A 57671-nucleotide genomic window follows, 5' to 3' on the forward strand; every position below is an offset into this window, starting at 1 on the left:
GGCCTTGGCGCCACTGTCGGCCAGCAGGATCTCGTACGGCTGGCTGCGCAATAGCCGACGCAGGCTATTGAGAATCGACTCTTCGTCATCAACCAGCAGCACTGCCGGTTTCTTTACCGGAACGTCCGGCAATTGATCTTCCATTTGAAACCCCCTCCTAGTCACGACAACCGTTCTACCTTACCCCCGAAATACAGGCTAGTAGATTGCGAACATTTAGACACATTTGCCATCACTGGCCGAGCGCATCCCGATCAGACGACTATGCTCTACCCCATGAAGGGCCAAGTACAGGCCGAATACTCATGCCAGCGAAAGGGATATTCAGATGTTTCAAGGGTTCTATCGTCAGCATCAAAACGGTGCACGGCCATGAGCCTGCCCTTGGATAAAACCAACCGGCGGATCCTGATCGTCGACGACACGCCAACCATCCATGAGGATTTTCGCAAGATCCTCAGCCCCCAGGCGAGCGCCAATGACAGCCTGAGCAGCGCCGAAGAAGCCCTGTTCGGCTCCCCTGTGGCGGTCTCCGGTACGAGTTTCGTGCTCGATTCGGCGTTCCAGGGCATGGAAGCCTTGAACAAGGTCGAAACGGCACTGGCCCAGGGGCAACCCTTCGCCATGGCGTTCATCGACATGCGCATGCCTCCGGGCTGGGACGGTCTGGAAACCATCGAACGGCTGTGGCGCGCCGACCCCAAGCTGCAAGTGGCCCTGTGCACCGCTTATTCGGACTATTCCTGGGAAGACATCGCCGATCGTCTTGAACTGGGCGACCGCCTGCTCATCCTGAAAAAACCTTTCGATGCCATCGAAATCCGCCAGATGGCCAGCACTTTGACCGTCAAATGGCAGATGACCGAGGACGCGGCGCTGAAAATGGACATGCTCGAGCGCGCGGTCGAGGAACGCACCCGGGAACTGGCCGACGCCAACATCATCGTGCAGAACAGCCCGACCATCCTCTATCGCCTGCGGGGCGAGCCGCCGTTCGCATTGATGTACATCTCCCACAACATCACCAAGTTCGGCCATTCCGCGGCGCAACTGACCAGTTCGCCGGACTGGGCGCAAACCCTGATCCACCCCGACGACCAGCAGAAGGTCGACGAGGCCATGGTCCGCGTCCTCGACCGCGACTCCGCAGGGGCCTCCATCGAGTTCCGCATGCGTACCGGCGACGACACGTTCCGCTGGGTGGAGAACCGCTACATCCCGGTGCGCAATGAGCAGGGCCTGTTGCTGGAGATAGAAGGCATCATCCTCGACATCACGGAACGCAAGCTGGCCGAAGAAAAAATCGCCCTGCTGGCCCGCACCGACGGCCTGACCGGGCTGGCCAACCGCGCCACCATGATCGAGCGCCTGCACCAGGCCTTCGCCGCCGCTCGTCGGGGTGCGGCGCCGTTTGCGATGTTCTATCTGGACCTGGACCACTTCAAACGGATCAACGACACCTTGGGCCACCCCATCGGCGACCTGTTGTTGCAGGAAGTTGCCACGCGGATCAAGGCCTGTACCCGGGAAAACGACGTGGTGGCGCGCCTGGGCGGCGATGAGTTCGCCCTCCTGCAACTGGACGTCCATGAAGCGACCCATTGCGCCGCGCTGGCGGCCAAGATCCGCGATGCCCTCGTGGCGCCGTATGCCCTGGACGGCAACGACGTACGGATCTCGGTGAGCATCGGCATCGCCCTGTACACCCCGCAGAGCCTGAGTGCCGATAGCCTGATGGCGCAGTCCGACATGGCCCTGTACCGCTCCAAGGAAAAGGGCCGCAACCAGTACCATTTCCACAATGAAGAAATTAACCAGGAAGTCACCGACCGGGTCGCCCTCGCCAACGACCTGCGCCAGGCCATCGAGAACAACGAGCTGCACCTGCACTACCTGCCGGAAGTCGACCTTGGCACCGGCAAGATCCTCGGCATGGGCGTGCAAGTGCGCTGGAACCACCCTCAACGTGGCTGGCTGGAACCGGCGGCCTTCATGCCGGCTGCCGAGAAAACCGGGATCATCATTGGCCTGGGGCATTGGGTACTGGACCAGGCCTGCCAGCAAATGCGCCAATGGCGTGACCAGGGCATGGCGCCCCCGGTGATCGCCATCGACCTGTCCCTGACCCAGCTCAAGACCGGCCCGGAACTGATCTACGACGTGCTGCGCACCACCGCGCGCTGGGAACTGGCGCCCTGGGACCTGCGCTTCGACGTCACCGAAGCCACCTTGGCCCAGACCAAGTGGACCCACAACGACGTGCTGCCGCGCCTCTGCGAATTGGGCGTGCAGATCGCCATCGATGACTTCGGCACCGAGTACTCTTCGTTCGATTACCTCAAGACCTACCGGGTCAATCACCTCAAGCTCGCCCAGCGTTTCCTCGACAGCGCCAACGCCGACCCCGAAAACGCCACGACGTTGCGGGCGATCATCAACTTCGCCCGGGACGTGGGCATCGGGATCATTGCCGAGGGTGTCGAGACCCAGGAGCAACGCACCACGCTGATGTCCAGCGGCGGGGACATGCAGGCCCAGGGGCATTACTTCAGCACCGTGGTCGACAGCGGCCAGGCCGCCGAACTGCTCAAGGCCGGCACCATCGTCCCGGCGACAGACCACTGGACCCGACCAGCGAGCCAGCTATCGGAGAGCAATCCATGAATCCAATGGCGGTACCTGCCAACCGGCGAATCCTGGTGGTGGACGATACACCGGCGATCCACCAGGACTTTCGCAAGATCCTCAGCCCCAGCGCCGGCAGCGATGACTCGCTGGACGACACCGAGAGCCTGCTATTCGGCACCCCGCAGGTCAACCGGCTGCAATTTCAGATCGACTCGGCCTACCAGGGCGAGGAGGCGCTGGAACTGGTCAAGCGCGCCCAGGCCGAAGGCCAGCCCTATGCGCTGGTGTTCGCCGACATGCGCATGCCACCGGGCTGGGACGGCCTGCAAACCATCGAGGCGCTGTGGGAGGCCGACCCGCGCCTGCAAATCGCCCTGTGCACGGCGTTCTCGGACTACTCCTGGGAAACCATGTCCGAACGGATCGAGTTCGACGATCAGTTGCTGATCCTCAAGAAACCCTTCGACACCCTGGAAATCCGCCAGATGGCCAGCGCCATGACCTGGAAATGGCAACTGGCCCAGGATGCGGCGAGGAAAATGCGCAGCCTGGAACGCACGATCGAAGAGCGCGTCCAGGAATTGCTCAAGGTGTCCCACCTGCTGCAATACGACGTGCTCACCGAATTGCCCAACAGCATGTTGCTCGGCGATCGGCTGACCCAGGCCATGGCCCAGTGCCGCCGGCATGACCGGCAACTGGCGGTGATGTTCATCGGCCTGGACCGCTTCAAGCGCATCAATAACGCGCTGGGTCACCCCGTGGGCGATGAAATGCTCAAGCGCGTGGCCCGGGCCCTGGCCACCGTGGTGCGTGAATCCGATTCGGTGTTTCGCTACGGTTCCGATGAGTTCGTGGTGGTACTGGGGGACGTCGTCGATCCGCAGCAGACCAAAGGCGTGGCCGACAAACTGCTGGCGGCCATCAGCTCTCCGCAACCGATCGACGGTCATGACCTGAGCGTCACCGCGAGCCTGGGCATCAGCGTGTACCCCAACGACGGTTTCGACGCCGTGGCGCTGATCAAGAAAGCCGAGACGGCGATGCGCAACGTCAAGGAAATCGGCCCCAACGACTACCGCTTCTTCACCGAAGACATGAACCGCCGGGCCCGGCAGCAGCAGACCATCGAATCCGGCCTGCGCCTGGGCCTGCTACGCAAGGAGTTCGTGCTGCATTACCAACCCAAGCTCGACCTCAAGAGCGGCAAGGTGGTCGGTGTCGAGGCGCTGGTGCGCTGGGACAGGCCGGATCATGGCCTGGTCTATCCCTCGGATTTCATTCCGGTCGCCGAGGACAGCGGCCTGATCGTCCCGCTGAGCCAATGGGTGCTTCAGGAAGCCTGTCAGCAAGCCTGCCGCTGGCAAGCCCAGGGCATGCGCCCGCTGTACCTGTCGGTGAACGTCTCGGCCATCGACTTTCGCCAGCGCGGCTTCGTCGAAGGCATTGCCCGTACCCTCAAGGAAACCGGCCTGGACCCGACACAGTTAGAACTGGAGATCACCGAAAGCGTACTGATGCAGAACGTCGATACCACGGTCGCCATCCTCAAGGCCATCAAGCAACTGGGGATACGCCTGGCCATCGACGACTTCGGTACCGGCTATTCAAGCCTGAGCTACCTGCAGAAATTTCCGGTGGATGTGTTGAAGATCGACCAGTCGTTCGTCGGTGACCTGAGCATCGACAGCAACGACGCCAAGCTGGTGAGCACCATCATCAGCCTGGGCAAGAGCCTGAACCTGCACATCATTGCCGAAGGTGTGGAAACCCTCGAGCAGTTGGAATTTCTCAAGAAGCACCAATGCGAGGAGGTCCAGGGTTATTACTTCAGCAAGGCCGTCGAACCGCAGGCCTTCGCCGACTGGATGACCGAGTGGGAAAAACGCCAGAACCCGTTTTCGTGAACACCTGAGTGTCATCAACCAAAGTTTCAAGGAAAACATCCCATGGCGTCACATGGACTGATTCTGGCTCTCGGCCTGCTCGTGGGATCAAGCGTGACCGCTCACGCCGAACCACTGGATGAACCCCTCAACCCCCTGCCCCCGATTCCGACTCTGGACCCCAAGCGCGTCCAACTGGGGCTGCGGCTGTTCAATGACCCTCGCCTGTCGGTCAACAACACCCTGTCCTGCGCCAGTTGCCATCGCCTGGACAAGGGCGGCGCCGACGACAAGCCCTTTTCCTTAGGCTTCGATGGCAAGCCGGTGGAGGTCAACACCCCTACCGTGTTCAATGCCAGCCTGAACTTTCACCAGTTCTGGGATGGCCGTGTCGACACCTTGGAAGAACAGGTCCACGAGGTCGTGACCAGCCCAGTGGAAATGGGCAGCACCTGGGAATCGGTGGTCAAGCGCATTGCCGATGACCCGGGCTATGCCAAGGACTTCAAGGACGCTTACCCCGACGGCGTGACCAAGCCCAATATCCAGGGCGCACTGGCCGACTACGAACGCACCTTGCAGACGCCCAATTCGCGCTTCGACCAGTACCTGCTGGGCAATACCGACATCCTCACGCCCCGGGAGAAGTTCGGTTACCAGCGCTTCAAGGAATACGGCTGCATCGCCTGCCACCAAGGCGTGAACATCGGCGGCAACATGTTCCAGAAATTCGGTGTCTTGGGTGACTACTTCGACGACCGGGGCAACCCCACCCGCGCCGACGAAGGGCGCTTCAACATCACCGGCGATGAAGACGATCGCCAGGTTTTCAAGGTACCGAGCCTACGTAACGTAGCCGTTACCGCGCCCTATTTTCATGATGGCTCCACACCGACCCTGGAACGCGCGGTGGAGGTGATGTTCAAGTACCAGTTGGGTCGAGAGCCCCTGAAGAATGATACCGAGCTGATCGTCGAATTCCTCAAGACCCTGACCGGCGAGTGGGAGGGCAAGCCCCTATGACTCTCTTCCGTCGCCTCGGCCTGGCCTTCATCGGCATCTTGCTGGCGGGCATCCTGTTGTTCATGTACGTCAACTCAGGCGCCCAGCAGGCCGCCTCGTACATTGAATCCCGGGACCTGATCCGCCTGCTCAAGCAACAGGACGCCATCTGGGACAACGAAGTCCTCAAGTCGCGCATCTCCCTGACCCACAACTACGACCCGCTGGTCTCGCCCCTGCACGAGATGGCACGCCTGTGGCAACGTCTGGACGCCATTGAATCGGAACCGGGGCGCCACGGGCCATCGCTCTGGGAAGCTCAGCGTGACGAATACCTCAAGCTGGTCAAGGAAAAGACCCGCCTAGTAGAACAGTTCAAATCCCATAACGCCGTGTTGCGCAATTCCCTGGCCTTCCTGCCCACCGGCGAGGACGACATCCAGGGCCAATTCGCCCGGCTGCCCGACACGTATCGGCTGGAGTTGCAGAACGTTGCCATCGATACCTACGACCTGTTGCTCAGCAGCATGGAGTTCGCCCAGCTCAGCTCCCCTGAGCGGGCAGCCGAAATACTGCTGGGTTTGAACCAGTTGGAGGTCAACAAGGAGCGTCTGCCTGAGGGATTGCAAAACTCCGTCGAAGTCCTGCGCAGACACATCGGGGTGATCCTGCGCGAACAGCCACGGGTCAATGAATTGTTACTGGGAATCGAAGCGATCCCCGTGGCCGATCGCCTGGACACCATCACCCAACTGCTCGAGAAAGACCAGGCAAAAGCCGCCGCGAAGTACGAGCGCAACCACGTTTACCTGCTGGTGTTCGCCACGCTGCTGGTGCTGATCCTGATCTGGCTGGCGATCCGGCTGGTACGCAGCTTCGCCGAGATCAAGCGGGTCAACAATGCCCTGCAAACCGCCAACGACGAGCTGGAACAAAGGGTCGAAGAACGGACCCGCCAGCTCAAGGACACCCAGAGCGAGTTGATGGACACCGCCCGCCAGGCCGGCATGGCGGAAATCGCCACCAACGTGCTGCACAACGTCGGCAACGTCCTCAACAGCGTAAACATCTCCGCCGACCTGGTCAGCCGCAAACTGCGCAGCAGCAAGGCTCAGGGGCTGGGCAAGGCCATGCAACTGATCAACGAGCACGCCGATGACCTCGGGCACTTTCTCACCGAAGACGCGAAAGGCAAACTGTTGCCTGGCTACCTCAACCAACTGGTCGAAGCCATCGCCGTTGAGCAGCAGGGTCTTACCGACGAGTTGGCCCAGTTGAGCAAAAGCGTGGACCACATCAAGGATATTGTCTCCACCCAGCAATCCTATGCCGGGGCCAACAGCCTGCTGGAACCGTTGGTGGTCAGCGAACTGCTTGAAGATGCCCTGCGCATGAACTCAGGCGCACTGACCCGCCATCATGTTACGGTGATCAAGGAATACGGCGAGGTGCCGCGGATCATGGGCGACAAGCACCGCTTGCTGTTGATTCTGATCAACCTGATCAGCAATGCCAAATACGCCATGGCGGGTGTTTCCAATCATGCGCGGAACATGACCCTGAAGGCGGCCGTCATCAATGGCGAAACCTTGCAAATCAGCGTCAAGGACGAAGGCGAAGGGATTCCAGAGGAAAACATGACGCGTATCTTCGCCCACGGTTTTACCACGCGTAAGGAAGGCCACGGCTTTGGCCTGCACAGCTGCGCATTGGCGGCCATTGAAATGGACGGCCACCTCACCGCTCACAGTGAGGGGCCAGGCACGGGGGCAACGTTCGAACTGCAGCTGCCCCTGAAACTTGCAGAAGGTGAGCCATGAATAGCATGAGTAACCGCCGCATCCTGTTGATCGACGATACACCCGCCATTCATGAAGATTTCCGCAAGATCCTCACCCCGGAGGATGACAGCAACGCTGACTTGCTGGACATGGAAAGCGCGCTGTTCGGCGATGCGCCAAAACCTGCCGCCACGGTGTTCGAACTCGACTCGGCCTATGGCGGGCAGGAAGGCCTGAACAAGTTGCTGGAGGCATCGGCAAAAGGGCGTCCTTATGCCCTGGCCTTTGTCGACATGCGCATGCCCGAAGGCTGGGATGGCGCCAAGACCATCGAAGAACTCTGGAAGCGCGACCCGTTGCTGCAAGTGGTGGTCTGCACGGCGTATTCGGATTATTCCTGGGATGAACTGCTGGACCGCCTGAACGGCCACGATCGCTTGCTGATCCTGAAAAAGCCGTTCGACAACATCGAAGTCCAGCAGATGGCCAACACCCTGACCACAAAATGGGAAATGACCTCCCGTGCGCAACTGAAAATGAACAAGCTCGAAGACCTGGTGGAACAACGCACCCAGGCGTTCAAACAGGCCAGCGAGCTGCTGCAAATGGAGATCGACGAACGCAAGATGCTGGAAACCCAACTGGTGCAATCGGAAAAGCTCGCCTCGCTGGGCCAGTTGGCGGCCGGGGTGGCCCACGAAATCAACAACCCGATCGGCTTCATTTCTTCCAACCTGGGGGCGTTGGACGGTTACTTTGGCAAACTCCAGGAAATGCTCAGCGCCTACGGCAGCGCCGAGGGGGCCATCGCCTCGCCGGAACTGGTGGTGCACTTGCGTAAGCTGCGCGAACAGGTGGAACTGGACTTTCTTGTCGAGGACATCCCCTTGCTGATCAAGGAGTCCAAGGATGGCATCGGCCGGGTCGGGCAGATCGTCAAGGACCTGAAGGACTTCTCCCGTGTCGACTCCAGCCAGGAATGGCAGATGGCCAATTTGCAGCAGGGCATGGATTCGACGTTGAACATCGTCGCCAATGAAATCAAATACAAGGCCGACGTGGTCAAGGAGTACACGCCGTTGCCGGAAGTGGAATGCCTGCCGTCGCAGATCAACCAGGTGATCATGAACCTGATCGTCAACGCCGCCCAGGCCATCGGCCCCGAGCGCGGCACCATCACCCTGCGCAACGGCGTCGGTGACGAATCCGTATGGATCGAAGTCGCCGACAACGGCTCGGGCATCCCCCCCGAAACCCTGCAGAAAATCTTCGACCCGTTCTTCACCACCAAGCCCATCGGCCAAGGCACGGGGCTCGGGCTGTCGTTGTCCTACGGCATCGTGAAGAAACACAACGGCGAGATCACGGTACGCAGCGAAGTCGGCGTCGGCACCACCTTTCGCGTGGAATTGCCGGTGCGGCAGATGAAGCAGGCGAGCTGAGCCACACCTGGGGTGAGAACACTGTAGAAGCTGTGGGAGCTGTGGGAGCAAGGCTTGCCCGCGATGGGGACGACTCGGTACTTCAGAAACCGAGGCGTCTGTATCGCGAGCAAGCTTTGCTCCCACAGTTTTGCTCCCAGACAGTTTTGCTCCCACACACCCTTGTTCCCATGACAATCCCCTCGCTATAGGGTTGCCCGCCGTTTCGCCATCGGCGCAGAATGCCTGCGCTACCCTCCCCCCAAGGAAACCGTATGAGCCTGTCTCTGCTGAGTCGTTACGCCTTCTTTGCCGGCTGTGTCATCTTCACCCTCGCCAGCCTGCCGTTCCTGCAATACGACTGGCTCTGGCCGATCACACTGATGACCGGGTTGCTGAGCCTGCTGGGGCTGTTCGACCTGCTGCAAAGCCGCCACGCCGTACGGCGCAATTACCCGATCCTGGGCAATATCCGCTACCTGGTCGAAGGCATCCGCCCGGAGATCCGCCAGTACCTGCTCGAATCCGACAGCGATGCCCTGCCCTTCTCCCGGGCCCAGCGCTCGCTGGTGTATTCCCGGGCCAAGAACGAAAGCGCCGACAAACCGTTCGGCACCTTGATCGACGTGTACCAGACCGGCTTCGAATTCATCGGCCACTCCATGCGCCCCGCCCCGCTGAGCGATCCCAGTGGTTTTCGCGTGACCGTCGGCGGCCCGCAGTGCACCCAGCCGTACTCAGCGTCGGTGTTCAACATCTCGGCCATGAGTTTCGGCTCCCTGAGCGCCAACGCCATCCGGGCGTTGAACCAGGGAGCGAAGCTGGGCAACTTCGCCCATGACACCGGTGAAGGCAGCATCAGCCCCTATCACCGCGAACACGGTGGCGACCTGACCTGGGAACTGGGCAGCGGTTATTTTGGCTGTCGCACCCCCGACGGGCGCTTCGACCCCGAGCGCTTCGCCGCCCAAGCGCAGAACCCGCAGGTGCGGATGATTGAAATCAAGATGAGCCAGGGCGCCAAACCCGGCCATGGCGGGATCTTGCCCAAGCACAAGGTCACCCGGGAAATCGCCGAGACCCGAGGTATTCTCATGGGCGAGGATTGTATTTCGCCTTCTTGCCACAGCGCGTTTTCCACGCCGATCGAACTGATGCAGTTCGTCCAGCAACTGCGTGAGCTGTCCGGCGGCAAACCGGTGGGTTTCAAGTTCTGCCTGGGGCATCCGTGGGAGTTCATGGGCATCGCCAAGGCCATGCTGGAAACCGGGATCCTGCCCGACTTCATCGTGGTCGACGGCAAGGAAGGCGGTACGGGCGCGGCGCCAGTGGAATTCACCGACCACATCGGCGTGCCGTTGCGCGAAGGCCTGCTGTTCGTGCACAACACCCTGGTGGGCCTGAACCTGCGGGACAAGATCAAGCTCGGCGCCAGCGGCAAGATCGTCAGCGCCTTCGACATCGCCAGTGTCCTGGCCATCGGCGCCGACTGGGCCAACGCCGCGCGCGGCTTTATGTTCGCCATCGGCTGCATCCAGTCGCAAAGCTGCCACACCAACAAATGCCCCACCGGCGTCGCCACCCAGGACACCCTGCGCCAGCGCGCCCTGGTCGTCCCGGACAAGGCCCAGCGGGTCTACAACTTCCACCGCAACACCCTCAAGGCCCTGGCCGAAATGCTCGCCGCCGCCGGGCTCGAGCATCCGTCACAATTGCAGCCCAAGCATTTGGTGCGGCGGATGTCGGCCACTGAGGTGAAGTTGTTCTCTCAGTTGCATGTGTTTTTGAAACCGGGGGAATTGCTGACGGGTGAGGTCAATGGGGCGTTTTATTCGCGGATGTGGCAGATGGCGCGTGCGGACAGTTTTGAGCCGCTGGAGGTGGTGGCGGCTTGAGCGGTAAACCTTACTCAACGACAGAGCTCGGTATCGACTATAAGACACAGTTTCGGCACGACATTGGGATCGCCCTGCGGTTTTTTCATGAAGATATAGCCTCTGTCATGAATGACATAGAGGTCATAGAACGGGGTGGAAACTACTGGCGAATAATCCCCGCGCCGAAGCGAAGCAATCATCTCCTGATCCTTGGCGATATACACGTTGGTAATGCCCGCTCGCGGTAACATTTCAGGCAGCAATACGTAATCCACGCCAAGCACGTGCTTGAGTACAGGCATCGTTGCGAAGGCGCCACTGGCCGCAGGAAGCCAATTGGCTTTCAGCTCGGGAATCATGTAAATGCTGTGCTGGTCGCGCAATGAAGAATGGGTGATGTCGTAAAGCAGCGATGCCAGCACAGCGCTTTCCTGCTCTTTTTGCAATGCCAGTACCCGGCCGTGCCCGAAAGAAAATGACAATATTGCTACTAAGGGAATCAACAAAATAACGCCCAAACGAGCGTGAATCCTCGTCAGCACCTGAAAGCTCAAAAAAAACACCAACACCAGCATGGCGGGGAAAGCGAGCAAGGCTCTGGCGCCAACGTCGAAATAGGCGAAAAGCACGGTAATACCTGGGATGCAAACCAACAGCATCGGGAGGGCCAATACATAAAGGCTCGCCAGGGCTATTTTTCGCCAAAGGTATTCTGGACGGTAAAGCAGATTGAATCCCGCCCACGCATAGCCGATTAAAGCCAACAGTGCACCACCCCAGATAATCCACCGAACACCCTCCGTTCCCCATTCGCTGAACATCCACCTGACGTGAAGCAATCTATCTCTGATCTCCAACAGGCTGCTCGCCTCCAACGCCAGGAAAACCTGGCGAGTGCCGGTCATCCATCGATAAGCCGTTGCGTAATAAACCAGCACGCCTATCCCAATTGCCATCAATTTTCGCCCTATAAAGGGAAAAATAACTTCCGACGTTTGTCTTTCCCAAACCAACCGGATGACCTCAACGCAGCACAGTGCGATATAAAAGTCGATGAGCACTTGGTAAATCGAAAGGGCCAGCGCCACTAAGAGCGCGGGGACCCACACATTCATCCAAGCCTTGTCGCGTAGCCAGATAACGGCGTAAATGAGCATCACCATCCCCAACGCCATTACCGGTCCATCGTAGCGATATGACAGGTTCTGCAAAAAAAGGGGGTTGTACCAGATAGGCAAGACCACCAGGCAATGGGCAAAGGTCGGACGTTCGAAGTAAAAAAAAGTCAGGTCTCTCAACGCAATCGAAACACCTGCCGTCGCGATGAACAACGGGAGCGGAAATAAATCCGGCGCCTTCGTGCCAAACGAAACAGCGTTATAGAAAAGCTCGATGACCACTCGTCCTTCCTCACGCCAGCCCTCACCCGCCATCAATGCCCGCCAGTTGTCATCGTTGTAAAAATAGTCGGCCTGCACCAAAGGAAAGATGTACAAAAAGGTTGCTACCAGAAAGAAGAGTAGGACATCGTTTCGCGTCATTATTTTTGTAGAAAGGAACGGTGTCATGGTTCATCTCTTATCAAAAACTCAATCTAGGCATCCCTCGGTACACGGTCTACTGTAAGAACTAACAGGTGCTCGGTTGTTAGACCTTCTGTGTGTTGCATTCAGTTTCAAAAAAAAGCCCCGATCATCGGACCGGGGCTTTCTCATACATCGCATTAAACCTACGAAGCCGAGCGCACCGCCCCCGCTACATCACCCGTCGGCTGCAACTTGAACGTGTAAAACAACACCGTCAGCAACACCAGGAATGCCGGGCCCACGTACAACGCCACGCGGGTATCCGGGAAGTACGCCATCAGCCCCACCACCAGCACCAGGAATGCCAGCGCCAGGTAGGAGCTGACCGGGTACAGCCACATGCGGTATTTCAGGGCCGCACGCTCCGAAGCGCTGAGGCTTTTGCGGAACTTGAGCTGGGCCAGCAGGATCATCACCCAGGTCCAGATCGCGCCGAAGGTGGCAATGGACGTCACCCAGACGAAGACCTTCTCCGGCACCAGGTAGTTGAGCAGCACGCCCAGCAGCAATGCGGCGATGGACAGCAGCAACGCGCGGCGCGGCACGCCGTTGGCCGAGGTGGTGGCGAAACCGGCCGGGGCCTGGCCGTTCTGCGCCAGGCTGTAGAGCATCCGCCCGGTGCTGAAGATCCCGCCGTTGCAGGACGACAGCGCGGCGGTGATCACTACGAAATTGATGATGCCGGCGGCGGTCTTGATGCCCAGGCGCTCGAAGGTCATCACGAACGGGCTGCCCTGGGTGCCGATTTCGTTCCACGGGTAGATCGACAGGATCACGAACAGCGCGCCGACGTAGAACAGCAGGATCCGCCAGAACACCGAACCGATGGCGTTGGGGATGGTTTTCTGCGGGTTCTTCGCCTCACCGGCAGTCAGGCCGATCATCTCCACGCCCAAGTAGGCGAACATCACCATTTGCAGGGACATCAAGACGCCGGACACGCCGTTGGGCATGAAACCGCCGTGGGCCCAGAGGTTGGAAAGACCCAGGGCCACGCCGTCGTTACCAAAACCGAAGGCGATGATGCCGACACCGCCGATGACCATGGCGATGATGGTCACGATCTTGATCAGGGCGAACCAGAACTCGAACTCACCGAAGGCCTTGACCGCGATCAGGTTGATCGAGCCCATGCTGACCAGCGCCGCCAAGGCCCAGATCCAGCGGGGTACATCGGGGAACCAGATGCCCATGTACACCGCCACCGCGGTGATTTCCGCCACGCAGGTCACCAGCCACAGGAACCAATAGTTCCAGCCGGTCAGGAAACCGGCCAGCGGGCCGAGGTAGTCTTGGGCATAGCGGCTGAACGAGCCGGCCACCGGGTTGTGCACGGCCATTTCACCGAGGGCGCGCATGATCACCAGGATCGCCAGGCCGCCAAGGATGTAGGACAGCATGATCGCCGGACCGGCCATTTCAATGGCCTTGGCCGAGCCGAGGAACAGCCCGACACCTATGCAGGCACCGAGCGCCATCAGGCGGATATGCCGCTCACCGAGTTCACGTTTGAGCGGACCGCCCTGAGCGGTCTCGCCATGGGGCAGATGATTGCCGACAGGCATAGGGATACAACCTCGTCTTGTTATTGGATTAGCCCCCGAGCGTCCAAAGCCACAGGCCGATAGGCCTGCCACCTTGCCGACGCCGGGTCTGTCTTGTGGACAGACCGTCCTGTGGAACCACAACCTCAGGATCAGCGGGCCATGCAGTATAAAAAGCCAGGGATAGAGAGTTTCACTGTAAAACACGGGAAATTCAGGGATAAGCCTGCGCCAAAAGTTGCTTTTTGGAGAGGCGTTGTCTGGGATTACAGGTCATACGGAAACGGCACCGAGTATTGCACAGCAATGGTGCAGCGTCATGTATGGGCGCAGACCGATGGCTCTAGCACAAGGCTTTCAGGTACCACTTCACCTTGTAGCGAGGGAGCTTGCTCCCGCTCGGCTGCGCAGCAGTCGCCCGCTTTAGAAGCCGAAAAAGCGAGGGCGGCTTCGCCCCCCAGCGGGAGCAAGCTCCCTCGCCACAAGAGCAGCTAGAGCCATACCGTGTCCCAGAGCGGGTAATCGCCAATGCGATCCACCAGCCCTGCCCGAAGCGGATTGGCAATGATGTAGCGGGCGGAAGGCCGAAGATCCTCGTTGTCGCGGATCGCGCGGTCATGGAAGCCGCTTTGCCAGAAGGCGCCTTTTCTGTTCATTGCTCGATTGATTGTGAGGGTGCTGCGGGATTTGACTACCTGCATCACATGCGTGAGCTGAGCTTGCTCTAGCTGCACCAGCCAATGCAGGTGGTCCGGCATCACAACCCAGGCCAGCGAATTGACCTGACCTCGCTCATGAGCCAGGCGCATTTCTGCCACCAATAAGCGGCCCTGCTGCAAGTCCTTGAAGATCGGTGTGCGTTGGTGAACGACTGCAGTGACGAGGTAGCCTCGCCCCGGCTCCGAAGAGCGTCCGTGACGCAAGCGATGAGAGTTTGGACGTGAAGGATGCATTCCTTGGCTTCCTATGGTTGGGGGATCTACTTACGGTAGCTTCGCCTGCGACGATCCGATGCGATGATGGTTGAGCGACTTTTCCGAAAACGACGTAGTACCCGTGGCGAGGGAGCTTGCTCCCGCTGGGGGGCGAAGCCGCCCTCGCTTTTCAACCGCCGTATGTTCTCCAGCCATGCCACCGTTGCGTCTGCTGCGCAGCCGAGCGGGAGCAAGCTCCCTCGCCACAGAAGCTCTGTTGATCAATTGCATCTGACAAGTGCTCGCGTATGGGCTTACCCACAATTTCCCCGCCCCCCACGCCAACCACCGTCTAAGCTTCAAGCAAGTCCGATCAATCTGCGTGAATGGATCAGTCGACTATGGGCGCTTTGTGGCAAACCGATTCGAATGAACCTGTGGTCCCGACTGAACGTATGGAAGAAGCGCCTTTACCTCAAAAAAAACGCCGCGCACGGCATGGCTGGCGGGCATTCTGGTTGTTGCTGCTGATTATCGTGGTGGTGGTCGGCCTGGCGGTGGCCAAGGAAATGCGCACGTCGCGGTTCCAGGCCCGGGAGCTCAGCAAATACGCTGAGTCCTTGAGCTATGCGGTGCAGCCGGGGCCCAGCGATGCCATCGTCTACCCGGGTGCAGGCCCGTTCGACCGGCGCTTGGGCTACAGCGCGCTGGGGGAATTCCTGCCGCGCCTGCTCAAGCGCGACTACGTGATCCAGGCCCAGGCGCGGTTCTCGCCGGCCTTGATGGGCTACGTCGAGAAAGGCCTGTTCGTACCCTATTCGGAAAAAATCCAGGCCGGGCTGACCATCACCGATTGCCGCGCGGCACCGGTCTATCAGTTCAAATATCCGCAGCAACTGTATGCGAACTTCGAAGCGATTCCGCCCGTGGTGGTGCAAAGCCTGTTGTTTATCGAGAACCGCTTTTTGCTCGACCCCAAGCAACCGCTGGCAAACCCGGCAGTGGACTGGCCGCGCTTCGGCATGGCGGCCTGGTCGCAAGTCGCCAAGCTGTTGAGCTTGCCGGGACAATCCGCTGGGGGCAGCACACTGGCGACGCAACTGGAAAAATACCGGCACTCCCCCGAGGGCCTCACCGTGTCGGGCGGGGAAAAAATCCGCCAGATGATTTCCGCCAGCGTGCGGGCTTATCAGTCCGGCCCGCAAACCCTCGAGGCGCGGCAGCGGATCATCCGCGACTACCTCAACAGCGTGCCGCTCTCCGCCGTGCCGGGGCATGGTGAAGTCCATGGCATGGCTGAAGGCTTGCGAGTCTGGTACGGCGCCGATTTCAAGCAGGCCAATGAACGCCTGTCCAGTACCGCCAACGACCCCAAGAGCCTGGCAGAAAAAGGCCTGGCCCTGCGGGAAATGCTGTCGTTGATGATCGCCCAGCGCCGGCCGTCCCATTTCCTCTCCAAGGGCCACGATGAGCTGGCGCGCCTGACCGACAGCCACATTCGGCTATTGGCGCAGAACGGCGTGATCGATGCGCCACTGGCCGCGGCGGCCCTGGCGAGCAAGGTCAGTTATCGCGACTGGGTCAAGGACCCGACCGTCCAGCCCAACGAAACCAACAAAGGCATCAGCGCCGCCCGCAGTCGCCTCGCCGCCCTGCTCAATCGTCCGCTGTACGATCTCGATCGCCTCGACCTTTCCGCCACCAGCACCTTGCAAAGCGACTTGCAGGCCCAGGCCACCGATTATCTCAAGCGCTTGGCCGACCCGGCCTTCGCGACCGAGATCGGCCTGATGGGCGAACGCCTGCTGACCCCCACCAGCACCACCCAGGTGCGCTACAGCTTCACCCTGCTGGAACTGACCCCCGACGGCTCGCGCGTGCGAGTGCAGACCGACAGCACCGACCAGCCCTTCGACATCAACGAAGGCAGCAAACTGGAACTGGGCTCCACCGCCAAGTTGCGGGTGCTCACCACCTATCTGCAGATCATCGCCGAACTGCACGAGCGCTACGCCCAGCAAACCCCGGCGGCGTTGAAGAAAGTCGATATCGCCGAACAGGACCGCCTCTCCCGCTGGGCGGTCGACTACCTGATCCAGGACACCGACCGCAGCCTGCCGAAAATGCTCGAGGCCGCGCTGGAGCGTACGTATTCAGCCAGCCCCGGCGAGGCGTTCTTCACGGGCGGCGGGCTGCATACCTTCAACAACTTCCGTAAAGAAGACAACGGCCGCATCCCCACGCTGCGTGACTCCCTGCGTGAATCGATCAACCTGCCGTTCATCCGCCTGATGCGCGACCTGGTGCGCTACGCCACTTATGCTGGCCCCAATAACAGTTCCGAGTTGCTCAAGGACGACAAGGACCCGCGCCGCCAGGAATACCTGGCCCAGTTCGCCGACCGCGAAGGCACCGCGTTCCTGCTCAGGTTCTGGAAGAAGTATCAGAAAAAGGACACCGGCCAGCGCCTGGAAACCTTCCTCGACGGCATGCGCCCTACGGCAATCCGCCTGGCCGCCGTTCACCGTTATTTCTTTCCCAACGACAGCCAGGAGAACTTCAACCGCTTCGTGCGCGCACATTTGAAGTCGGCCAAGAGCGCGGAAAAACTCACCGACGAACGCCTGGAGCGGCTCTACCAGAGCTACGGCCCCGGCGCCTATGATTTGCCAGACCAAGGCTTCATCGCCAAGGTCCACCCGCTGGACCTGTGGTTGATGGGTTACCTGCTCAACAATCCCGACGTCAAGTTCAGCCAGATCGTCAAGGCCAGTGAGTTCGAGCGTCAGGAAGTCTACAGCTGGCTGTTCAAGAGCCGGCACAAGAGCGCCCGCGACAGTCGCATCCGCACCATGCTGGAGGTCGAAGCTTTCCTGGATATCCACCAGCGCTGGCAGCAAGTCGGCTACCCCTTCGACCACCTGGTGCCGTCGCTGGCCACCGCCATCGGCAGCTCCGGCGACCGCCCCGCCGCGCTGGCGGAACTGGTGGGCACCATCCTCAACGATGGCATCCGGCAGCCGGCACTGCGTGTCGACAGCCTGGACTTTGCCGTCAATACGCCCTACGAGACACGCCTGGTCAGCGACCCGGATAACGGCAAGCGCGTAATGCCCGTAGAGGTAGCCCGGGCCTTGCGCGGTGCGTTGTCACAAGTGGTGGATGCCGGCACCGCCAAACGCGTGGCCGGCAGTTTCAAGCTGGCCGACGGTACACCGCTGGCCATGGGCGGCAAGACCGGCACCGGTGACAACCGCATCGAAGCCGTCGGTTCCGGTGGGCGGGTGATCAGCTCCAAATCGATCAACCGCACCGCCACTTTCGTGTTCTACATCGGCGACAGCCATTTCGGCACACTGACCGCCTTCGTGCCCGGTGCGTCGGCGCAAAACTTCAAGTTCACCTCGGCCTTGCCGGTGCAGGTGCTCAAGGGCATGGCGCCGTTCCTCTCGCCCTACTTGCAGCCGGGCAGTCACACCCAATGCAAACCACTGGTGGCGCTGCGACAGAACTAAGGGGTTACGCGAGGCACCGCGTCGAAGATCACGGTCAAGTCGGCGGTGTACAGGCCGTGCTGACCGTCGTAGACCTTGTCCGAGGCCATGATGTGCATGTCCGCCTGGGTGCCTGGCGTGGACGTTGCGTCATCCACCACTTCCTGGGACACACCGGTCAGGCGGATATTGTTGAACCTGACGAGCAAGGGAATGGCGTCGCTGCCGTTGGTCAACGACGCCTGGCCGCCCTCGAGATAGGCATGGACCGAGCCATCGGTGTGCTTCACATCGAAGGTCTGGCGCAGCGGGCTCAGTTGGCTGTTCACCGGGTCGAAGTGCATGACCTCATCCTTGCCGAAGTCCGGATTGCGCGGCTGCACATGGAACTGCTTGTTGGGAATGTTCGCGCTGATATGGATGGCAGTGCGTGCATCATCAGCCGCCAACACCAGTGAAGGACTCAGGGCCGCAAGGGTCGTCATGAACATCACTTTTCTAAACATGCTTGATACCTTTTCAGAGTAATGAAACGAAGTGGAGACCACCTTGTATCGAGGGCGCTTGCTCCCGCCGGGTTCCAACCCACACCTTTGTTCCTCACGACGCAATTGATCGTTCCCACGCTCTGCGTGGGAATGCATTCCGTGACGCTCTGCGTCACCTTCCAGAAGCGGAACGCGGAGCGTCCCTGGCGACATTCCCACGCAGGAGCGTGGGAACGATCGAAACCGAGACACTCGTAGCCCGTATTCCAACCCACACCTTTGTTCCTCACGGCGCAATGGCATCGAACACCATGTGCACCGTGCCGTAGTAATCGCCGGGCTTGTAGTCGTCGGCGGGCTTGATCGCGGCGATTTCCAACGGCACCTGGCGCCCGGGGCGGGCCTCGATGGCTGACACCACGTGGTTCGAATCCAGGGTCAATTCGACGTTGTTGAACCGCACCCGCAGGTCGATGCGCTCACGGCCGTTGGACAAGTACGCCTCTTCGCCCAGGCGCGCGCCGATGGCACCGTTGCTGTTCTTCACCTCGTAGGTCGCCCGCAACGGGCTGAGCTCGTTGGTGATGGTGCTGAACGGCAAGCGTTGTTCACGCTGGACCAACTGCGGGTCGAGGGGCAGCACATAGAAGTCGAGCGTCGGGATGGTCACGTAGAGTTCGAAGGTTTCCCGTTCGACCGCGCCCCAGCCCGGGCTCCAGGGCAGCATCAGAGCGGTCAATGCGAGGGGGCGTAGCAGTGTCTTGAACATATTGATTACCTGTGGCGTCAACGACGGTTCGGCGACGGCAACCGTCAACCCTTGATCTCGACGGTTTTGCTCTGGCCGCCCTCGATCAGCGTGAAGCGATATTCACGCCCCGCCTCCTTGTCGAACGAAAACACGCGACCGGCCATGACATGGTGTTTGGTGGTCGGCCGGCAGTCGTTTTCTTTCTTCACCGCACAATCCTTGAACTCATCGAGCACCAGGACACTATTGCCGTTGTTGCGCATCACATAACGACTGGCGCTGTCATCGATCACCGTCTCGAAACGGGTGTCCTTGGGTCGCACGAAAAACACCGTGCCGTAGCCCGCCAGGACCTTGACCCCCGCCGCCACGCGTTCTTTCTTGTACTCTTCGCGCTCCTGCGCACTGACGGCAAATTCGTCCTCCGCTTCCGGCACCACCGGCACGAAACGCACCCGGAAGTAACGCTCCTTGTCGCGGTTGCCCATGAACAGCAAGCGCGTGCCCTGCATACCGTTGGCCGGTACGATCAGCCGTGCCGGGCTGGCCATCAGGCCATCCTTGGCCATGGCACTGGCCTGGTTCTGCAGCGGCACCTCCTGGTAGGTGCCGTCCTCGTTGTAGATGATTTCCAGGATGTTGACCTTGACGAATGCCGTCGACGTGCCGCCGTTGAACACCCGTTTCATGTAGGTGCTTTTGTCGCCATCAAGGTAGTCGTAGACCACCCCGACACCAATCTGCGGCCCGGCCTGGGCCATGCCGCAAAACAGATAAAACCCAACCCATGCCCATAGATGTTTCATCACTTCTTTAACCTCATGCATTAAACGTAATTCACTGAATATGGCTGGCCCTAAGGGCACTCAGACTTCCGAATCCCAGATCACCGTGACGTTGCCGGTATAGGCCTTGGCGCCGCTGTCGAGCATCTCTTCGACGCCGGTGCGGGCCACTTCGAAGTGCAGGGTGCCGGGCCGGCGATCGATGTAAAAACCCGGCTGGAACAGCTCGGTGCCACTGCCGTCACGCAACAATCGACGGTGGTTGACAGGCTGATCAGCCGCGTCCGTCAAACCGTCGGGCAGGCTCACGCTGATATCTACTGGCACGGCATGGCCGGAACCGGCCTCCGATACGGCACAGGTATTGCCGCTGACGTGCTGGCACTCGAGCATCATCTTGAAACGTGAGGACGTAGAAATATGGAAGCGCTGGTCACGAAACAGGCGGGTCGGCTTGCGCCCGCTGTTCAACCAGGATTGCCAGCCTTCCTGGGGTACGAGCTCTACTCGATTGCCGCCTGGGGGCACGTCGATCTTGAGCGTGTGTTCGACATCCAGTTTGAAGTTGAGGGTTATCACCGAATCACTGGCAACCATGACATCGCCCATGTCGACGTCTCGACCCGGCCCGACACCGTAGGTAATCGACCCTGTGTATTGGCCGGACGACATCCTCAGTGGGTTGGGTGTGCGCAGTTCGTAAGCAAAATCCAGATAGGTGTATCTCAGGGAAGGAACCAAATAATTGGCCCTTTTTGCACACGTCCCCTCTGTCGGGGTTTTCCAGAAGAACTTATAGGTTCTCTCGGTGTACCAACCAAGGCCGCTGTACCGACAGGGCGAGGGAGCATAGACCCAGGCAAGACCATTCCATAACAACTCATGGGCTCTCCAAACGCTCACGCCTCCGCCTACCAGATCGACCGCACTGCTCGGGAGCTCATGCAGTGCCCCCAAACCGGACCAACGTACTTCAACGAGTGCCGTTTCACCTGTACCGGTATGAGTCACTTGCGTGATGCGCCAGTCGGCGGGCACATTGAACATGGCACCTTGCCGGGGATCCCCATGATTCGCCTGGATGGGACCGCTCGAATTGAAGTTGATTGGCAAGCGGATGCTGAAGGTCGAACTCCCACATTGCGATGGATACTCTTGGCAATAACCGCTACTAGGCGTGGTGTTGACGAATGTATTCTGCTGAGGCTTCGAAGGGTCGGGCCTGAACAATGCGGTGATGTTCTGGTTCAGTGCATCGGCCGTCGATGCACAGGTCAACACCATCACCGATACCAAGCCTTGCACTGCCATTGGTAACTGCTTCATCTCTACCTCATCCTCAAATCGGCCCGGACTGCCCAAGCCACTCCTTTTTAAACTTCCGAATCCCAGATCACCGTGACGTTGCCGGTGTAGGCCTTGGCGCCGCTGTCGAGCATCTCTTCGACGCTGCTGCGAGCCACTTCAAAGTGCAGCGTGCCCGGCCGGCGATCGACATAGAAACCGGGCTGGAACAGTTCGGTGCCGCTGCCGTCACGCAGCAACCGGCGACGGTTGACCGGCTGCCCGGCGGCGTCGGTCAAGCCATCGGGCAGGCTGACGCTGACATCCACCGGCACGGCATGACCGGTGGCGGCTTCGGAGATTGCGCAGGTATTGCCGCTGATGATTTGGCATTCGAGCGCCATCTTGAAACGGGAAGAGGCGGAGATATGGAAGCGCTGGTCACGAAACAACCGCGTTGGTTTGCGGCCGCTGTTCAGCCAGGATTGCCAGCCTTCCTGGGGGACCAGTTCGACCCGGTTGCCGCCGGGGGGGACTTCCACCTGGAGGGTGTGTTGGACTTCAAGATTGAAATTGAGCGTGAGCGCCGAATCGTTAGGGAGCATGACATCGCCCATGTCGAAGTCCTGCCCTGGTCCAATACTATAGGTCAACGACCCCGTATATTGCCCGGATGACATATTCAAAGGATTGGGAGTGCGCAGTTCGTAGGCAAAATCCAGATAGCGGTAAGTCATGCTGGGGATCAAGTAACGAGCCGTTTTTGCGCATACACCTACTACCGGGGTGGTCCAGAAAAAACCATACCAATTAACGCCATAGGGCGCATTACCGCCGAAACGACATGGCGAGGGCGGAGTGACCCAGCTAGAGCCCCATAACATTCTATGAGCCGTTTGGGCGTTGACGCCGCCACCGACCAGATCGGCTGCATTAACAGGAAGTCGGTATTCCGAACCTATGCCGGACAAACGTATTTCAACGATTTCAGTTTCACCCGTACTTGCATGGGTTACTTGTGTCGGGCGCCAATTGGCAGGTACTTTGAACATCGCACCTTGCCGAGCGTCTGCATGGTTTGGCTCGATAGGTCCGGTCGAGCTGAACGTTATGGGCAGCCGAATACTGAACATCGTCGTCCCACATTGCCCTGGATAACTTGCACAATAACCACTGACCGGCGTGGTATTACGAAAGGCATTTTCGTTGGGCTTGGAAGGATCCGGCCTGAACAACGCGCTAATGTCCTGGGTCAAGGCATTGGCCGCAGGCACGCACGAAAACAACAACACCGAGACCACGCTGCGCACTGCAACCGATAAGGGTTTCATTTATACAACCTCATACATCAAGACAGATCACCGCAAATAGGTGGTGAAAAACTCACCTGTGGGAGCAAGGCTTGCCCGCGATGCAGGCGCCCGGGTCTTCAGGTGAACGGCGTTATCGTTCATCGCGAGCAAGCTTTGCTCCCACGATTCTCATGAGCGCTGCTTCGTCCCGGCCTCGGCCAGCGTCGTATCGGCCAGCGTGTCTGGCGTACAGCGCAAATCACCGATCATCAACACATCGCCTTCGCGGCCGGCGTTGTCCGGGTCGAGGCGGAACCGGCAGAACAACTCATTGCCGTAGCGCACTTCCAGGGTGGGCGAGCCGGCGTTCATTTCCATGGAGAAAAACCCGTCCGCCTCGCTGACGCCGCGGCTGGCGTGGTTGATCACGTGGTGGCCACGAAGCGGCTGGCCCTGGTCGTCCAGCAGGCGCCCGAGCACCGTCACGGTTTTCATCACGTGGATCTTGCGGTAGTCCACCCCACCCTTGTTCAGGTGATAACGGGTGCGTGAAGGCTCGATGCTCGCCGCTGGCGGATGCACGCCGTCGAAGTCAAAGGTCACCATGCTGTTTTTGTAGGCGGTGATGGGGACGAAGTTACGGCCCGGACGCAACGCGGTGCTGCCGCCGGTCAAGTCATCCGCGCGCAGGACGACATTGTCCAGATCGGTTTCCACGTCGACGATCATGCCGGCGCCGCGCCCCTGGGGCACGCCGGTGAAAGCGGCTTTCTGGCCGCCCACGGCCACGGTGCTGCTCAGGTTCAGGCCGCCGGTGAGGTTGTCGTTATAGGACGAGCGCTGGACGAAACCGTCGCCGTAGAGCGAGTCGGTCATGAAACTGGCGATGCCGGACAGGCCCACGCCATAGGTGTCGGCCAGCGCCGTGGCGGAGACGCTTTGCAGCACATGATCTTCCAGGTTGCGGCGATAGGTCAGCGAGCCATTGTGGTCCCGATCGCCGTCTCGCGAGGTGCGGGTGCCGATGCTGCCCGACCAGTACTCGCCCGGCCCGCCCAAGGCGACGCTGACGCTCAGGTCGACCCCGCGATTGCGGCGGTCGGCGGTACTCGAGGTGCCGGGGCGGTCGAACACCGACAGCCGCCAGTTGGCATCGCTGCCACGCAGCTTGCCGCGCTGGGTCCAGCCCAGGTCCAGGCCGGTGCCCTGGACATTGCCTTCGCTGTAGGCCAACCGTCCGTTGACGGAGGTCTTGTTGCTCAAGCGATGATTGACCGACAGCGACGAGTTGCTGGTATGGCCGACGAACACGTTGCGCTGGCGGATACGGGTGCCGTCCGGCAGGGTTTCATAGGTGTTGCGGGTGTCCAGCCAACTGCGGTTGTGGCTGGCCACCACGCTGCCATGGCCGTAGCTGTACAAGCCTTGCACGTCCATGCCGGTGCCGTATTGCTGGGTCTGATAGACGTTGGCGTACAGGCTGGTGTTGGTCGCCAGCGTCCAGTCCACCGAGGTGCCCACTTGCAGTTTGTCCTGCACCTGACGCGTGGAGGCGCCCAGGATCACTCGCGGATGCAGCAGGTAGTTGAGGCCGACGCCCGCCGTCGTGAAACCCGAGGGCTGGTCTTCCCAGTTGCTCCAGAGCCTGGTCTCGCGCCCGGCGAACAGGTTGTAGCGCCAGCGATCTTCGACGTTGCTCCAATTGTTGGGTTTGTAGACCAACTCCTGGCTGGTGGCGGTGGTTTGCCCGTCCTCGATCAGCCGCACTTCCACTTCATAGATGCCGCCGGGCAAGGGCCGGGTGTCCAGGCTCTGCAAGCCGGCGGCAACCGCCTGGGTGTTGATCAGCAGGCCGCTGCGGTAAATCTCCACTGACGCCTGGCGGCTGGCGGTGACATAGATGGGGTAGACGCTGGGCTTGGGATTTTCGATCGCCAGGCTGTCGGAGCTGCCGTACATCACCCCCAACGCGGTGTCCGGGTTGGCGCCGAACGAACGGATCTGCCGATTCAGGCCGTCGGAGCTGGGCGTGAAATAACCCAGGCGAAAAAAAGTCCCTTCCATCTCCCGTTGGGTGTAGAGCTCATGGACGGCGTGGTACAGCTTGTCGTCCGGCCCGCCAAGACGTGAGAGCTGAAGGTCCAGCGACTGGCTCCAGTTGCCCACGCTGGAACTGGCGTTGAGGCCATAACGCCCGCCGGTATCCTGCTCCTGGCCACCGTTGATATTCAGTTGGTTGTTGAAGATCAGGCCGAGGCTGCCGCCTTCCGGTTGATCGTAATAACGCTTGGTTTCGGTGGTGCGCTCCACGTCCCGGGTCAGGATCGACACCAATGAATTTTCAAGGCTGTAGTGCACGGCCAGCAGCCCGGACGGACAACTGCCTTCACAGGCGCCCAGTACTTGTCCCTGCTTGAGATGCTGCGTCCATTGCTCGCGTTCGACAGCTTTTATGGTGCTGTCCTGCGTGTCGGTGAATTCGATCAGGGTGATACGATCATCCCGCGACAAGACCACCATGGCTTCGCCGAGGTACTGTTGATTGAGTTCAATACGAACCGCCAGAGGCACATCGAAGAAGTGCGATTCAAACTCCGCCGGCAGGCCCTTGGCCTGGGACAACAGGCTTCTCGGCGTGGTACCGGGGGCAGTCGGCGCGGCCAATGCATTCGCGCACAACAATAGCGCGAGCGCACCCGCGATGGGTGTCATCGGAAACATCAACGGATTCTCATAATCTGCGAGCGATCAGGGCGTTTCAGGTGCTGGCCGCCCGGCTGGGGAGCGCCGGACGGCCTGCGGCGATGCCCGTGGAATGAGTTGGAGCTCACCGGGCATCGAGCGGTATCACGGGCGCGGCACGGCGTCGAAGATCACGGTCATGTCGGCGGTGTACAGACCGTTCTGGGTAGCCAGGGGTGTGGCCGCGGCGATGGTCATGTCAGCCTGGGTGCCTGGCGTGGACGTCGCATCATCGACCACTTCCTGAGCGATGGCACTCAGGGTGACACCATTGAACTTGGTGGTCAGGGCGATGGAATCGCTGCCGTTGTACAGTGCCGCCGGGCCACCTTCGATATAGGCATGAACCGAACCTTCGGTGTTCTTCACGTCGAAGGTCTGGCGCAGCGAAGTCAAGGTGCCGCTGACCGTGTTGTAGCTCATGATTTCATCCTTACCGAAGTTCGGGTCACGTGGCTGCACGTGGAACTGCTGGGTCGGAATGTTCGCGGTGATGTGGATAGCGGAGCGTGCATCATCGAGCGCGAATACTGGCGCAGCGCCCAAGGCAGCGGCAGTCAGGGAAGCAGCGGTCACGAATTGTTTGAGCATGTTGTTAACACCTGTTCTTGGCATAAAGAGAAAGGTTGAAGTTGCAGTTCAACAACAACTTGATCTGCTCCTCCAACGCCGGGGCATGATCGACTCTTTGCAACTAAAAAAAAGCAGGCAGATTCCCACAATCGTGTAGTAAATCCGGCACACGAATGCGCGAAAAAGTACCCCTCTTCTGATAAATCTCAAGTTTGGATGTCAGAAACTACCCACACGCCCAGAGGCGCTACGGCATTGGTCAAAGTCAAGAAAAACCGCTGCAAAATCTCATCATCCGCCGCCATGCCACATTCAGGTAAGGTCTTGTTCCACACAAGTAACGGGTGACAGAGTTAGATATATCTTAGTTCCAAGATACATCTAATCCAAAAGATATATCGCATGGCAAAAGTTATATCTCAGCCCGATCCTATGCAGAACGGAGAACCGCATATGGCAGGCCCTTATTCCCATCCCAAACGCGAACACGACGGCTTCGAACGACAGCCGGCAAGCCGTGAACGTAATAGCCGAGGCCCACGGGTCTTTGCCGCCGGTGACCTGAAGTTGCTGTCACTGGCGCTGATTGCCGAACAGCCTTGCCACGGTTACGACCTGATCCGCCGGATCGAGCACATGTTCGACGGCGCCTACAGCCCCAGCCCCGGCGTGATCTACCCGACCCTGTCCTTCCTGGAAATGAGTGCACTGGTCACCTGCGGCGTCGAAGACGGAAAAAAAAGCTACAGCGTGACCGATGCCGGACGTCTATCACTTGAGGACCAGGCCCAAGCGCTGGATGAGGTGCGCGCGCGCATTGAAATCAGCAAGCGCACGTTGCGCGGCCATGATCGGCCCCCGGAAATCCATGAAGCGGTGTATAACCTGCGGCATGCGCTGCAAAAGCACCCTGGCCACTGGAGCCCGGAAGAAATCCGGCGGGTGCGCGACCTGCTCAACGACACCGCCCAAGCCATCATCGACGGCCCCGACCGTCCAACTGTCTCGGAGTCAAACCAATGACCGAAGTCGATCCAAATACCATTCACCGCGTCACCCACGAGATCAAACGTCGTCGCCTGCAAGTGTTGCGGGTAGAGGACCTGACCCCTCGCATGCGCCGCATCACCGTCGGCGGGCCGGAACTGGCCGGGTTCGTCAGCCTGGGCACGGACGATCACGTGAAGCTGCTGTTCCCGCAGAACGCCGAGGAACAGGCCGCCCTGGAAAACTTCAACCCCAGCGCCGGCAAGGCCCAGGGGCCGATGCCCGAGATGCGCGACTACACCCCGCGCCGCTACGACCTGGACACCCTGGAGCTGGACATCGATTTCGTGCTCCACGGCGACGGCCCTGCCGCGACCTGGGCGGCCCAGGCGGCGCCTGGGCAATACCTCAATATCGGTGGCCCACGGGGCTCGATGATCGTGCCGGACATCTTCGACAGCTACCTGCTGATCGGCGATGAAACCGCTCTGCCCGCCATCGCCCGCCGCCTCGAAGGCCTGGCGCCCAACCGGCGAGCCCTGGTGGTGGTGGAAGTGGAAAACGGCGCCGAACAGCAGATTCTCCAGAGCCCGGCGCAGGTACACGTGATCTGGGTGCTGCGCGAAGGCCGCCAGGACAACCTGCTGCGCACCGTGCAACAGCTGGAAATACCCGGCGGCAAGCTGTACGCCTGGGTCGCGACCGAAAGCAAGGTGTCGCGGCAGATTCGTAAGGTGTTGCTGGAGGAGAAAGGGTTGGATCAGGATTTTGTGAAGGCGGTGGGGTATTGGAAGCTGGATGGCAGTGAGGAAGATTGAGGGACTGACGGCGGCTGAAGTACCCTTCACCCACTGACTGAGCACAGCCTTTGTGGCGAGGGAGCTTGCTCCCGCTGGGCTGCGCAGCAGCCCCCCAAAAAACAGTCACCTCGATCTATCTGATCCACCGAGTTGTCAGGTTTTGGGTCTGCTTCGCAGCCCAGCGGGAGCAAGCTCCCTCGCCACAAGGGGCTTCGTTGCCCTTGAGGGTTTCACCGACATTCCATCCCCACCAGGTACCCCGCCCCATGCTTTTCCTGCTCGCCTACATCAGCAGCGTCGTGCTGATCAACTTCGCGTTTTCCGCCGCGCCGCACCTGGACATCATCTGGTCGGCCTGGGGCGGGCTGGTGTTTATCCTGCGGGACATGGTGCAGACCCGTTTCGGCCACGGCGCCATCGCGGCGATGCTGGTGGCGCTGGTGTTGTCCTATGTCACTTCGGACCCGACCATCGCCCTGGCGAGCGCCACGGCGTTCGCCGTGTCCGAGTGCATAGACTGGCTGGTGTTCACCATCACCAAGCGCCCGCTCCATGACCGGTTGTGGATCAGTTCGGCCCTGAGCATTCCCCTGGACACGTTCATCTTCTTCGGCTTGATCGACGCCCTGACGCCTGCCGTGGTGATCACCGCCCTGCTCTCGAAATTCGCCGGGGTCACCGCCGTCTGGCTGATCATGGCCTGGCGTTTACGTAAACAGGCCATCGCCGGGCGGTTCATGTAAAATGCCGCGCTTTCTCCCATGGGAAGCTCGCCCGGCGCGCAACCCGCGATGATCCGCTCCTGTTTGAGGACCTTCAGATGACCCGTATCGGAACCCCATTGTCGCCCACCGCGACCCGCGTTTTGTTGTGTGGCAGCGGTGAGCTGGGCAAGGAAGTGGTAATCGAACTGCAGCGCCTGGGCGTCGAGGTGATTGCCGTGGACCGCTACGCCAACGCGCCGGCCATGCAAGTGGCCCACCGCAGCCATGTGATCAACATGCTCGACGGTGCTGCCCTGCGTGCGGTGATCGAGGCCGAGAAGCCGCATTTCATCGTGCCGGAAATCGAAGCCATCGCCACCGCCACCCTGGTGGAACTGGAAGCCGAAGGCTTCACCGTGATCCCCACCGCCCGTGCCGCGCAACTGACCATGAACCGTGAAGGTATTCGTCGCCTGGCCGCCGAAGAACTGGGCCTGCCGACCTCGCCGTACTTCTTCGCCGACACCGTGGAAGACTACCGCAAGGCCGTGGAAACCCTGGGTTTCCCGTGCGTGGTCAAGCCGGTGATGAGTTCCTCGGGCAAGGGCCAGAGCCTGCTGCGCGGTACCGATGACGTGCAAAAAGCCTGGGACTACGCCCAGGAAGGCGGCCGTGCTGGCAAGGGCCGGGTGATCATCGAAGGTTTCATCGATTTCGACTACGAAATCACCCTGCTCACCGTGCGTCACGTCGGCGGCACCACCTTCTGCGCGCCGGTCGGCCACCGTCAGGAAAAGGGCGACTATCAGGAATCCTGGCAGCCACAAGCCATGAGCCCGGTGGCCCTGGCCGAATCCGAGCGCGTCGCCAAGGCAGTGACCGAGGCGCTGGGTGGTCGCGGCCTGTTTGGCGTCGAGCTGTTCATCAAGGGTGACCAGGTGTGGTTCAGCGAAGTCTCGCCGCGCCCACACGACACCGGCCTGGTGACGCTGATCTCCCAGGACCTGTCGCAGTTCGCCCTGCATGCCCGCGCCATTCTCGGCCTGCCGATCCCGCTGATCCGTCAGTTCGGCCCTTCGGCCTCGGCGGTGATCCTGGTGGAAGGCCAATCGACCCAGACCGCTTTCGCCAACCTGGGCACGGCCCTGAGCGAAACGGACACCGCCCTGCGCCTGTTCGGCAAACCGGAGGTCAATGGCCAGCGCCGCCTGGGCGTGGCCCTGGCCCGCGATGAGTCCATCGAAGCCGCCCGCGCCAAGGCGACCCGCGCTTCGCAGGCCGTCAAGATCGAGTTGTAAAAGCCCAAGGCTGAACACAGTCCCCTGTGGCGAGGGAGCTTGCTCCCGCTGGATGCGTCAGCATCCCCTGCGGTGTGATGGCTGGCAAAGCAGGGGGCCGCTTCGCAGCCCAGCGGGAGCAAGCTCCCTCGCCACAAAAGCTCAAAAGCTCAAAGGCCTGCGTTCACAGAGACTCAGCGCTACAAAAAAAGGCGACACCCGCAAGGGTGTCGCCTTTTTCATGAGCGCAGCTTGGGCTTAATCCGGCAGTTTGTAGGCGATCACATAGTCGCCCTGCTTGGTGCCCAGGGAACCGTGGCCACCGGCAACAACCAGCACGTATTGCTTGCCGTCCTTGCCGGTGTAGGTCATCGGCGTGGTCTGGGCGCCGGCGGGCAGGCGACCTTCCCACAGTTGCTTGCCGTTCTTCACGTCATAGGCACGCAAGTACTGGTCGAGGGTGCCGCTCAGGAACGCCAGGCCGCTGGCGGTGGTGAAGGGGCCACCCAGGCTCGGGACGCCCATGCTCAGCGGGATCGGTACCGGCGAGCTGTCGCGTACAGTGCCGTTCTTGTGCTTCCACAGGGTCTTGTTGGTGGTCAGGTCCACGGCCGCGACATAACCCCACGCAGGCGCCTGGCAAGGCAGGCCCATTGGCGAGAGCAGCGCTTCGAGGATCACACCATAGGGCGCGCCTTTGTTCGGCTGCACGCCTTCGGTTTCGCTCTTGCGCCCCGGGCCACCCGCCACTTCGGCGGCCGGCACCAGCTTCGACTTGAACGCCATGTAGCTCGGGTTGACGAAGGCGATCTGGCGCACCGGGTCCACCGATATGCCACCCCAGTCGAACACGCCGAAGTTGCCTGGGTAGACGATCGAGCCTTGCAGCGACGGCGGCGTGAACATGCCGTCATAACGCAGCGACTTGAAGTCGATCCGGCAGAGCATCTGGTCGAACGGGGTCACGCCCCACATGTCGCTTTCCTTGAGGACCGGCGGAACGAAGTTCAGGTCGGACATCGGCTGGGTCGGCGAGGTGTGGTCGCCTTCCACCGCGCCTTGCGGCACCGGGATTTCCTTGATCGGCACGATCGGCTGGCCATTGCTGCGGTCCAGCACGTAGATGCTGCCCTGCTTGGTCGACGCCAATACAGCGGGTTTCACGCCATCGGCGGTCTTCAGGTCCATCAGGGTCGGTTGACCGCCGACGTCCATGTCCCACAGGTCGTGATGGGTGAACTGGAAGTACCAGCGCACCTTGCCGGTAGCGATGTCCAGGGCGGTCAGGCCAGCGGCGTATTTTTCCGATTCCGGGGTACGGAAACCACCGAACTGGTCGGGGGTCTGGTTGCCCATCGGCAGGTAGAGCATGCCGAGTTTTTCATCGACGCTGAACATGGACCACATGTTCGGGGAGTTGCGGGTGTAGGTCTTGCCCTCGGCAATCGGCGTGGTGTCGTCCGGGTTGCCGCTGTCCCAGTTCCACACCAGTTGGCCGGTGTGCACGTCGTAGGCACGGATGACGCCGCTTGGCTCGTCGGTGGAGACGTTATCGGTGACGTGGCCGCCGATCACCACCAGGTTCTGGGTGACCGCCGGTGGCGACGTGGAGTAGTAACCGCCGGCGGTGAAACCGCCGATGTTGGCGGTCAGGTCGACCTGGCCCTTGTCGCCAAAGTCTTCGCACATCTTGCCGGTGTCGGCGTTGAGGGCGATCAGGCGGGTGTCGGCGGTCGGCAGGAAGATCCGTCGCGGGCATACGCTGCTCGCTGGGGTGGTGCTGGCAGTGCCGGTCGGGCTCTGCTCGGCAGAGGCGTACGCGGCGTCATCGTGATAGGTCACGCCACGGCAGGTCATGTGGGCCCAACCTTTGAAGTTTTCCGCTTTTTGCGTGGAAAGCTTCGGATCGAAACGCCAGATTTCCTTGCCGGTTTCAGGCTCCAGGGCAATCACCTGGCTGTGAGGCGTGCACACGTAGAGCATGCCGTTGGCCTTCAGCGGGGTATTTTCGGCCGTGGTTTCACCCGGGTCGTTCGGCCCTGGCAGGTCGCCGGTGCGATAGGTCCAGGCCGGCACCAGTTTGCTGACGTTCTCGGGGGTGATCTGTGCCAGCGGCGAATAGCGGTCGCCATGGGCACTGCGTCCGTAGGAGTTCCAATCGCCGTCCGGCATGGCCGGTGCGGTGTTGGTCATGCCCGGCACGCTGTCGCGGTCCAGTTGGCCCTTGATCTCACCCGGGTTGGTGAACTGGCTGGCGAGCGCGGCAACACCGGCGATGACCACGGCGGCGCCCAATGCACGGGTTCCCGTGGCCGAGGCATCGGCGGTCAACAGCGGGCGACGGAACCACGGCAGCAACATGACGATGCCCAAGGCAAACAGCATCGCCAGGCGCGGCACCAATTGCCACCAATCCAGGCCCACTTCCCACAACGCCCACACGGTGCTGGCGAACAGCACCAGCGCGTACAGGCCCAGGGCCGCGCGACGGGCCATGATCAGCAATACGCCGGTCAGCGCCAGGCCGATACCGGCCAGCAGGTAGTACAACGAGCCGCCAAGCGTGCTCAGCTTGACTCCCCCGGCCAGCAAAGCCAGGCCCATCAATAGAAGCAGAATGCCGAGCAGACTCGGTAGCAGACGGCTTCGACTCAAAGCACCCTCAGTGCTCATAGTGTGTTTCTCCGTGACGTTTTAAGGAGTCCCGCGCAAGTAGTCACTGTAGATGACGATCTTGCGGGGGCATGGTTCAGTTGAAAAAAGGCAAATTCGGTTGCCGCGATCGCTTGTGGGAGCGAGCTTGCTCGCGATGGCGGCGTGTCAGTTGGCTTCGATGTTGAATGTGCAATGGCTATCGCGAGCAAGCTCGCTCCCACAGGAAGTCAACGAGACAGCGCTGTCTTTCAGGGTCAGGACATTGGGCATTCATCAGATCGTTTAATGGGAATAAGCTGGACGCAGAGGCTTCGGCACAACAGAAGAAGCGTTTCAGCAGGCGGCGCAAGGATAATGTCCTGCTCTCAATAGAGAAAGAGCTTTTGCTGACATGAATCATCTCGGATTCGGTAACAGTGCGCCTGGCGCTGGCGGCCATGATGAAGGCTATGCTTCCACCAAAGGGGCACCTCGGCTAAGGTGCGCGGCTTTACACCTTTAGCGCGAAGGCCTCCCATGACCGAACCCAACAACAACCCGCTGCACGGCGTGACGCTGGAGCAGATCCTCAACGCCCTCGTGCAGCACTACGAATGGTCGGGCCTGGCAGAACGCATCGATATCCGTTGCTTCAAGAGCGACCCAAGCATCAAGTCGAGCCTGACCTTCCTGCGCAAGACGCCCTGGGCGCGGGAAAAAGTCGAGCGCCTGTACATCAAGTTGATGCGCACTAAACGGCCGGTCTGAGTCATGGGGATCGATAAGGGTCGTCAGCGCTTCGTATCGGTGACGGCACTGCTGGGCTGGGTGGGATTGAGCATCCAGCTGTATCTGATCCTGCTGGGTCGCTGGAAACTGGACGCGAGCCTGCTGGGCGGGCTGGTGAGTTTCTTCAGTTTCTTCACGGTACTGACCAACCTGTTGGTGGCGGTCGTCCTGACCTGGGAATTGACCCACCGCCAATCTCCGGCCCGACGCTGGTTCCTGCTACCTAGCGTGCGCAGCGGCGTCGCCGTGAGCATCGCCCTGGTCGGCCTGGCCTACAACCTGCTGCTGCGCCACCTCTGGCAGCCCGAAGGCTGGCAGTTCGTGGCCGACGAGTTGCTGCACGACGTGGTGCCCTTGCTGTACATCGCCTATTGGTGGCTCTACGTGCCCAAAGGCGGCTTGCGCCTGGGCCACATCGGACTTTGGGTGATCTACCCCTTGGTGTATTTCGCCTATGTCCTGCTGCGCGGGGAATTATTGGCGGCCTACCCCTACCCTTTCATCGACGTAGCGAGCCTGGGTTATCCACAGGTGTTCATCAATGCCGGGGGGATATTGCTGGGGTTTATCGCGATTGCGTTGGGGGTGGTGGGGTTGGATCGGTGGTTGGGCATCAAGGAAAAACCGTGACCCCCTGTGGGAGCGAGCTTGCTCGCGATGGCGGCGGCACATTCAACAATGCCTCAAGCTGACCCACCGCTATCGCGAGCAAGCTCGCTCCCACAGGGGGTTGTGTTCACAAGTGGACATCAGCGCCTTGCCGGCAACATCCACACCAACCCACTGGCCTTGGCCCGTTCATGACACAGCGCCAACACACTGCGCCGCTCATCGTTGTCCATCCGGCTCCAACGGGTGATCTCCGCCACGGTGCGCTGGCAACCGGTGCAGATGTCGTCATCGTCCAGTGCACAGATGTTCACGCAGGGCGAAGGCACCGGGCGTTCAGGGGCGCTCATTGTTCCTGCTCGATCAGGTCGCGGGCGTAGCGCTGGGAATTGTGCACGTAGTGCGCCGCGCTGGCCTCGAGCATTTTCTTCTGGGCCTCGGTCAGTTCACGCACCACCTTGCCGGGCGAGCCCATCACCAGCGAGCCGTCGGGAATCTCCTTGCCTTCACCGATCAGCGAGTTGGCGCCGATGATGCAGTTCTTGCCGATCTTTGCGCCGTTGAGAATCACCGCGTTGATGCCGATGAGGCTGTAGTCGCCCACCGTACAACCATGGAGCATGGCATTGTGGCCGATGGTCACGCCGGTGCCGATGGTCAGCGGATAGCCCATGTCGGTGTGCATCACCGTGCCGTCCTGCACGTTACTGTTCTTGCCGATCAGGATCAGTTCGTTGTCACCGCGCAGCACGGCGTTGAACCAGACATTGGCGCCCTCTTCGAGACGGACCTTGCCCACCAGCGTGGCGTTGGGCGCGACCCAGCTCTGTGGGTGGGTTTCGACACGGGCATCGCCCAGGCGGTATTTCATGAGGATCCTCGGGGCATCAGGTATTGATGTAGCTTTTGGGTGGCGTGTGCAGGTCGATGTCAGCGTCGTACAGCAGGTTGACCAATTCGACGATCATGATCGCCGTCAGGCCCCAGATCTTGTATTCGCCAAACCGATAGCTGGGCACGTACCAACTGCGGCCCTGGTAATCGATACGGTGCGTGTGTTCGCGCGGATCCTTGCGGAAAAACTCCAGCGGCACGCTGAACACCGCCGCGATCTCGGCATCGTTGGCCAGGTATTCGACGTAGTCCGGAACCACGCCGACATACGGCGTGACCTTGATACCGTGCAGCGAGATCAACGGGCTGAGAGGGCCGATCACTTCCACCAGGCCAGGCGGCAGGCCGATTTCTTCCTCGGCTTCGCGCAGGGCGGTGAAAATCAGGTCCGGGTCTTCCGGGTCGCGGCGCCCGCCGGGGAACGCCACTTCGCCGCCATGGGTCGACAGCCCGCTGGCGCGCAGGGTCAGTACCAGCTCCGGTTCATCACTGCGGGTAATCGGCACCAGCACCGCGGCTTCAGGGAAACGTCGGTCAGCCTGCAGATCGTGCGGGGTATGGTTGCTTACTCGATGCAGTAGCTCGTCCAGCATGAGACTTCTCGATTTGTTCGCTACCTTGCATCATGCACCAATCGTTCAAGCGGCCCAACCCCCGCACCACGTCGTGTCGCGAAACGACAACTTGCCGCACCGGCCTACGCACGCCAAGATAGGCGCAGCATTCAGGAACCCAAGCATGAAATTCTGCAGCCAGTGCGGTAACCCGGTGACCCAGCGCATCCCCGAAGGCGACTCGCGCCTGCGTTTTGTCTGCGACACCTGCCACACCATCCATTACCAGAACCCCAACATCGTGGCCGGCTGCGTACCGACCTGGGGCAGTAAAGTCCTGTTGTGCCGGCGCGCCATCGAGCCGCGGCGCGGTTACTGGACGCTGCCGGCGGGCTTCATGGAGAACGGCGAAACGGTCGAACAGGCCGCCGTGCGCGAAACCGCCGAAGAAGCCTGCGCCCGGGTGCGAAATTTGAACATCTATACGCTGATTGACGTACCGCATATCAGCCAGGTACATGTATTCTTCCGCGCCGAGCTGATGGATGAGGATTTCGCCGCTGGGCCCGAGAGCCTGGAAGTGAAATTGTTCGAAGAAGCGGACATTCCCTGGGACGAACTGGCTTTTCGTACGGTGGGCCGCACCCTGGAATATTTCTATGCCGACCGCCGCGCCGAGGATTACCCGGTGCGATCCGAATCGATTCCACCGTTGGCTCAGCCGGCCAACACCTGAAAAACCAATCAATAATAATCGCGACACCTCTAGGGATATCGTTTCAATGCGCTGGTTGCTTGTCCTGTTCTGCTTGTCGTTCACTGCGATGTCCCAGGCCGCTGCGGTGGGAACCTACAACGGCAAGGTCATCGAAAAAGTGCTGGTGCTCAAGTCCGCCCATCAATTGCAATTGATCAACGACGGCAAGCCGCTCAAGACCTATCGCATCTCCCTGGGCAAGGGCGCCAAGAAAGGTCCCAAGCTGATCGAGGGCGACAAGCGCACCCCCGAAGGCTTCTATTGGCTGGATTGGCGCAAGACCAGCGACCGGTTCTATCTGTCGATGCATATCTCCTACCCCAACATCAGCGACGCCGCCCGCGCCCGCCGCGAAGGCGTTGAGCCGGGGGGCATGATCATGATCCACGGCACGCCGGATTCGGAAGAGAACCCTGAGCAGTTGTTCCATACGCTGGACTGGACCGATGGCTGCATCGCCATGCGCAATGTGGACATGCGCGAGGTGTGGAACCTGGTGCCGGATGGGACGATGATCGAGATTCGGCCGTAGCCCCCTTTTCTTGCGGCGAGGAGCCCCTGTGGCGAGGGAGCTTGCTCCCTCGCCACAGAGGGTGGTATCAATCAGCCTTTTGTTACAAGTCCAAGAACCGGAACGCAATCCCCTCCCCCAGCCGTGATCTACCCTCAGAACTGATGCGGTGGTTCGGCTCGCTGTGCCCCGCAGAATCCAAAGTGAGACGTGTCACGTCGAAGCATAGGTAGTCATGACGTATGTGATTCGACAGGGCTTCACCTGTTTCAGATGAGACATCAAATCATGACAACTCATAACAGTTTTATACGGACAACAGCGGTTGCGATGGTCGCGTTCGCGGGTGTGTGGCAGTTGGGCACCGATGCGTGGGGGGCCGATGGAAAAGAGGAGCCGTGGTATACCGCCTGGCTTCAGGTCACGGCGGATCCGAGCGTGGATATCCGCAAAACCACACCCTCGTTGCGCTGGCGTACCGACATGGACACGCTTTATCGGGGAGATACGACGGGTCAGGGCCTCAGTGCCTTCGAGAAGGGGCTGTTGCCCAAAGCCGTGGGCACTCCCGAGGAGCAATGGGGATACGACTGGATCACCCACGCGAGCGGAAGCGCGGGGACGGTGTTCAGCAGCACAACGCGCAGCCTGGTCTGGGCCCAGCACTACGCCATGGAGTGGGTGTACGAGTTCACTGCCCCTCACGGAATCGATCAAGTGCAATCGGGGGGACCTTTCCCCGGCGAGCAGGAAATCAGCTACCCGGGCGGGGTCAAGGGGCACTTCATCAAGAAGGCCTGCGCCAAAGACGATCTTGCCAAATGCACGCCGAACCCGAACTACCGAGAACCCACCGGTCGCGAGTCGATGCAGGACGTCGCCGCAATCTCCATCAACTGGAGTCGACTGACGCCTCCAGTGGGGCTGACATGGGTAACGACTAAGCAATCCCTCTGGGCAGTCGGCTCTGCGACGATCAACCCCGTGCAGGGAGCGGATGCGCTTGCCAATGGTCTACGGGCCTGGAACTCTTTGCCACCAAGTTTGAGGTCAGTGCGCAGGCCGGAGTCTCCCATGGCCGGATCGATCGTTGTAGCATTTCGCGATTATAGCGAAGCCAAGCTCTGGGCAACCCAGGAAGCAGCAAACGGCGGCTGGGTCTATGAAGTCAGGCCCAACAGCGTGGCGGTGGATTTGTCGGTACGTAACGCTGGTTCGCGTGAAGGCGCCTTCGCGTTCATCGGCGGTATCAAGGGAGGTCTGTTGATGAATGCCCGACGGTTCGAGAAAGGTGTGAGTGAACCGGTTGAGTGCATTGGCATCGAAAAAGAAGTTTGCCGGCGCGAGAACATCCACCAATAGTTTTCGCAGGCTAATGCCAATCACTGTGGCAAAGAGCACGCTCCCACAATGGTGTTGTGAACGCCACTAACCACTGTGGGAGCGAGCTTGCTCGCGATGGGGCCGGCACTTATGGCATCAAGTCCGAAGCTCTACCCGGTCCAAGGCCTTGTTTGCCAACAGCGTTCCCAGCTCGATCATCTGCGCCACGCCCAACGCCACATGCCGCCGCGAACCGTCCAAGTCAAACAGGAGGTCGCTAAGCACCGCATTGGCCGAGGCCAGGGTTTCGCTGAGGTTGGCCAGCAAGGTTTCGGTGTCAACGTTGTCCGATACGGTGAACAACTGCACCGAGGGTTGGGGTTCTGGTTCGCTGTCGTCGGGCTTGAGGTAATGGTCCATCGCGCGGTCGGCGGCGTCTTTCAGCTTGTCGGGGGCGTAGTCGCTGTAGGGGAAGGTGGAGGCGGGTTTTGGCATGTCAGAATTATTTTTCAATTGAAGCTCCTTTAAATTAATGGAGCCCAGGACAAAACGTCCGGGCCTGTTGCCCCTTGATTTTTTTCGGACGGTCAAACCCGGTCGCTGAATTGGCAGCGACACCCAGAGGCTAGAGCCCTCGCTTCCGAGGGACAACCTTAAAAACATGTCGGAAACTTCGGTCCGTCTGACAGACCAGCCATCTGATCAGGGATGTTTCGCACAAATTTCAGATAGGCTTTTTTTGGATGGCGTTGGGTACATATCCATTGCTGCGGTAACGGCTACTGGCGGTTCCGCTCTTACAGCGGCTCACTTTTGAGAAGCGCAAAAGTAAGCAAAACGCTTTTGCCCCACCACTTGGCACCTCGCCTAGGCTCGGTGTGCCCTCACTCCGGCATTGCTCCGTGGGCCCGCCGCGAAGGGCCATCCATGGCCCAGCGCGGCTAACCCGGCATCCATGCCGGGTTGCCCACTGCGCAATGCCTGCGTTCGGCCAGCGTGGTTAATGGGGCGCCGAGATCAACGTCCACCGCGAGGCGGCCTGGTAGCCGACCTGGTTCTTGGTGGGACCGCGTTTCTCCTGTGGGAGCGAGCCGGCCAACTGGCCCAACATCCATGTGACTGAACCACTGCCATCGCGAGCAAGCTCGCTCCCACATTGGATCTTCAGCCGACACAATATTCGTGTGCACCCGGAGTTCCTTTGCGGGAGAGAGCTTGCTCGCGATGAGGCCAGCAGCCCAACATCCATGTGACTGAACCACCGCCATCGCGAGCAGGCTCGCTCCCACATTTAATCTCCAGTGAACACAAAATTCATGTCCAACACAGAACCACTGTGGGAGCGGGCTTGCTCGCGAAAGCGGTGGGTCAGCTTGCATCAGTATTGGATGTACCGCCGTCTTCGCGAGCAAGCTTTGCTCCCACAGATCTGACAGGTGTACGACCGGGAGAGCCAGGTCGGCTCTAAGGCCGCCTCGCGGTGGACGTTGATCTCGGGCGCCCCGTTAACCACGATGGCCGAACGCAGGCATTGCGCAGTGGGCAACCCGGCATGGATGCCGGGTTAGCCGCGCTGGGCCATGGATGGCCCTTCGCGGCGGCCCACGGAGCAATGCTGGAGTGAGGGCATGCCGAGCCTAAGCGAGGCACCAAGTGGTGGGGCAAAGCGCTTTTGGTTACTTTTGGCGCTCTCCAAAAGTGACCCGCTGTAAGAGCGGAACCGTCAGCCGCCGTGACCGCAGCAACGGATATACACACAAAACCCACACCCAATAAAAAACCCGCTGATCCACTCAGCGGGTTTTTCATTTAAGCGATTTAAGCGCAGGAAGATCAAAAATCCTCCAACCGCCACACCTCATAAGCCGGCGTCTCATAGGGATGGCTGAGTTTCAAAACCTCCACCACCGCACGAATCAACTCATCAGCCACGACAAGCTCCACCTTCCACTCCTCAACCTGTTCAACCTGCCCCGCCTCGCCAATGAACGGCTGGCTGCCGTCCAAAGGGCGAAACTGGCCCAGGCCCAACACTTGCCAGGCACAGTGCTCATAGTCGCCGATTCGCCCGCCACCGGCGGCGAACACGGCGCTTTTGACCACGTCCAGATGGCTGGCCGGGACGAAGAAGCAGAGCTTGTACACCGCCTTAGTTCACCCAGACGCGCGCGTTGCGGAACATGCGCATCCATGGCGCGTCTTCGTTCCAGTCGTCCGAACGCCACGAGTTCTGCACCGCGCGGAACACACGCTCCGGGTGCGGCATCATGATCGTGACGCGGCCGTCGCGGCTGGTCAGCCCGGTGATCCCACGCGGCGAGCCGTTCGGGTTGGCCGGGTAGGTTTCGGTGACCTTGCCGTGGTTGTCGACAAAACGCAGCGACACGCAACCGGACAGGTCAGCTTCGAGCAGTGCTTCTTCGCTTTCGAATTCCGCATGGCCTTCGCCGTGGGCGATGGCGATCGGCATGCGCGAACCGGCCATGCCCTGCAGGAAGATCGAGTTCGACTCCTGGACCTGGACCATCGCCACGCGCGCTTCGAACTGCTCGGAACGGTTACGCACGAAGTGCGGCCAGAACTCGCTGCCCGGGATCAGTTCGTGCAGGTTGGACATCATCTGGCAACCGTTGCACACGCCGAGGGTGAAGCTGTCGGTGCGTTCGAAGAAGCCCTGGAACGCATCGCGGGCGCGGCTGTTGAACAACGCCGACTTGGCCCAGCCTTCACCGGCACCCAACACGTCACCGTAGGAGAAACCGCCGCAAGCGACCATGCCCTTGAAGTCATTCAGGTCGACACGACCGGCGAGGATGTCGCTCATGTGCACGTCGATCGCGTTGAAACCGGCGCGGTCGAATGCCGCCGCCATTTCCACCTGACCGTTGACGCCCTGCTCGCGCAAGACCGCCACTTGTGGGCGAATACCCTTCTTGATGTAAGGCGCGGCCACGTCGTGGTTGACGTCGTAGCTGAGCTTGGCGCTCAGGCCCGGGTTGTCTTCTTCCAGCAGCACGTCGAATTCCTGCTCGGCACAGTCGGCGTTGTCGCGCAGGCGCTGGATCTGGTAGCTGGTTTCCGCCCACTGGCGCTGCAACAGGCTGCGCTGGCCTTCGAAGACGGTGTCGCCGTTGAAGGTGATGTTGATGTGGGCGTTGTTGATCGGCTGGCCGATCACCGAGACGCAGTCGGCCAGGCCGGCTGCGCTGAACTGGGCGAGGATGTCCGGGGTGGCGTCCTGGCGAACCTGGATCACCGCGCCCAACTCTTCGTTGAACAGGATGGCCGGGATTTCGGCCTTGGACTCGGCAACGCTGTCGAGGGTCAGGCTCAGGCCGCAATGGCCGGCGAAGGCCATTTCCACCACAGTGGTCAGCAAACCACCGTCGGAACGGTCGTGGTAAGCCAGCAGGTGACCGTCGGCGTTGAGACCCTGGATGACGGCGAAGAACGCCTTCAGGTCTTCGGCATCGTCGACGTCCGGCGCTTGCGAGCCGAGCTTGCCATGCACCTGGGCCAGGATCGAGGCGCCCATGCGGTTCTGGCCACGGCCCAGGTCGATCAGGATCAGGTCGGTGGTGCCCTTGTCCATGCGCAGTTGCGGGGTCAGGGTCTGGCGGATGTCGGTGACCGGGGCGAAGCCAGTCACGATCAGCGACAGCGGCGAGGTCACGCTCTTGTCCACGCCTTCGTCGTTCCAGCGCGTGGCCATGGACATCGAGTCCTTGCCCACCGGAATGGTGATGCCCAGCTCAGGGCACAGCTCCATGCCAACAGCCTTGACGGTGTCGTACAGGCGGGCGTCTTCACCTGGGTGACCGGCGGCGGACATCCAGTTGGCCGACAGCTTGATGTCGGAAATCTTGCCGATACGCGAAGCCGCGATGTTGGTCAGGGTCTCGCCGATCGCCATGCGGCCCGACGCCGGGGCGTCCAGCAGCGCCAGCGGCGTGCGCTCGCCCATCGCCATGGCTTCACCGGTGTAGACGTCGAAGCTGGTGGCGGTCACGGCAACGTCAGCCACCGGCACCTGCCACGGGCCAACCATCTGGTCACGGGCCACAAGGCCGGTGATGGTGCGGTCGCCGATGGTGATCAGGAAACTTTTGCTCGCCACGGCCGGGTGATGCAGCACGCGCTCGATGGACTCGGCGATATCGAGTGTCGACGGATCGAAATCGTCGCCCAGCTCTGCTTCGCGAACGGCCGAACGGTGCATGCGCGGGGCCTTGCCCAGCAGCACTTCCAGCGGCATGTCCACCGGACTGTTGCCGAAATGGCTGTCGGTGACGGTCAGTTGCGGCTCGGCGGTAGCCTCGCCCACCACGGCGAACGGGCAGCGCTCGCGCTCGCAAATGGCCTGGAAACGTTCGAAGTCGGCCGGACCGACCGCCAGGACGTAACGCTCCTGGGATTCGTTGCTCCAGATTTCGTGCGGGGCCATACCCGGCTCGTCGTTCGGAATGTTGCGCAGTTCGAAGCGGCCACCACGGCCACCGTCGTTGACCAGCTCCGGGAAGGCGTTGGACAGGCCGCCCGCGCCGACGTCGTGAATGAAGCTGATGGGGTTGTGTTCACCCAACTGCCAGCAACGGTCGATGACTTCCTGGCAACGGCGTTCCATTTCCGGGTTTTCCCGCTGGACCGAGGCGAAGTCCAGGTCCGCCGAGCTGGTGCCGGTGGCCATGGAGGAAGCGGCGCCGCCACCCAGGCCGATGAGCATGGCCGGGCCACCGAGGACGATCAGCTTGGAGCCGACCAGGATCTCGCCTTTTTGAACGTGTTCGGCGCGGATGTTGCCCATGCCGCCAGCGAGCATGATCGGCTTGTGGTAACCACGGACTTCTTCACCACGCGGGGTGGTGATGGACTGTTCGAAGGTACGGAAGTAGCCGGTCAGGGCCGGACGGCCGAATTCGTTGTTGAACGCCGCGCCCCCCAGGGGACCTTCGATCATGATGTCGAGGGCGTTGACGATGCGCTCAGGCTTGCCGTACGGCTTTTCCCACGGCTGTTCGAAGCCCGGGATCTGCAGGTTCGACACGGTGAAGCCGGTCAGGCCGGCCTTGGGCTTGGCACCGCGCCCGGTGGCGCCTTCGTCGCGGATCTCGCCACCGGAACCGGTGGACGCGCCCGGGAACGGGGCAATCGCGGTCGGGTGGTTGTGGGTCTCGACCTTCATGAGAATGTGCACCGGCTCCTGGACCGCACCGTACTGGCGGGTCTCAGGGTTCGGGTAGAAACGACCGGCAACGCTACCGACGATCACCGCCGCGTTGTCCTTGTAGGCCGACAGCACACCTTCGTTGTGCATCTGGTAGGTGTTCTTGATCATGCCGAACAGGCTTTTTTCCTGGTCCTGGCCGTCAATGTCCCAACTGGCGTTGAAGATCTTGTGGCGGCAGTGCTCGGAGTTGGCCTGGGCGAACATCATCAGTTCGATGTCGTGGGGGTTGCGCTTCAAGCCCTGGAAGGCGTTGACCAGGTAATCGATCTCGTCTTCGGCCAGGGCCAGGCCCAGCTCGACGTTGGCTTTTTCCAGCGCGGCACGGCCGCCGCCCAGTACGTCGATAGCGGTCAGAGGCTTGGGTTCGGCATGGCTGAAGAGGCCGGCGGCCTGCTCCAGGTTGCCCAGGACGACCTGGGTCATGCGGTCATGCAGGCCTTCGGCGATCAGTTGGGCCTCGGCCTCGCTGAACTCACCGGCGACATAAAAGGCAATACCGCGCTCCAGGCGCTGGATTTTCGCCAGGCCGCAGTTGCGGGCGATGTCGCTGGCCTTGCTCGACCACGGCGAAATGGTGCCGAAACGCGGCAGTACCAGGAACAGACGACCGGCCGGCTCCTGGACAGGAACACTGGGACCGTACTTCAGAAGGCGCGCGAGCACCTGCTGTTCGTCGCCGGTCAAACCGCCGGTGACTTCGGCGAAGTGAGCGAATTCAGCATACAAGCCACTGACAGCCGGAACCTTCTGGCTCAGTTGCTCAAGGAGTTTGCTGTGGCGAAAGGCAGAAAGGGCAGGAGCGCCGCGCAGGATCAACATCTTCGGGACAGCCTCGGGAAGGGGTGTGCTTTGAGGCCGTGCATTCTAGCCTAAACCGCCGGCAACGGCACCCGAAACGGCACGCGCGATGCTGGCCGAATGTCGGTCTTTGCGCACATGGCGGTATTGGACACCCGCACCAAGGTTTTCGCAGAGTTATTTTTCAGCGACGCAAAGCCCTGCGCGCCCCGGCCGGCTGGTGCTGCGGACATGTTTTGCAATGGCTAGCAGACTGGCCTTTTGCTGTCGAGATATGGCGGTAGGGGCCGTTTGCGTATACTGCGCAGATGTTTTCCCCAACGGCTTTGCGTCCGCGATATGCCAGATGGCTGATCGCAACCGGACTCTTCCTGGTGCTCGGTGGTTGTGTTGAGAAACCCAACACACTGGAGCGCGTAAAGGAGGATGGCGTGCTGCGGGTGGTTACCCGAAACAGCCCTGCCACCTACTTCCAGGATCGCAATGGTGAAACCGGCTTCGAATACGAGCTGGTGAAGCGCTTCGCCGACGATTTGGGCGTGGAACTGAAGATCGAGACCGCCGACAACCTCGACGATCTGTTCAACCAGATCGGCAAGCCCAACGGTCCGGTACTCGCGGCGGCGGGCCTTGTCAGCAGCGAACAGCGCAAGAAGCAGGTGCGGTTCTCCCGCTCCTACCTGGAAGTCACCCCGCAAATCATCTACCGCAACGGCCAATCACGCCCCACCGACGCGGCGGCCCTGGCGGGCAAGAAGATCATGGTGCTCAAGGGCAGCACTCACGCTGAACAACTGGCCCAGCTGAAACAGCAGTATCCGGGCATCGAGTACGAAGAGTCCGACGCGGTTGAAGTGGTCGACCTGCTGCGCATGGTCGACGAGGGCCAGATCGACCTGACGCTGGTGGATTCCAACGAAGTGGCGATGAACCAGGTGTACTTCCCCAACGTGCGCGTGGCGTTCGACCTGGGCGATGCCCGCAGCCAGAGTTGGGCGGTTGCCCCTGGCGAGGACAACAGCCTGCTCAACGAGATCAACAGCTACCTGGACAAGGTGCAGAAGAACGGCACCCTGCAGCGCCTCAAAGACCGTTATTACGGGCACGTTGACGTCCTAGGCTACATGGGCGCCACCACGTTCGCCCAACACTTGCAGCAACGACTGCCCAAATACGAACAACATTTCAAGGCCTACGCCAAGAAAGAGAAAGTCGACTGGCGCCTGCTGGCCGCGATCGGCTACCAGGAATCGCTGTGGCAACCGACGGTCACCTCCAAGACTGGCGTGCGCGGCCTGATGATGCTGACCCAGAACACCGCCCAGGCCATGGGCGTATCCAACCGCCTGGATCCGAAGCAAAGCATCATGGGCGGCGCCAAGTACCTGGCCTACATGAAGGAGCAGTTGGACGAAAGCATCGAGGAGCCGGACCGCACCTGGTTCGCCCTCGCCGCCTATAACGTGGGCAGCGGTCACCTGGACGACGCCCGCAAACTGGCGGCCAAGGAAGGGCTGAACCCGAACAAGTGGCTGGATGTGAAGAAGATCCTGCCGCGCCTGTCCCAGAAACAGTGGTACAGCAAGACCCGCTACGGCTACGCCCGGGGCGGCGAGCCAGTGCATTTCGTGGCGAACATCCGTCGCTACTACGACATCCTGACCTGGGTCACGCAGCCGCAGCTCGAAGGCAACCAGGTGGCCGAGGGCAACCTGCATGTGCCGGGTGTCGACAAGAGCAAGCCGAGCCAGGAATCCCCGCAGCTATAACAGCTGTACACAACTTCTGATGCTGTGATGAACCCGTGGCGAGGGAGCTTGCTCCCGCTCGGTTGCGTAGCGACCGCAAAATCTTGGGGCCGCTTCGCAGCCCAGCGGGAGCAAGCTCCCTCGCCACAATGGATCAGGCAAGCCTTAATTAAGCTGTATGGGATGGGGTCAGGATCTGGCGGCAGCCAGGATCAGCGCTTTCATTTCCGACACAGCCGACTTGAACCCGACGAACAACGCATGGGCCACCAGCGCGTGGCCGATATTCAGCTCGTTGATGCCCTTGATGGCCGCGACGGCTTCGACGTTGTGATAGTGCAGGCCATGGCCGGCGTTGACGATCAGGCCCTGGGCCAGGCCGAAGGCGACGCCATCAGCTACTCGTTGCAGCTCATCGGCCACGTCCGTGGGGGTCTCGGCATCGGCGTAACGGCCGGTGTGCAGTTCGATGGCCGGCGCACCAACACGCTTGGAAGCCTCGATCTGCCGTTCGTCGGCGTCAATGAACAACGACACCTCGGCGCCGATCTTCGACAGGCGTTCCACCGCCAGGCTGATCCGCGCCTCCTGCCCCGCTACGTCGAGGCCGCCTTCGGTGGTCAGCTCCTGACGCGTCTCCGGCACCAGGCAGATGTGCGCCGGGCGAATGAGCTCGGCGAACGCCATCATTTCTTCGGTCACGCCCATTTCGAAGTTCATGCGGGTTTGCAGCACATCCTTGAGCAGCAGCACGTCACGCTCCTGGATATGGCGACGGTCTTCACGCAGGTGCACGGTGATGCCGTCGGCGCCCGCCTCTTCCGCGTCCAGTGCGGCCTTGACCGGGTCCGGGTAACGGGTACCGCGGGCCTGGCGCAGGGTGGCGACATGGTCGATGTTCACGCCGAGAAGAATGCGATTGCTGGTGCTCACGAAAAGGCTCCTGAATGGACGAATAGTCGGCCCACAGCATACGGGTTGATCAGGGCTTGCGAAACAGCTCGCGACTGACCAGTGGCCGCCCGTCCAGATGCACGGCCAGCGCCTGGCGCATCAGCCGCTTGGCCGCCGACAAGGCTCCCGGGGCACTCCAGTCGGCCTCGGCCATGGCCAGCAGCTCGGCACCGTTGAACAGCCCAGGTTGCAACAGGTAGACCTGCTCCAGGCCGGCATCCACCTGCAAGCGGTACAGGCCATCGGCGGCGATAGGCTCGCCGTGCAGGTCGGTGTTCAGGGCGAAACCATAGCCGAGGTCATCCAGCAGCCGCCATTCGAAGGAGCGCAGCAGCGGCTCCAGCGGCCGGCCTTCGGCCAGGGCCAGCAGCGTGGCGGCATAGTGGTCGAAGACCGCCGGATGGGGATCTTCGGCGGGCAGCAGGCGGATCAGTAGTTCATTGAGGTACAAGCCACTGAACAATGCCTCGCCGTTGAGCCACGCGGCGACGCCATTGCTTTCCATGCGCCCGACATTTTTCAACTCACCCCGGCCACGGAACTCGACTTCCAGCGGCACGAACGGCCGCGCCAACGTCCCGGCCTTGCCCCGCGCCCCACGCAATACTGCCCGCAACCGCCCTTGCGGCGTGAGGAAGTCCACCAGGGCGCTGCTTTCGCGGTAGGCACGGCTGTGGAGGACGTAGGCGGGTTGGCCGGTGGGTTGGGTTGGGGGCATGGGAATCAGAGTTCTCAATGGACGAGCAGAGTTTTTAAACAGCCCCAAACCAATGTGGGAGCGAGCTTGCTCGCGATAGCGGTCTGTCAGTCAACATCCATGTTGAACAGCAGGCCCTCATCGCGAGCAAGCTCGCTCCCACAATGGTTCTCGGTACATCCAGTCAGCTGATCAGAGGTCGCCGTAACCCAACGAACGCAACGCTCGCTCGTCGTCGGACCAGCCACCCTTCACCTTGACCCACAGGTTGAGCATGATCTTGGAGTCGAACAGCAGCTCCATGTCCTTGCGCGCCTCGGTGCCGATGCGCTTGATGCGCTCGCCCTTATCGCCAATGATGATTTTCTTCTGGCCGTCACGTTCGACGAGGATCAGCGCATGGATATGCAGGGTCTTGCCCTGTTGCTTGAACTCTTCGATCTCGACCGTGATCTGGTACGGCAGCTCGGCGCCCATCTGGCGCATGATTTTCTCACGCACCAGCTCGGCGGCGAGGAAACGGCTGCTGCGGTCGGTGATCTGGTCTTCGGGGAAGAAATGATCGTTTTCCGGCAGGTGTTCGGCAATCACCCGCTCCAACGCGTCGAGGTTATGGCCGTGCTGGGCAGAGATCGGGATGATCTGGGCGTTCGGCAACTGTTCCTGCAACCAGGTCAGGTGCGGCATCAGTTCAGCCTTGTCTTCGATGCGATCGGTCTTGTTCAGCGCTACGATCAAGGGACCGGTCACGTACTGGACGCGCTCGAGGACCATCTGGTCTTCTTCGGTCCACTTGGTGCGGTCGACCACGAAGATCACCACGTCGACGTCTTTCAACGCCGCCGAGGCAGTCTTGTTCATGTAGCGATTCAGGGCCTTTTCGCCGCCCTTGTGCATGCCCGGGGTGTCGACGTAGATCGCCTGCACGGCGCCTTCGGTCTTGATGCCCAGCATGTTGTGGCGGGTGGTCTGGGGCTTGCGCGAGGTGATCGCCAGCTTCTGGCCCAGGATGTGGTTCAGCAGCGTGGACTTGCCCACGTTCGGCCGACCGACAATGGCGACATAGCCGCAGCGGGTGACGGTTGTATCAGTCATTGCCATTCTCCACACCCAGGGCAATCAGTGCTGCGGCGGCCGCTACCTGTTCGGCAATACGACGACTCACACCCTGACCCCGGCTTTTTTCATTCAATAGGACCACTTCGCATTCGACGAAGAAGGTTCGGCAATGCGGCTCACCCTGGATATCCACGACTTCGTAGCGCGGTAACTCGCAACTGCGCGATTGCAGGAATTCCTGCAGACGGGTCTTGGGGTCCTTGTTGGTGTCCACCAGCGTCAGGCTGTCGATCTCGGAGGTCAGCCAGGCCAGCACGCGTTCACGCGCCATTTCCATGCCTGCATCCAGGTAGATCGCGCCAATCAACGCTTCCAGGGCATCGGCCAGGATCGACTCGCGACGGAAACCGCCGCTTTTCAACTCACCGGAGCCCAGGCGCAGATAGTCGCCCAGGTCGAAACCACGGGCCAATACGGCCAGGGTCTCACCTTTTACCAATCGTGCGCGCAAACGCGACAACTGGCCTTCGCGGGCCAGCGGGAAACGCTCGAACAGCGCCTCGCCGGCCACGAAGTTGAGGATGGCATCACCGAGGAATTCCAGGCGTTCGTTGTTGCGCCCGGCAAAACTGCGGTGAGTGAGGGCCAGGAGCATCAGGTCCTGGTCCTTGAAGGTGTAACCGAGCTGACGCTCGAGACGGCTTAGAGAAACGCTCACGGTTTACCCACGCTGAGTTCGTGGCTGGATTCCACCGCCACGGCGGCAAGGCGCCGTTGGCTTGGGACAATTAACGCTGTGTTCAAAAATACGTCCTGACTATCGTTGGCTTCATGCCTTCGGGCAACCTTGCGCAGGCTCCAGAAAAGCATTCGGCGCTGTGTTCAACAGCGCCGTGTGTGATTACTTGATCAGGCCAACCCGCGAGAAATTCGGCAGGTGACTGAGTTTGGGTTCCGGCCAGCTCATCCAGACCGCAAAGGCCTTGCCGACGATGTTCCGGTCCGGAACCATGCCCAGCAGGTTCTTGGGAATGTTCGGATCATCCCAGTAACGGCTGTCGTTGGAGTTGTCGCGGTTGTCGCCCATCATGAAATAGTGCCCCGCCGGCACGGTCCATGAACGGTCCGGCGTTGCGCGGTAGCGGCTCATTTCCTTGCGGATCAGGTGTTCGGTCTCGCCGAGTTTTTCCCGGTAGAGCTCGGCACTGCCCAGCGTACCCGGCTCGGAGCCAAGCAACTGTTCGGCCACCGATTCGCCATTGACGAACAGGCGCTTGTCGGCGGTGTAGCGGACCGTGTCGCCCGGCAGGCCGACAACACGCTTGATGTAGTTGACGTTCGGGTCGCTTGGGAAGCGGAACACCATGACATCGCCGCGTTGCGGATCACCGACTTCGATGACTTTCTTGTCGATCACTGGCAGGCGAATCCCGTAGGAGAACTTGTTCACCAGGATGAAATCACCCACGTCCAGGGTCGGCTTCATCGAGCCGGACGGGATCTGGAACGGCTCCACCAGGAACGAGCGCAGCACCAGCACGATGAACAGCACCGGAAAGAACGACTTGCCGTATTCGACCAGCAGCGGTTCCTTGTTGAGCTTTTCGACCACCACACCATCAGGCTGGCTGACGCTGCCCTGATAAGAGGCGATGGCCGCCCGGCGCCGAGGCGCCAGGAACAACAGATCAAGCAACGCCAACAGGCCGCAGACAAACACGGCGATAACCAGCAACAGCGGGAAATTTAGCGACATAGGACCTAACTATCCAACCTGAGCACCGCAAGGAAGGCTTCCTGTGGAATTTCCACGTTACCGACCTGCTTCATGCGTTTTTTACCGGCCTTCTGCTTTTCCAACAGCTTGCGCTTACGGCTGACGTCGCCACCGTAGCATTTGGCCAATACGTTCTTTCTGAGCGCCTTGACGGTTGTACGCGCCACAATCTGCCCGCCAATGGCGGCCTGGATTGCCACATCGAACATCTGCCGCGGAATCAGTTCCTTCATCTTCTCGGTCAATGCACGACCTTTGTAGTGCGCGTTGTCACGGTGCACGATCAATGCCAGGGCATCGACTTTCTCACCGTTGATCAGCACATCCAGCTTCACCAGATTAGCCGATTGGTAACGATCGAAATGATAGTCCAGCGAAGCATAGCCGCGACTGGTGGATTTGAGGCGGTCGAAGAAGTCCAGCACCACTTCGTTCATCGGCAGGTCGTAGGTCACCTGGACCTGCGTGCCGAGGAACAGCATGTCGTGCTGCACGCCGCGCTTCTCGATGCACAGGGTAATGACGTTACCCAGGTGCTCCTGAGGCACAAGAATGTTGGCCCGCACGATCGGCTCGCGCATGTCCTCGATGGCCGACAGGTCCGGCAGCTTGGACGGGTTGTCGACGTAGATGGTTTCGCCGTTCTTGAGCAGCAGCTCGAAAATAACCGTCGGTGCCGTGGTGATCAGGTCCAGGTCGTACTCGCGCTCCAGGCGCTCCTGGATGATTTCCATGTGCAACATGCCCAGGAACCCGCAACGGAAGCCGAAGCCCAGGGCGTCGGAGCTTTCCGGGGTGTATTGCAGGGACGAGTCGTTCAGGGTCAGCTTTTGCAGGGCTTCGCGGAAATCCTCGAAGTCGTCGGAGCTGACCGGGAACAGGCCGGCATAGACCTGCGGCTGGATGCGTTTGAAACCTGGCAGCACATCGACGTCGGGGGTGGAGCTCAAGGTCAGGGTGTCGCCGACCGGCGCCCCGTGGATGTCCTTGATGCCGGCGATGATGAAGCCCACTTCACCGGCCTTCAGGTCTACGGTGGCAGTGTGCTTGGGGTTGAATACACCGACGCTGTCCACCAGGTGGATCTTGCCGGTGGACTTGACCAGGATCTTGTCGCCCTTCTTCACGCGGCCATGGCGCACACGAACCAGGGAGACCACGCCCAGGTAGTTGTCGAACCAGGAGTCGATGATCAACGCCTGCAGCGGATCTTCGATGTTGCCGGTCGGCGCGGGAATGGTATGCACCAGGCGCTCGAGCACTTCGTCCACACCCAGGCCGGTCTTGGCGCTGCAGGTGACCGCGTCGGTGGCATCGATGCCGATGATTTTCTCGATTTCTTCCTTCACGCGGTCCGGATCGGCCTGGGGCAGGTCGATCTTGTTCAGTACCGGCATGACTTCCAGGCCCTGCTCGATGGCCGTGTAGCAGTTGGCAACCGACTGGGCTTCGACGCCCTGGCCAGCATCGACCACCAGCAATGCGCCCTCACAGGCCGCCAACGACCGGCTGACTTCATAGGTGAAGTCGACGTGGCCCGGGGTATCGATGAAGTTCAGCTGATAGGTGATGCCGTCGCGGGCCTTGTAGTAGAGGGTAACGCTGTGGGCCTTGATGGTGATCCCGCGTTCACGCTCCAGGTCCATGGAGTCCAGGACCTGGGCTTCCATTTCGCGCTCGGCCAGGCCGCCGCACATCTGGATGAAGCGATCGGCCAGCGTCGACTTGCCATGGTCAATGTGGGCGATGATGGAGAAATTGCGGATATGACTCAAATCACTCACGGATCAACACTCAAAAAGGCTGCAGGCATAGCCCGCCGAAAAATAGCCGGGAATTGTACCTGATACACCGCGCAAGTGGGAGCAAAGCTTGCTCGCGAAACAGCCACCCCGATCTATGAAAGACCACAGGGCCTTCATCGCGGGCAAGCCTTGCCCCCACAGCCCTCTCGCTACACGAGCAATCAACCGGCCCGACGCAACAGCCAGAGCCCGGCCAACGCGCAGACACCGGCCGGCACCAGCACCGCAAACAGCGGCGAGAAGCCGAACACCAGGCTCGACGGCCCCAGCAGGTCCTGGGCGATACGGAAAGTGAAGCCCACCAGCACGCCGGTAAACACCCGCTGGCCGAGGGTCACCGAACGCAGCGGGCCAAAGATGAAGGAGATCGCCATCAGTACCAGGGCGGCAGTGACCAACGGTTGCAACACCTTGACCCAAAAAGCCAGCCAGTAGCGGCCGTTATTCAGGCCCTGGTCCGCCAGGTAGTGGATATAACCCCACAAGCCGGTAATCGACAGGGATTCAGGTGCCATCACCACGGTACTGAGCAACTGCGGGCTGATCGACACATCCCAACGTTCCTGTGGGGCGGCGACCACCTCGGTGCGCTTGTCATGGAACAAGGTGGTGGTGACATCATTCAGTTGCCAGTGATCCTCGGCGAATTTGGCGCGCTTGGCGAAACTCGACGACAGCATGTGCCGTTGCTCGTCGAAGCGATAACGGGTCACGCCATACAGAATGCCGTTGGGCTGGACCGAGTTGATGTGGATGAACTCGTCGCCCTGGCGGTGCCACAGGCCGTGCTTGGCGCTTTGCGCATCGCCGCCACCCTGGGCCAGGGAACGGTTGGCCTGGGCAGTATTCTCGGTGGCCGGGGCGATGTACTCGCCGATCAACACACCCACCAGCATCAACACCAGCATCGGCTTCATCACCGCCCAGACGATCCGACCAATGGACACGCCGGCGGCGCGCATGATGGTCAGTTCACTGTTGCTGGCCAGGCTGCCCAGGCCGATCAGACAACCAATCAGCGCGGCCATCGGCAGCATGTCATACAAGCGCCGCGGCGCCGTCAGCAGCACGTAGCTCGCCACGTCCACCAAGGTATAGGTGTCGCTGACGTCGCCCATTTCATCGATGAAGGCGAACAGGGTCGCCAGCCCCAGAATGATCCCCAGCACCGCAAGGATCGCCATGAACACACTGCTGCCGATGTAGCGATCGAGCTTAACCACGGGCCACCTCCAGCGCGCTGCGGCGACTGGCCAGCTTCAGGCGCAGTGGTTCCCAATAAAGCAGTCCCAGGCCGATGACCAGGAAGATCGAGTGCACCCACCACAAGCCCAGGGCTGGCGGGATCTTGCCTTTCTCCAACGCACCGCGGGCGGAAATCAGGATGGTCAGGTAAGCCATATAGAGAAGAATCGCCGGCAGCAGTTTGAGGAAACGCCCCTGGCGCGGATTGACCCGCGACAGCGGGACCGCCATGAGGGTCACGATGAACACCAGTAGCGGCAAGGACAGGCGCCATTGCAGCTCGGTACGGGCACGGATGTCTTTGTTGCCCAGCAGGCTGGCGGTGGACATCGCGTCGCGGTCGGTGACTTCGTCGCTGACCTCGGGCTTGGGCAACAGCACGCCATAGGTGTCGTACTTGATGGCCCGGTAATCGGCCTGCCCCGGCTTGCCGTCATAGCGATAGCCGTTTTCCAGGATCAGGTAGCGGTTGCCGTCGGGGTTGATTTCCTGCCGGCCCTTCTCGGCCACCAGCACGGAAATGCCGCGGTCTTTCTTGGTATCCGAAGACAGGTTCTTTTGTGTAATGAAGACACCGCCCAGGTCGATCCGGTCCTCCGAGAGCTGTTCGGTGTAGGTCACGCGCGTACCGTCGCGCAGGGCCTGGAAACGCCCTGGCACCAGGGTGTCGAACTCGGTCATGGCGTCCTGCTGGTTGATCAGCAGTTGAAACTGGTTGGCGCCCTGGGGGGCCAGGCTCAGGCTCAGCCACGCCACCACCAGCGCCACCACCGTGGCCGGGAACAGCGTCATGCGAAACAGGCGCTGCTGGCTCATGCCGGTGGCCGACAGCACGGTCATTTCGCTGTCCAGGTACAAGCGCCCGTAAGCCAGCAGGATGCCGAGGAACAACCCCAGCGGCAGGATCAATTGCAAGAAGCCCGGCAGGCGGAACCCCATGATCAGGAACAGCGAGCCCGGGTCCAGGGCACCGGAGGCTGCCTGGGCGAGGTATTTGATGAAGCGCCCGCTCATGATGATGACCAGCAGCACGGCGCTGACCGCGCTCAGGGTCAGCAGGACTTCGCGGGATAAATAACGGAAGACGATCAAACCAGACACTCCAGGATTGTCAGGCTAAGGCGGCCAAACAAGAAACGTATCGAGCCAGCTCATGCAGCGAGCCGCCAAAAAAAGAGCCGCATTATCCTGTGATTGGAGGCGCCTGTCACTGCGCACGCTTATAAGCAGACGCTTCACAGTCAAAAAGTTAACGGCTCCCAGGGTTGTCAGGCTCGGCCGCCGGGGTTCAAACTGCGGCCCTTGTCGCCGGCAAGTCCCGGCGCTTCTCTTATATAGAAGACAGCTGCTCAGCGCGCCACTGTCTCGGCGCCTGGCCTCTTGACCATTGACTCAGGGATCCGGACATGGAACTGGTTGTAAAAAGCGTCAGCCCAGAAACGTTGAAAACCGCCACACTGGTAGTCGCCGTCGGTGAAAACCGCAAGCTCGGCGTGGTCGCCACCCAGCTCGACACCCTGAGCGGCGGCGCCATCAGCGCCGTGCTCAAGCGCGGTGACCTGGCCGGCAAGGTCGGCCAGAGCCTGTTGCTGCACAACCTGCCCAACCTCAAGGCCGAGCGCGTATTGCTGGTGGGCGTGGGCAAGGACGCTGAACTGGGCGACCGTCCGTTCCGTAAAATCATTGCCGGCGTGCTGGGCACCCTCAAGGGCCTTGGCGGCACTGAGGCCGCCCTGGCGCTGGACGAGTTGGTGATCAAGGGCCGCGACAGCTACGGCAAGAACCGCCTGCTGGCCGAAACCCTGGTGGACGGCGAATACCAGTTCGACCAGTTCAAGAGCCAGAAAGCCGAACCCCGCGCCCTGAAGAAAATCACCCTGCTGACCATCAAGGCCGCCCAGGCTGAAGTCCAGCGCGCCGTGACCCACGCCACCGCGATTGCCAACGGCATGGCGTTCACCCGCGACCTGGGCAACCTGCCGCCGAACATCTGCCACCCGACGTTCCTCGGCGAACAGGCCAAGGCACTGGGCAAGGAATTCAAGGGCCTGAAGGTCGAAGTCTTCGACGAGAAGAAGATCAAGGACCTGGGCATGGGTTCGTTCTACTCCGTCGGCCAGGGCAGCGCCCAGCCGCCACGCCTGATCGTGATGCAATACAACGGCGGCAAGAAATCCGAGAAGCCGTACGCACTGGTCGGCAAGGGCATCACCTTCGACACCGGCGGCATCAGCCTCAAGCCCGGTGCCGGCATGGATGAGATGAAGTACGACATGGGCGGCGCCGCGAGCGTGTTCGGCACCCTGCGCGCCGTGCTCGAACTGCAACTGCCGATCAACCTGGTGTGCATCCTGGCCTGCGCCGAGAACATGCCCAGCGGCACGGCCTCGCGCCCGGGTGACATCGTCACCACCATGAGCGGCCAGACCGTGGAAATCCTCAACACCGACGCCGAAGGCCGCCTGGTGCTGTGTGACGCCCTCACCTACTCCGAGCGCTTCAAGCCGCAAGCGGTGATCGACATCGCGACCCTGACCGGCGCCTGCATCGTCGCCCTCGGCTCCCACACCTCGGGCCTGCTGGGCAACAACGATGAGCTGATCGGCCAACTGCTCAGCGCCGGCCAACAGGCCGACGACCGCGCCTGGCAGTTGCCACTGTTCGACGAGTACCAGGAGCAACTGGACAGCCCGTTCGCCGACATCGCCAACATCGGCGGCCCGAAAGCCGGGACCATCACCGCGGCCTGCTTCCTGTCGCGCTTTACCAAGAACCTGAACTGGGCGCACCTGGACATCGCCGGCACGGCGTGGACCAGCGGCGGCAAGGACAAGGGGGCCACCGGCCGTCCGGTGCCCCTGCTGACCCAGTACCTGCTGGACCGCGCCAAGGCCTGACACCAATGACCGTCGCTGGCGTCGCCCTCGGGCGGCGTCATCGGCGGCTCAGGAACCGCAATGACCAAAGTCGATTTCTATATCCTGCCCAGCGCCGATCCATCGGCGCGGCTGGATTTCGCCTGCAAGCTCGTTGAAAAGGCCTGGCGCATGGGGCACCGCATCTACCTGCATTGCAGCGATGCCGCCCAGCGCGAGGACCTGGACGCACGCCTGTGGGCTTTCAAGGGCGAGAGCTTCGTGCCCCACGGTCCAGCCGAAAACGAACCCGAGGGGTTGATCGTGCTGGGGCTGGGGGATGACTGCGGCCAGCACCAGGACTTGCTGGTCAACCTCGACCTGAAAGTACCGGCCTTTGCCCAGCGCTTCGCCCGTGTGGCGGAAGTAGTGGTCGAAGACCCGGCCATCCGACAAGCCGCGCGGGAGAGTTTCCGTTTCTACCGCGAACAGGGCTATCCTCTGCAAGACCACCGTTTACAGCGACTCTGAGCCCTACGATGGACACTCCAAAACCGCCACAAAAGCCTGCGCACCTGCTGGATGACCTCGAGTCGATCCGCCAACTGCTCGGCGACGACAACCTGCAACCGCCGCTGCTGACCGACACGGTCGTGCACGAGCCGGTGCATGACGAACAGATCCCCCTGCTGTTCGACCCGATCAACGGCCAGCCCGAACCCAAGCCGGCTGCCAAGACCGAAACCAAGGGCCCCGACGCCCTGCTGCACCTGGACCGCGAATTGCGCGCTGCCGCGCAGTTGATCATGCAAGACGTCATCGACGACTTCGCCCCGCACATCGAGACCGAGATCAAGCGTCGGCTGGATGCACGGATGGAGCGGTTGCTGAGCCAGTACGAATAACCCCGAGATTTACTGACTACCGAACACCTTGTGGGAGCGAGCTTGCTCGCGATAGCAGTGTGTCAGTCAACATCAATGTTGCTGATCTACCGCTATCGCGAGCAAGCTCGCTCCCACAAGGTGTTCGGTTGCGCCCACAAGCCATCTGCCAAGCTTCCAGCTTGCTGCATGTGGCTTGCACCAGCCCCGCCCGCTATACTTCCCGGCTTTTCCTGAATAAATGCCAATAGGGTCCCGCCGCGCATGGATAAGACCTACCAGCCGCACGCCATTGAAACTTCCTGGTACAACACCTGGGAGTCCGAGAATTATTTCGCTCCGCAAGGCGCGGGCGATTCCTACACCATCATGATCCCGCCGCCGAACGTCACCGGCAGCCTGCACATGGGCCACGGCTTCAACAACGCAATCATGGACGCGCTGATCCGTTTCCGGCGCATGCAAGGTCGCAACACCTTGTGGCAGCCGGGCACCGACCACGCCGGTATCGCCACGCAGATGCTGGTGGAGCGCCGCCTCGAAGCCCAGGGCCAGAGTCGCCATGACCTGGGTCGCGAGAAATTCCTCGAGAAAGTCTGGGAATGGAAAGACGAGTCCGGTGGCAACATCAGCCGCCAGATCCGTCGCCTCGGCTCGTCCGTGGACTGGAGCCGCGAGCGCTTCACCATGGATGACGGCCTCTCGGAAGCGGTCAAGGAAGCCTTCGTGCGCCTG

General features: G+C 60.9%; 47 protein-coding genes (2 of these 47 running past the window's edge). 21 read left to right on the forward strand and 26 right to left on the reverse strand.

Annotation, left to right across the window (positions count from 1 at the left end; translation table 11 throughout):
- Positions 1-144, reverse strand: the start of a protein-coding gene (locus tag Q7F16_RS17265; RefSeq protein WP_409556106.1) for an HD domain-containing phosphohydrolase. 1224 nt of this gene lie to the left of the window's left edge; the window shows 144 of its 1368 coding nt (coding positions 1-144); its start codon is at positions 142-144; its stop codon lies off the left edge, out of view.
- A gap of 228 nt (positions 145-372) precedes the next feature.
- Here Q7F16_RS17265 and Q7F16_RS17270 point away from each other — a divergent pair, with 228 nt between their 5' ends.
- The 6 genes from Q7F16_RS17270 (at position 373) to Q7F16_RS17295 (ending at position 10613) form a co-directional block, all read left to right on the forward strand.
- Entirely contained in the window at positions 373-2664 is a 2292-nt protein-coding gene (locus tag Q7F16_RS17270; protein WP_046062670.1) for a GGDEF/EAL domain-containing response regulator, read from the forward strand.
- The gene (locus Q7F16_RS17275; protein ID WP_409556107.1) at positions 2661-4535 is read left to right on the forward strand and encodes an EAL domain-containing response regulator; all 1875 of its coding nucleotides are present in this window, start codon (positions 2661-2663) and stop codon (positions 4533-4535) included. The genes Q7F16_RS17270 and Q7F16_RS17275 overlap by 4 nt, the downstream gene beginning before the upstream one ends.
- A gap of 42 nt (positions 4536-4577) precedes the next feature.
- On the forward strand, positions 4578-5537 hold the full coding sequence (locus Q7F16_RS17280) for a cytochrome-c peroxidase (RefSeq protein WP_409556108.1): 960 nt from the start codon (positions 4578-4580) through the stop codon (positions 5535-5537).
- Positions 5534-7336: a DAHL domain-containing protein gene (locus Q7F16_RS17285; protein WP_409556109.1), complete on the forward strand. Its 1803-nt coding sequence runs from the start codon at positions 5534-5536 to the stop codon at positions 7334-7336. Before Q7F16_RS17280 ends, Q7F16_RS17285 begins: the two co-directional genes overlap by 4 nt.
- Positions 7333-8739, forward strand: coding sequence for an ATP-binding protein (locus Q7F16_RS17290; protein ID WP_024618022.1), 1407 nt, complete (start codon positions 7333-7335; stop codon positions 8737-8739). Before Q7F16_RS17285 ends, Q7F16_RS17290 begins: the two co-directional genes overlap by 4 nt.
- A 254-nt stretch (positions 8740-8993) precedes the next feature.
- Entirely contained in the window at positions 8994-10613 is a 1620-nt protein-coding gene (locus Q7F16_RS17295) for an FMN-binding glutamate synthase family protein (RefSeq protein WP_409556110.1), read from the forward strand.
- A 14-nt stretch (positions 10614-10627) separates the two neighbouring features.
- On the opposite strand, the gene Q7F16_RS17300 is transcribed toward Q7F16_RS17295, so the two are convergent.
- From Q7F16_RS17300 to Q7F16_RS17310, 3 genes are all read right to left on the reverse strand, one after another.
- Complete coding sequence (locus Q7F16_RS17300) at positions 10628-12163, reverse strand: glucosyltransferase domain-containing protein (RefSeq protein ID WP_409556111.1); 1536 nt, start codon at positions 12161-12163, stop codon at positions 10628-10630.
- A gap of 161 nt (positions 12164-12324) precedes the next feature.
- Positions 12325-13746: an amino acid permease gene (locus Q7F16_RS17305; protein WP_409556112.1), complete on the reverse strand. Its 1422-nt coding sequence runs from the start codon at positions 13744-13746 to the stop codon at positions 12325-12327.
- A gap of 470 nt (positions 13747-14216) precedes the next feature.
- Positions 14217-14678, reverse strand: a complete 462-nt coding sequence (locus tag Q7F16_RS17310; protein WP_409556113.1) for an REP-associated tyrosine transposase — start codon at positions 14676-14678, stop codon at positions 14217-14219.
- Positions 14679-15040: 362 nt separating this feature from the next.
- Here Q7F16_RS17310 and Q7F16_RS17315 point away from each other — a divergent pair, with 362 nt between their 5' ends.
- Complete coding sequence (locus Q7F16_RS17315; protein ID WP_409556114.1) at positions 15041-18154, forward strand: transglycosylase domain-containing protein; 3114 nt, start codon at positions 15041-15043, stop codon at positions 18152-18154.
- Here Q7F16_RS17315 and Q7F16_RS17320 read toward each other — a convergent pair.
- The 7 genes from Q7F16_RS17320 to Q7F16_RS17350 form a co-directional block, all read right to left on the reverse strand.
- On the reverse strand, positions 18151-18639 hold the full coding sequence (locus Q7F16_RS17320) for a CS1 type fimbrial major subunit (protein ID WP_409556115.1): 489 nt from the start codon (positions 18637-18639) through the stop codon (positions 18151-18153). The two genes, Q7F16_RS17315 and Q7F16_RS17320, sit on opposite strands and share 4 nt — an antisense overlap.
- 268 nt (positions 18640-18907) lie before the next feature.
- Positions 18908-19390 carry a CS1 type fimbrial major subunit gene (locus Q7F16_RS17325; protein ID WP_046064843.1) on the reverse strand — a complete coding sequence of 161 codons (483 nt, stop codon included), beginning with the start codon at positions 19388-19390 and terminating at the stop codon, positions 18908-18910.
- Positions 19391-19434: 44 nt separating this feature from the next.
- On the reverse strand, positions 19435-20178 hold the full coding sequence (locus Q7F16_RS17330) for a pilus assembly protein (protein ID WP_046064844.1): 744 nt from the start codon (positions 20176-20178) through the stop codon (positions 19435-19437).
- Positions 20179-20238: 60 nt separating this feature from the next.
- Positions 20239-21483 (reverse strand): hypothetical protein, encoded by a 1245-nt coding sequence (locus Q7F16_RS17335; protein WP_409556116.1) that lies wholly within the window; start codon positions 21481-21483, stop codon positions 20239-20241.
- A gap of 47 nt (positions 21484-21530) precedes the next feature.
- Positions 21531-22772: a hypothetical protein gene (locus tag Q7F16_RS17340; protein WP_409556117.1), complete on the reverse strand. Its 1242-nt coding sequence runs from the start codon at positions 22770-22772 to the stop codon at positions 21531-21533.
- 150 nt (positions 22773-22922) lie between these two features.
- Positions 22923-25454 (reverse strand): CS1-pili formation C-terminal domain-containing protein, encoded by a 2532-nt coding sequence (locus tag Q7F16_RS17345; protein WP_409556118.1) that lies wholly within the window; start codon positions 25452-25454, stop codon positions 22923-22925.
- A gap of 126 nt (positions 25455-25580) precedes the next feature.
- Complete coding sequence (locus tag Q7F16_RS17350; protein WP_046064847.1) at positions 25581-26066, reverse strand: CS1 type fimbrial major subunit; 486 nt, start codon at positions 26064-26066, stop codon at positions 25581-25583.
- 435 nt (positions 26067-26501) lie between these two features.
- Here Q7F16_RS17350 and Q7F16_RS17355 point away from each other — a divergent pair, with 435 nt between their 5' ends.
- From Q7F16_RS17355 to purT, 4 genes are all read left to right on the forward strand, one after another.
- Positions 26502-27071, forward strand: coding sequence for a helix-turn-helix transcriptional regulator (locus tag Q7F16_RS17355; RefSeq protein WP_046064848.1), 570 nt, complete (start codon positions 26502-26504; stop codon positions 27069-27071).
- Positions 27068-27853, forward strand: a complete 786-nt coding sequence (locus Q7F16_RS17360) for a siderophore-interacting protein (protein WP_046064849.1) — start codon at positions 27068-27070, stop codon at positions 27851-27853. The genes Q7F16_RS17355 and Q7F16_RS17360 overlap by 4 nt, the downstream gene beginning before the upstream one ends.
- A gap of 248 nt (positions 27854-28101) precedes the next feature.
- Positions 28102-28578, forward strand: coding sequence for a preQ0 transporter (locus Q7F16_RS17365; protein WP_003205220.1), 477 nt, complete (start codon positions 28102-28104; stop codon positions 28576-28578).
- 77 nt (positions 28579-28655) lie between these two features.
- A complete protein-coding gene (gene purT, locus Q7F16_RS17370) occupies positions 28656-29837 on the forward strand; it encodes a formate-dependent phosphoribosylglycinamide formyltransferase (protein ID WP_409556119.1) in 1182 nt (393 codons plus the stop codon).
- Positions 29838-30074: 237 nt separating this feature from the next.
- Here the strand turns inward: purT and Q7F16_RS17375 are convergent, their stop codons facing one another.
- A complete protein-coding gene (locus Q7F16_RS17375; protein WP_046064850.1) occupies positions 30075-32489 on the reverse strand; it encodes a glucose/quinate/shikimate family membrane-bound PQQ-dependent dehydrogenase in 2415 nt (804 codons plus the stop codon).
- Between the two features lie 498 nt (positions 32490-32987).
- Here Q7F16_RS17375 and Q7F16_RS17380 point away from each other — a divergent pair, with 498 nt between their 5' ends.
- Both Q7F16_RS17380 and Q7F16_RS17385 read left to right on the forward strand, forming a co-directional pair.
- The gene (locus Q7F16_RS17380; RefSeq protein ID WP_003205228.1) at positions 32988-33218 is read left to right on the forward strand and encodes a VF530 family DNA-binding protein; all 231 of its coding nucleotides are present in this window, start codon (positions 32988-32990) and stop codon (positions 33216-33218) included.
- A gap of 3 nt (positions 33219-33221) precedes the next feature.
- A complete protein-coding gene (locus tag Q7F16_RS17385; protein ID WP_095963281.1) occupies positions 33222-33869 on the forward strand; it encodes a Pr6Pr family membrane protein in 648 nt (215 codons plus the stop codon).
- Positions 33870-33988: 119 nt separating this feature from the next.
- On the opposite strand, the gene Q7F16_RS17390 is transcribed toward Q7F16_RS17385, so the two are convergent.
- Genes Q7F16_RS17390 through Q7F16_RS17400 form a run of 3 tightly spaced genes read right to left on the reverse strand, consistent with a single transcriptional unit; the run spans position 33989 to position 35335 of the window.
- On the reverse strand, positions 33989-34198 hold the full coding sequence (locus Q7F16_RS17390) for a DUF1289 domain-containing protein (RefSeq protein WP_003205232.1): 210 nt from the start codon (positions 34196-34198) through the stop codon (positions 33989-33991).
- Positions 34195-34719 carry a gamma carbonic anhydrase family protein gene (locus Q7F16_RS17395; protein WP_046064853.1) on the reverse strand — a complete coding sequence of 175 codons (525 nt, stop codon included), beginning with the start codon at positions 34717-34719 and terminating at the stop codon, positions 34195-34197. Before Q7F16_RS17395 ends, Q7F16_RS17390 begins: the two co-directional genes overlap by 4 nt.
- A gap of 16 nt (positions 34720-34735) precedes the next feature.
- Entirely contained in the window at positions 34736-35335 is a 600-nt protein-coding gene (locus Q7F16_RS17400) for a CoA pyrophosphatase (RefSeq protein WP_409556120.1), read from the reverse strand.
- Positions 35336-35480: 145 nt separating this feature from the next.
- Here Q7F16_RS17400 and Q7F16_RS17405 point away from each other — a divergent pair, with 145 nt between their 5' ends.
- The 3 genes from Q7F16_RS17405 to Q7F16_RS17415 all read left to right on the forward strand — a co-directional run bounded on the left by Q7F16_RS17405 (position 35481) and on the right by Q7F16_RS17415 (position 37926).
- On the forward strand, positions 35481-36032 hold the full coding sequence (locus tag Q7F16_RS17405; RefSeq protein WP_079302046.1) for an NUDIX hydrolase: 552 nt from the start codon (positions 35481-35483) through the stop codon (positions 36030-36032).
- A 46-nt stretch (positions 36033-36078) separates the two neighbouring features.
- Positions 36079-36585, forward strand: a complete 507-nt coding sequence (locus tag Q7F16_RS17410; protein WP_079302045.1) for a L,D-transpeptidase family protein — start codon at positions 36079-36081, stop codon at positions 36583-36585.
- 267 nt (positions 36586-36852) lie between these two features.
- On the forward strand, positions 36853-37926 hold the full coding sequence (locus Q7F16_RS17415) for a scabin-related ADP-ribosyltransferase (RefSeq protein ID WP_046064856.1): 1074 nt from the start codon (positions 36853-36855) through the stop codon (positions 37924-37926).
- Between the two features lie 117 nt (positions 37927-38043).
- Here the strand turns inward: Q7F16_RS17415 and Q7F16_RS17420 are convergent, their stop codons facing one another.
- The 3 genes from Q7F16_RS17420 to purL form a co-directional block, all read right to left on the reverse strand.
- Positions 38044-38400 (reverse strand): DUF6124 family protein, encoded by a 357-nt coding sequence (locus tag Q7F16_RS17420; protein ID WP_082098037.1) that lies wholly within the window; start codon positions 38398-38400, stop codon positions 38044-38046.
- 1320 nt (positions 38401-39720) lie between these two features.
- Positions 39721-40032 (reverse strand): Nif3-like dinuclear metal center hexameric protein, encoded by a 312-nt coding sequence (locus tag Q7F16_RS17425; protein ID WP_018603356.1) that lies wholly within the window; start codon positions 40030-40032, stop codon positions 39721-39723.
- 4 nt (positions 40033-40036) lie between these two features.
- Complete coding sequence (gene purL, locus Q7F16_RS17430) at positions 40037-43933, reverse strand: phosphoribosylformylglycinamidine synthase (RefSeq protein WP_046064859.1); 3897 nt, start codon at positions 43931-43933, stop codon at positions 40037-40039.
- 287 nt (positions 43934-44220) lie between these two features.
- Between purL and mltF the strand changes: the two genes are divergently transcribed.
- Positions 44221-45681 (forward strand): membrane-bound lytic murein transglycosylase MltF, encoded by a 1461-nt coding sequence (mltF, locus tag Q7F16_RS17435; RefSeq protein ID WP_082098038.1) that lies wholly within the window; start codon positions 44221-44223, stop codon positions 45679-45681.
- Positions 45682-45849: 168 nt separating this feature from the next.
- On the opposite strand, the gene pdxJ is transcribed toward mltF, so the two are convergent.
- The 8 genes from pdxJ to lptF form a co-directional block, all read right to left on the reverse strand.
- Entirely contained in the window at positions 45850-46593 is a 744-nt protein-coding gene (pdxJ, locus tag Q7F16_RS17440) for a pyridoxine 5'-phosphate synthase (RefSeq protein ID WP_046064861.1), read from the reverse strand.
- A gap of 49 nt (positions 46594-46642) precedes the next feature.
- Complete coding sequence (gene recO, locus Q7F16_RS17445) at positions 46643-47332, reverse strand: DNA repair protein RecO (RefSeq protein ID WP_409556121.1); 690 nt, start codon at positions 47330-47332, stop codon at positions 46643-46645.
- Between the two features lie 171 nt (positions 47333-47503).
- On the reverse strand, positions 47504-48406 hold the full coding sequence (era, locus tag Q7F16_RS17450; RefSeq protein WP_003205264.1) for a GTPase Era: 903 nt from the start codon (positions 48404-48406) through the stop codon (positions 47504-47506).
- Positions 48399-49088, reverse strand: coding sequence for a ribonuclease III (rnc, locus tag Q7F16_RS17455; protein WP_003205268.1), 690 nt, complete (start codon positions 49086-49088; stop codon positions 48399-48401). Before rnc ends, era begins: the two co-directional genes overlap by 8 nt.
- Positions 49089-49271: 183 nt before the next feature.
- Complete coding sequence (gene lepB, locus Q7F16_RS17460; RefSeq protein ID WP_014340008.1) at positions 49272-50126, reverse strand: signal peptidase I; 855 nt, start codon at positions 50124-50126, stop codon at positions 49272-49274.
- Between the two features lie 5 nt (positions 50127-50131).
- A complete protein-coding gene (lepA, locus tag Q7F16_RS17465; RefSeq protein ID WP_003205274.1) occupies positions 50132-51931 on the reverse strand; it encodes a translation elongation factor 4 in 1800 nt (599 codons plus the stop codon).
- 182 nt (positions 51932-52113) lie between these two features.
- Positions 52114-53175, reverse strand: a complete 1062-nt coding sequence (gene lptG / locus Q7F16_RS17470; RefSeq protein ID WP_014340009.1) for an LPS export ABC transporter permease LptG — start codon at positions 53173-53175, stop codon at positions 52114-52116.
- The gene (gene lptF, locus Q7F16_RS17475; RefSeq protein ID WP_014340010.1) at positions 53168-54289 is read right to left on the reverse strand and encodes an LPS export ABC transporter permease LptF; all 1122 of its coding nucleotides are present in this window, start codon (positions 54287-54289) and stop codon (positions 53168-53170) included. Before lptF ends, lptG begins: the two co-directional genes overlap by 8 nt.
- Before the next feature lie 314 nt (positions 54290-54603).
- Between lptF and Q7F16_RS17480 the strand changes: the two genes are divergently transcribed.
- The 4 genes from Q7F16_RS17480 to Q7F16_RS17495 all read left to right on the forward strand — a co-directional run.
- The gene (locus Q7F16_RS17480; protein ID WP_046064862.1) at positions 54604-56094 is read left to right on the forward strand and encodes a leucyl aminopeptidase; all 1491 of its coding nucleotides are present in this window, start codon (positions 54604-54606) and stop codon (positions 56092-56094) included.
- A 60-nt stretch (positions 56095-56154) separates the two neighbouring features.
- On the forward strand, positions 56155-56583 hold the full coding sequence (locus Q7F16_RS17485; protein WP_014340012.1) for a DNA polymerase III subunit chi: 429 nt from the start codon (positions 56155-56157) through the stop codon (positions 56581-56583).
- An 8-nt stretch (positions 56584-56591) separates the two neighbouring features.
- The gene (locus tag Q7F16_RS17490; RefSeq protein WP_018606209.1) at positions 56592-56957 is read left to right on the forward strand and encodes a hypothetical protein; all 366 of its coding nucleotides are present in this window, start codon (positions 56592-56594) and stop codon (positions 56955-56957) included.
- Positions 56958-57200: 243 nt separating this feature from the next.
- Positions 57201-57671: the 5' portion of a valine--tRNA ligase gene (locus Q7F16_RS17495; protein WP_046064864.1), read on the forward strand. It continues 2376 nt past the right edge of the window; only the first 471 of its 2847 coding nucleotides appear in the window; its start codon is at positions 57201-57203; its stop codon lies off the right edge, out of view.

Source organism: Pseudomonas sp. Lb2C2, from assembly GCF_052112205.1.
In the GTDB taxonomy this organism is placed as follows: domain Bacteria; phylum Pseudomonadota; class Gammaproteobacteria; order Pseudomonadales; family Pseudomonadaceae; genus Aquipseudomonas; species Aquipseudomonas kilonensis.

Excerpts from the sequence above, each read along its gene's own strand:
- Q7F16_RS17280 (WP_409556108.1), top strand. The coding sequence starts at position 4,578 with ATGGCGTCACATGGACTGATTCTGGCTCTCGGCCTGCTCGTGGGATCA.
- Q7F16_RS17295 (WP_409556110.1), top strand. The coding sequence starts at position 8,994 with ATGAGCCTGTCTCTGCTGAGTCGTTACGCCTTCTTTGCCGGCTGTGTC.
- Q7F16_RS17345 (WP_409556118.1), bottom strand. The coding sequence starts at position 25,454 with ATGTTTCCGATGACACCCATCGCGGGTGCGCTCGCGCTATTGTTGTGC.
- purL (WP_046064859.1), bottom strand. The coding sequence starts at position 43,933 with ATGTTGATCCTGCGCGGCGCTCCTGCCCTTTCTGCCTTTCGCCACAGC.
- Q7F16_RS17480 (WP_046064862.1), top strand. The coding sequence starts at position 54,604 with ATGGAACTGGTTGTAAAAAGCGTCAGCCCAGAAACGTTGAAAACCGCC.
- Q7F16_RS17315 (WP_409556114.1), top strand. The coding sequence starts at position 15,041 with ATGGGCGCTTTGTGGCAAACCGATTCGAATGAACCTGTGGTCCCGACT.
- Q7F16_RS17290 (WP_024618022.1), top strand. The coding sequence starts at position 7,333 with ATGAATAGCATGAGTAACCGCCGCATCCTGTTGATCGACGATACACCC.
- Q7F16_RS17310 (WP_409556113.1), bottom strand. The coding sequence starts at position 14,678 with ATGCATCCTTCACGTCCAAACTCTCATCGCTTGCGTCACGGACGCTCT.
- Q7F16_RS17350 (WP_046064847.1), bottom strand. The coding sequence starts at position 26,066 with ATGCTCAAACAATTCGTGACCGCTGCTTCCCTGACTGCCGCTGCCTTG.
- era (WP_003205264.1), bottom strand. The coding sequence starts at position 48,406 with ATGACTGATACAACCGTCACCCGCTGCGGCTATGTCGCCATTGTCGGT.
- mltF (WP_082098038.1), top strand. The coding sequence starts at position 44,221 with ATGTTTTCCCCAACGGCTTTGCGTCCGCGATATGCCAGATGGCTGATC.
- Q7F16_RS17285 (WP_409556109.1), top strand. The coding sequence starts at position 5,534 with ATGACTCTCTTCCGTCGCCTCGGCCTGGCCTTCATCGGCATCTTGCTG.
- Q7F16_RS17485 (WP_014340012.1), top strand. The coding sequence starts at position 56,155 with ATGACCAAAGTCGATTTCTATATCCTGCCCAGCGCCGATCCATCGGCG.
- Q7F16_RS17305 (WP_409556112.1), bottom strand. The coding sequence starts at position 13,746 with ATGCCTGTCGGCAATCATCTGCCCCATGGCGAGACCGCTCAGGGCGGT.
- Q7F16_RS17380 (WP_003205228.1), top strand. The coding sequence starts at position 32,988 with ATGACCGAACCCAACAACAACCCGCTGCACGGCGTGACGCTGGAGCAG.
- Q7F16_RS17375 (WP_046064850.1), bottom strand. The coding sequence starts at position 32,489 with ATGAGCACTGAGGGTGCTTTGAGTCGAAGCCGTCTGCTACCGAGTCTG.
- Q7F16_RS17385 (WP_095963281.1), top strand. The coding sequence starts at position 33,222 with ATGGGGATCGATAAGGGTCGTCAGCGCTTCGTATCGGTGACGGCACTG.
- Q7F16_RS17275 (WP_409556107.1), top strand. The coding sequence starts at position 2,661 with ATGAATCCAATGGCGGTACCTGCCAACCGGCGAATCCTGGTGGTGGAC.
- Q7F16_RS17405 (WP_079302046.1), top strand. The coding sequence starts at position 35,481 with ATGAAATTCTGCAGCCAGTGCGGTAACCCGGTGACCCAGCGCATCCCC.
- Q7F16_RS17360 (WP_046064849.1), top strand. The coding sequence starts at position 27,068 with ATGACCGAAGTCGATCCAAATACCATTCACCGCGTCACCCACGAGATC.
- purT (WP_409556119.1), top strand. The coding sequence starts at position 28,656 with ATGACCCGTATCGGAACCCCATTGTCGCCCACCGCGACCCGCGTTTTG.
- Q7F16_RS17340 (WP_409556117.1), bottom strand. The coding sequence starts at position 22,772 with ATGAAACCCTTATCGGTTGCAGTGCGCAGCGTGGTCTCGGTGTTGTTG.
- Q7F16_RS17390 (WP_003205232.1), bottom strand. The coding sequence starts at position 34,198 with ATGAGCGCCCCTGAACGCCCGGTGCCTTCGCCCTGCGTGAACATCTGT.
- lepB (WP_014340008.1), bottom strand. The coding sequence starts at position 50,126 with ATGTCGCTAAATTTCCCGCTGTTGCTGGTTATCGCCGTGTTTGTCTGC.
- Q7F16_RS17410 (WP_079302045.1), top strand. The coding sequence starts at position 36,079 with ATGCGCTGGTTGCTTGTCCTGTTCTGCTTGTCGTTCACTGCGATGTCC.
- Q7F16_RS17300 (WP_409556111.1), bottom strand. The coding sequence starts at position 12,163 with ATGACACCGTTCCTTTCTACAAAAATAATGACGCGAAACGATGTCCTA.
- Q7F16_RS17395 (WP_046064853.1), bottom strand. The coding sequence starts at position 34,719 with ATGAAATACCGCCTGGGCGATGCCCGTGTCGAAACCCACCCACAGAGC.
- Q7F16_RS17270 (WP_046062670.1), top strand. The coding sequence starts at position 373 with ATGAGCCTGCCCTTGGATAAAACCAACCGGCGGATCCTGATCGTCGAC.
- Q7F16_RS17355 (WP_046064848.1), top strand. The coding sequence starts at position 26,502 with ATGGCAGGCCCTTATTCCCATCCCAAACGCGAACACGACGGCTTCGAA.
- Q7F16_RS17320 (WP_409556115.1), bottom strand. The coding sequence starts at position 18,639 with ATGTTTAGAAAAGTGATGTTCATGACGACCCTTGCGGCCCTGAGTCCT.
- Q7F16_RS17400 (WP_409556120.1), bottom strand. The coding sequence starts at position 35,335 with ATGCTGGACGAGCTACTGCATCGAGTAAGCAACCATACCCCGCACGAT.
- Q7F16_RS17325 (WP_046064843.1), bottom strand. The coding sequence starts at position 19,390 with ATGTTCAAGACACTGCTACGCCCCCTCGCATTGACCGCTCTGATGCTG.
- Q7F16_RS17415 (WP_046064856.1), top strand. The coding sequence starts at position 36,853 with ATGACAACTCATAACAGTTTTATACGGACAACAGCGGTTGCGATGGTC.
- Q7F16_RS17490 (WP_018606209.1), top strand. The coding sequence starts at position 56,592 with ATGGACACTCCAAAACCGCCACAAAAGCCTGCGCACCTGCTGGATGAC.
- recO (WP_409556121.1), bottom strand. The coding sequence starts at position 47,332 with ATGCCCCCAACCCAACCCACCGGCCAACCCGCCTACGTCCTCCACAGC.
- Q7F16_RS17365 (WP_003205220.1), top strand. The coding sequence starts at position 28,102 with ATGCTTTTCCTGCTCGCCTACATCAGCAGCGTCGTGCTGATCAACTTC.
- Q7F16_RS17335 (WP_409556116.1), bottom strand. The coding sequence starts at position 21,483 with ATGAAGCAGTTACCAATGGCAGTGCAAGGCTTGGTATCGGTGATGGTG.
- Q7F16_RS17330 (WP_046064844.1), bottom strand. The coding sequence starts at position 20,178 with ATGAAACATCTATGGGCATGGGTTGGGTTTTATCTGTTTTGCGGCATG.